Source organism: Microvirga sp. M2 (assembly GCF_047497095.1).
Classification (GTDB): domain Bacteria; phylum Pseudomonadota; class Alphaproteobacteria; order Rhizobiales; family Beijerinckiaceae; genus Microvirga.
In genome coordinates this window covers 1,516,157-1,572,641 of record NZ_CP134064.1, presented here as the reverse complement: position 1 = coordinate 1,572,641, position 56,485 = coordinate 1,516,157, and the positions used below count along the sequence as shown (strand labels likewise).

The window sequence follows — 56,485 nt, the reverse complement described above, 5'->3', positions numbered from 1 at the left end:
CTCGCCGCCGGGCAGGCCCTCACGACAACCGGTGCGGTTTCCGGGACCTATCGTCCAAAGGTCGCCTCCTCGGCTTCGGGGTTGGTCTCCGGCGCCGATGCGGTCCTGATCGCGCTTCCTGCCTATGGCCATCGTACGGTCATGGACGCCATCGCGCCCCATGTGACGGACGATCAGGTCGTGATCATCAGTTCTCACGCATCGTTCGGAGCGCTCTACCTGTCCAAGAAGCTCGCCGAACTGGGGACAAAGGCCCCCATCGTGGCGTGGGGAACGACGGTCACCACGGGACGACAGAAGAGTGGAACCGAGGTTCACGTCTCCACAGTGCGAAGCAAGGTCGATATGGCGACTGTTCCTCTTTCGGCCAGTGAGCGGGGCCTCGCCATGTGCCGCGCGCTGTTCGGCGATCGCTTCAACGAAAAGGACGATCTGCTCGCCATTGCGCTGAGCAACTTGAATCCGCAGAACCATATGGGCATCGCGCTGTGCAACCTGACGCGCATGGAGCGCGGCGAGACCTGGGGACAGCACCAGAACGTAACGACAGCCGTCGGGCGCCTCTTCGAGGCTCTTGACGAGGAGCGTCTGAACATTGCTCACAGCTTCGGTCTGTCGGTGCGGACGGTTCGCGAGCATTATCATTTCTCCTACGGAGTCCCCATGGGGCCGGTTGGTGACATGGCCCAGGTCCTGGCGGAGCGGGGCGGTGGCCCCACGGGCCCCGCTACTCTCGATACCCGCTACGTGACGGAGGATGCGCCCTTCGGCCTTCTGCCGACAGTGCTGCTCGGCAAACTGACCCAGACGCCCGCTACGCTTCACGAAGCCGGTTTGAACGTTTTCTCAGCCCTTTATGGCCGTGACTTCCGCGAAGAGAACGATCTCCTGCCGGAACTTGGTCTCGAGAGCCTGTCGAAATCCGATCTCCAGCGTCTGGCCCGTGAGGGTTGGCGCGGCACTGCATGAGGCGTAGAAGTCTCCTGAACCTTGCACCAAGCCATATCCATGACGCTTATGACGAAGCTATGCTCCCATTCTAGAGGAGCTCATCGTTTGAGCCGAAAACCGGATCCACTGTTCCGCGCGATGCGCTAAAGGGTTGATAACGATGCCTATCGAAGCGAATCCCAATGCTCTGATCGACCTGCGGAGCGATACCGTGACACGCCCGACGCGCGGCATGCTTGAGGCGATGAGCGCCGCATCGGTCGGGGATGATGTCTGGGGCGACGATCCCACCGTCAACAGGCTGGAACAGGTGGTCGCGGAACAGGCAGGCAAGGAGGCGGCAGTCTTCTTTCCCACTGGAACGCAGAGCAATCTCGCGGCTTTGATGGCCCATTGTCAGCGCGGCGACGAATATATCGTCGGGCAGGACGCCCACACCTACCGGTACGAAGGCGGGGGCGCGGCCGTCCTGGGGAGCATCCAGCCTCAGCCTATCGAAAATGCGCCCGATGGCACCCTGCCGCTCGAGAACGTCCGCGCCGCGGTCAAACCCGACGATTCCCACTTCGCCCGGACCCGGCTTCTGGCTCTCGAGAACACGATCGGCGGCAAGGTTCTCCCCGAATCCTATGTGCAGGAGGCCGAGCGGTTAGTGCGGGCTCTTGGCATCGGGTTTCATCTCGACGGGGCACGAGCCTGGAATGCCGGCGTTGCGAGCGGCCGCTCGATTGCGGACATCTGTGCGCCTTACGATTCGGTGTCCCTCTGCTTCTCGAAGGGCCTAGGCGCGCCGATCGGGTCCGTGCTCGTTGGCAGCAGGGATCGCATGGATGCCGCGCGACGGTGGCGGAAGGTACTGGGCGGAGGCATGCGCCAGAGTGGCTATCTCGCTGCGGCCTGTCAGTATGCTCTCGACCACCACGTCCGCCGGCTGAGCGACGATCACGCCAATGCGCAGATCTTGGCAGCAGGGCTCGGTGATATTGACGAGATCCGCGTGAAAGCGGCCGCGACCAACATGGTCTTTGCCGAAGTCCCCGCCGATCACTGCGATCCCTTGCGGAACTATCTGCGCGACAACGGCATCCTTGCCGCGATCGGTCGGTCCACCCGGTTCGTCACGCATCTGGACGTCGGAACGGACCAGATGCACCGCGTGGTTCGCACGATCAAGGACTACTTCCAGATTCAAAGAAGCGGACGATCCGGTGTGGCAGAGGTCATGAGCAAACAGACAGGAGAATCCACCCCTTACAGTTCCAACTAATGTAAGGTCCGCCACACCTCCTGAGACTACCAAAAACGCTTGCAGTCGCAAAGAGTTGCGTGTTGAGCGCGCTGGAACTCGAACCCAGGACCCTCTGACTGAAAGTCAGGTGCTCTACCGGCTGAGCGATGCGCTCCCAAAGATGAGACCGCCTTGGCTCAAAGAAGAACCGTTACCCGATGGTCGAACCAGGGTGTGCACCGATGTCACGATGCGACGCAGACTCGGCAAGGAACCTCCCGCGAGGCTTGGGTTTAATCTCTTTGCGAAGAGGAGAAGTCCTGATGAAAGCGTCTGTTCTACTTTCCGCGATCAGCCTCGCCGTTCTTGCCCTGCCGGCTTCCGGTCATGCGCAGGGAGTTGTCCGCGGAGCCCAGCAGGGGGCAGCTGCCGGACACAGAGCGGCCGGCCCAGTGGGCGGGGTTGTCGGCGGCGCGGTTGGAGGCGTGGCGGGAGGCGTGGTCGGCGGTGTGAAGGGTGTGCTTGGCATCCCACAGAACACCGGCAGCATCCACCGGCATCGCACGTATCACAAGAGGCGCACGGCTCATTACCACGGCTAGATCGGCATCGGCCAAACCCAGAACCCGGTTGGTGCGGCCATGAGGCGGCCGGGCGGGGTCGATGCCGTCCGGCCCTCTTTGCCGGAGTGCCGTCACCCTTCACCCGGCCGTGACAAAAGAGAGGATCGAGCGGATGTCGGTCTCGTCTTCAGGCCCGCTGCATGCGTACTTGACCGGCGACGGACGGGACGGCCGCGGGCGATGTGCGGGTGATGTGCTCCTCCTGCCCGACGAGACACTGGAAGAGCTCCATGACTACATCCAGTGGCTGTTTCCCTTGGCCACCCGCAGCGCCGCCCAACCCAATGCACCCGTTCTGACGAAGGCCGAGATCGACGCCATCAAGGCCGATCCCCGGGCCGTGGCGACCCTCCAGCGAGCAGCGGAACGGATGCTGCAGTTCTACAGTCGGACAGGCTGGTGGCTCACAGGGCAGGACCACAATCACCTGCGGATCACCCGCATCATTCGCAGCCTGAGGCTGCTCGTGGGCCCGGACGCGGCGCAAGCCTTTCACCAGGACATCCTGTCCCTCCACGATAGCGCGGGCGCTCCGGTTAATCCCCGCAGCTTGCAGTTCTGGGCCGAGGCCGCCCACGATTGAGGCGGCAGCTTCGCCCAAGGGAATTGGCAGAGCGTTACGCCACATTTGCACTCGTCGCTTCAGGGTTGCTGTGACATGTCCAGGTTACGGCAACAGAGTCCTCTTCCACAGAGATCCGGATCTGCCGAAGGCTCGTCGGACGGTGGTTCGAGGACTATGACCTGCTTGAGGTGGCGTCCGCATCGGAGGCTTGCCTCGAATTCAAAGCCTATGGGAACGAGATACAACGAGCTGGATCTGATCTTGCAGGCCAGTGGACAATGGGGCGCGGTAACGAAGATACTCCATAACAAAAATATCGTATCCTCGGGAGGCCGTCGCTGTGAACCCCTGGTTGGCTCTCCTCTCCTGCATGATCATTGGGGTGCCGTCCGGAATGATGCGGACTTCGGCAAGGCTTTCAGAGCCGATCTTTAACCGGGCGAGTCCCTTGGCCTTGGGGTGATCGCGCTCGAGGCAATCCTGGGGGAGAGAATTCCTCGGTCGCCAGAACGGCTCGACCATCCACTGTTTCCCTGTTGCAGCCCGGCCGAAGCGGTGCTGTCATGTCGGGATGGCGCCCGGTCGACGAAGGCAACGCTTCGAGCCGCACCGTGGCATGCCGGTATCCGGAGCATCGGTCTCGACCAACGGGCACGGTCGTCCCACGCCGATGACCCACGCACACGGGCAGCCTTACGAGGCGGACCGCTCTGCCCGGGCTGCGCCTGTCGTGAATCCAATCGACAGCGCATCGAATGGTGGGCACACTTGAGACCTCCGCCCTATCGAAGGTATGCGATGCTCGATGTTCCCGGACGCGATCTCTCGGCCAAGGAGCCGCCTCCGTCCCAACAATCCGTGAGCCAAACTCCTGGGCTCACGACAACGACGCAGGTGCTCGCTGCCATTGCCCTGCTCGGTGCGCTCAAGGTCGGCCTGCTCACCTCTCTGCTGGCTGGCTTGCTGGTCCATGAACTGGTGCATGCCTTGGCTCCGCGTCCCAGCACCCTCGTGACCCGCAGGGCCGGCAAGATCCTGATCGTGTCGCTGCTCGCGATGCTCGTTGTCGTCGTCATCGGCGCCGCGATCCTCGGGCTGGTATCCTTGCTGTCCGATGGTCCGGACAGCCTGGCGATCCTGCTGCGGCGCATGGCCGAGGTGATCGAGAGCGCCCGTCCCCTGCTGCCCGATTGGCTCGGCAGCTATGTTCCGGCCGACCCTCAGGAGTTGAAGGGTGCTGCCTCGGCCTGGCTGCGTGAGAATGCAGGCCAGCTCCGGCTGGTCGGACAGGACGTTTGGTGGGCCCTGGTCCACATCGTTGTCGGCATGATCATCGGGGCCATGATCGCGGTCAGCCATGAGGCGGGCGACACCGAGACCGGTCCTCTGGCGGAAGCGTTACGAGAGCGGGCGCGCCTGCTCGGTGAGGCCTTCCGCAGTATCGTGTTCGCGCAAGTGCGGATCTCCGCCCTGAACACCGCTCTGACGGGCCTGTACCTGCTCGGCCTCGTGCCGCTGATCGGAATCCAGCTCCCGCTGACGAAGACCTTGATTGCCATGACCTTCATCGCTGGGCTTCTTCCAGTGGTCGGCAACCTGATCTCCAATACTGCGATCGTGATCGTCAGCCTCAGCGTATCTCCGCTGCTGGCGATGAGCTCGCTTCTGTTCCTGATCGCAATTCACAAGCTGGAGTATTTTGTGAACGCTCACGTGATGGGAACCCACATCAGAGCGCGTGCCTGGGAGCTTCTCGTGGCTATGCTCGTCATGGAGGCTGTGTTCGGGATCGCCGGCTTGGTGGCGGCCCCAATCTATTATGCCTATCTGAAGAACGAACTCGCGGCGCGTGAACTCATCTGAACATTGTCGGGCGTGAATGGAGAGGGGCCGTTCATCCCGCAGCCAATGCTCCCCTCGTTCGGCCTACAGCATCGGGTGTGACATCGAACCCACATCCGATGCCCCAAAGCTTCTCGTGTCGAGCATCTTGTCACGCAGAACAGGTTCCCTCTGCTGCGCTCGATGATCCAGGCTGCTGTGCTTGCCCGGCTGCCTGGATGTTGCGTGGGATCAGCACGGGTCATGCTCGATATTCTGGATCAGAGCCACCGCAATGCCAACGGAGCCAAGCGCCTGCTGCGGAAGCTGAACAAGAAGCAGAGGAAAGCGCCTCGCATGATGATCACCGATAAGCTGGCCAGCGATGGAGCGGCCGAACACGAGATGATGCCAGTGTCGAATATCGTCAGCATCGTGGCGTGAAAAGCCAAGCAGTAAACAGTCACCAACCGACCCGCCCACGGGGGCGCGCGATGAAGGGCTTCGAACAGGCCAGGCAAGCTTTTCCGCCGTTCCGCCAACACCAACGACGCCGAACGCCGCGAGACCTGCTCCCCGGCCTTTACGGCGTGGGCCGAAGTGACAGGCTTTGCCGTCAGCCCGTTAAATCGACAGCGGCTCGGCCGCTCGTCTGGTTCAGGTTGACAGAGGAGTTGGATGGTTCATCCTCTCGATCTCGGACAGTGCGGAGGAGCCATGGGCACGCACGTCTCACCCGAGGTATCACGGCGCAAGGCTCCTGGTCCAAAGGGCCTGCCGCTCCTCGGAAGCTTGCCCGACCTCGGACGCGATGTCCTGGGATTCTTTACACAGTGCGCACGCCGATATGGCGATGTCGTCAGCTTTCACCTGGCTGCTTGGCCAGCCCTTCTCCTCAACCATCCCGACTTGGTGGAATACGTCCTGGTCAAAAATCACCAGAACTTCGTCAAGCACCGCTTCTTCTGGCGCCATGTCGAAGCCATCTTCGGTCAGGGACTGCTCACCGGCGAGGGGAAATTCTGGCACCAGCAGCGGCGTCTGGCAGCGCCCGCTTTTGCGGCGTCACGGATGAACCGCTACGGCGATACCATGGTGCAATATACCGAGCGCATGCTCGGGCAATGGCAATCCGGGCAGGTTCTCGACGTGCACCAGGAGGCGATGGCGCTGACCCTGCAGATCGCCGCTAAGACCCTGTTCGATGCCGAGACGAGCCAGGATGTGGCTGAGGTCAGCCGGGCCATCGATGAGGTCATGGAGCAGATCTCAATCCGGTTCCGGCGTCCGTTCTGGATTCCCGATGCGATTCCACTCCCCGGCAATCTCCGCTACCGGCGCAGCGTGCAGCGTCTGGATCAGTTGGTGGCCCGAATGATCGCGGATCGGCAGAACAAGAGTGAGGATCGCGGCGATCTCCTGTCCCAATTGACGTTCGCATGCGACGAGGCAGGTCAGCCCATGAGTGTGCGCCAGATCCGAGACGAGGTGATCACCATGCTCCTGGCCGGGCATGAGACCACAGCCCTGGCCCTTTCCTGGACCTGGTATCTCCTTGGGTTGCATCCCGCTGCAGATGCGCAGCTTGCAGAGGAGGCGCATACGGTTCTGGGAGAGCGGTCACCGACAGTCGATGATCTGCCCCACCTTCAGTTCACTGAACAGGTGGTGAGCGAGGCCTTGCGACTGTACCCGCCCGCCTACGCCCTTGGTCGCGAGGCGCTGGCCGATTGTGAAATCGGCGGGTACTACGTGCCGGCCGGCACCACGGTTTACGTGAGTCCTTGGGTGATGCACCGGGATCCGCGATGGTTCCCCGACCCACAGTCCTTCCGGCCTGAACGGTGGGCACGCAATCTAAGAAAGAAACTGCCACGCTTTTCCTATCTGCCGTTCGGTGGGGGGCCACGCATCTGCATCGGGAGCCGGTTTGCCATGACGGAGGCGGTGCTGATCCTCGCAACCGTGGCTCAACGGTTTCGGCTGGAATGGCAAACGGGCCGACCGGTTCAGCCGAAGCCTTCCATCACGCTCCGCCCTGGCGGTGGGGTTTGGGTCAGGCTGGTCTCTCGACCGATCGAGGGCGTCGCCAGAGAACACAGGTCAGGGCATCCGGAGCTCCCTCCTAAAGGGGAGCGCCGTGCGGACCCGTAGGGCCACGTTCGTGAAAACCGGGGCCGCACGATGCGCTAGCCGCGCCGCTCGGTCAATCCAGCAGCCGTCAGCTTATCGGGACGGTTTCTGGTTTTGGTTCTCCTGCCGGTCATTCTTGTTTGCCTCGTGGTGCCCAACGATGCATCCGGCCACCGCGCCGAGTTTGCCGTGACCTGCCACATGCCCCGCAGCGCCGCCAACTATGGCTCCTTTGATGCAGCCCTTGGCTTCGGCTGAAGCCACCCCGCTCAGAGTGGCGATGACGAGAAAACCTGGAATGAGAATCTGTTTCATGACATATTTCAGTAGCTAGAGCAGCGTGAGAAGAAGTGGAAACCGGTTCTTCGCGAAGAACGATGCTTCATCAAAGAGATCCGAGCACCAACGCCTGCAGCGAGCAGGTGGTTCAGGAAGATCCATACCGGGACGCCCAGGGCAGCCATGACCTACGGGGATGGAACTGTTCACCCGGCACCGCCAAATTAACGCGGCCGTATCGAGATGCTGGCATACGCGCATGGATGAACCCCATCCGTCATCCTCGCTATGTCTGCCTCGGTTTCACGCCGAGGTCATCAGCCACGTTGCGTGGCTGTATTTCCGGTTCCCTTTGAGTCTGCGCATGGTTGAAGAAACATGAAGTTCAAATAGACGATGGGAGCGCCCCATATGGCGGTGCCATCGGTAGCACTCATGCTGGCCTGAATTGACGAATCCCGGCTCATAGCCTCGTTGGGGCAACTTGATCAGAGTTCATGCCTAGCCCGCCCATGAGCACGTATTTCATTTCGATGAACTCATCGATTCCGTGGAGCGAGCCCTCCCGGCCGAGCCCGGATTCCTTGACACCGCCAAAAGGTGCGACCTCGGTGCCTAGAATCGCGGAGTTCACGCCGACCATGCCATATTCAAGCTCATCAGCGACGCGAAAGGCGCGACCAAGATCCTTCGTATAGAAATAGGCCGCAAGACCGAATGGCGTGTCGTTAGCCAAAGCGACGACTTCAAGTTCATCCTTGAATCGGTAAATCGGCGCGAGCGGTCCAAACGTCTCCTCGCGCGTCACCAGCATCTTCGTTGTCACCCCGGTGATTACGGTTGGCTCAAAGAAGGTGCGCCCAAGCGCGTGGCGCTTGCCTCCCACGGCCACCGTACCGCCCTGCGCGATCGCATCTGCGACATGCCGCTCGACCTTCTCGACCGCCGTGTCGTTAATCAGCGGCCCTTGCATCACGCCTGTCTCAACGCCATTGCCGACCTTCATGCTCGCGACTTCGCCAGCGAACTTCTTGACGAATGCGTCATGGATGCCTTCCTGTACGAGGAGGCGGTTGGTGCAGACGCAAGTCTGGCCCATGTTGCGGAATTTTGCCGCAATCGCTCCAGCGACGGCCGCGTCGAGATCGGCATCGTCGAAGACGATGAATGGTGCATTGCCGCCTAGTTCCAGTCCGACTTTCTTCACTGTCGAGGCCGCCTGCTGCATCAGCAGCTTGCCGACCGGAGTCGATCCGGTGAAGCCGATGAAGCGCACTGCTGGATGCGAAGTCATGACCTTGCCAATTGCAACGGCGTCGCCGGTCACAATATTGATGACGCCCTTAGGGAAGCCTGCTCGCTCGGCAAGTGCCACTAAAGCCAATGCGGTGAGCGGAGTGTCGGGGGCAGGCTTGACCACGAAGGTGCAGCCGGCCGCGAGCCCTGGCGAGCACTTTCGGGTGATCATCGCCGCCGGAAAGTTCCAGGGCGTGATCGCGGCGCAGACGCCGACGGGCTGCTTCCGCACAATGATCTGCGAGTCCGGGAAGGGTGACGGAATGGTTTCGCCATAGATGCGTTTGGCTTCCTCAGCGTAAAACTCGACAAAGGAGGCGGCGTAGGCAACCTCGCCACGCGCCTCAGCCAATGGCTTGCCCTGTTCGGCCGTCATGATCCGGGCCAGATCCTCCTGGTTCGCCATAATGAGTTCGAACCATTTGCGGAGAACCGCCGACCGCTCCTTGGCGCGCCTCTTGGCCCAGGGTTTGAAGGCCCTTTGGGCGGCTTCGACGGCTGCAATTGTCTCGGCCTCTCCGAACCGCGGAACCTGCGCCAGCAACTCGCCGGTCGCCGGATTGTCCACCGCATCGATGCCTTCTCCGCTCCAAGCGCCGTCGATATAGCACTGGGAGCGAAGGAGAGAGGGATCACGGAGGTTCAGGCGCTCGAAAGCTGAGGTCATCGAGAATTCTCCTCCCGATCGAGAGCGACAACGGTAAGGGAGCCCCTCATCGGGTCGCTCTCCGGGATGAATATTATGGGAACGTACAACCCGCGAAAATATCGGCTTGATGTCGCTACTGTTCACCAAGTCCGTTGTCGTGGGAGATCTGGTCGCATCCGAACCGCATTCGCAGTTTCCTACGCGACGTGCATGTATTTCGCGAAACGTCGTTGGGCGATCGATGTTATCGCTGGAATCACCCCGATATCTCCGGGCCTTCCAGGCATTCCTCCAGTTGCCGGAGTAGACTCTGTAGTTCGGCTAGACGTTCGCTTCCATATCGTCCGGCGATCTCCCGGTAAATCGCCTCCGACTCGACCCCTGCGCGCTCGATCAAATCAAGACCCTGAGGTGAGATTGATATGATCCCCCGGCGCAAATCCGACGATGACGTTCGCCGTAGAATAAGTCCCCTTTCATCGAGGTCCTTCAGAATTCGTGATAAGCTGGAGGGCAGCAGGAATGTCGCCTCGGCCAACTCAGTAACCTCAAGGCTCTCCTGGGATGTCAGAGCACGAAGTATACGCCATTGCTGCTCCGTAATGCCAAAGCGCCGTAGACTGGCCCGGAAATGCCGCATGACCGCTTCGCGAGCCCTGAGTAAGGACATGGGAAGCGACTTTGAAAAGTGCCTGATGCGGACGCGAGCCCCGGACTGATCGGCATCCTTGGGCGTAGATCCGGAACTTCGGGAGATGCGTTCGGCCATGAAAATTCCCGGGAATGGGGCGCGACACTGAACAGGTCAATACCGCGCCGATTACTGATTAAGACGCCACTTTCTCAGGAATTCCACGTCGCGTTAAGTAGTCGCGATAGTTGCTCACCTTGAAATTCAGCGTTTCGTCGGCCTCCTCCATCTGAACAGAGATGCCGAGCGGCCTCGAAGCGCTGGTCGTGGCGAGAAAATCCTTCACCGCTTCGAAGACCCGGCTCGCGGCCGCCTTCTTGGCCTCGTCGGAACGGCCCGTCGCAATCCGCAGGAGCACATGCACGAACGCGTTGTCAGGGTGTCCGTCGACGATCAGGTAATTGGCGACAGGGACGCCACGGGTACGAGCACCTGCGAAAGGGAAAACCGTCCCATCGCCTATCAGCGCGTTCTGTGTCGTCTTAAGGAGGCCGGGAATATCGACGCCATCTTCAAGATTCGTCGAGTACTCAACCCAAATATGAGGCATGTGAGAGATCCTTTGCTGATTACCGGAGAGCTGCAACCGCGGCGGCGACGCCACAACCAGGCGTCGAGACCTCGTGACCGAGCGCTGTCAAACTCCGCTCGAGATAGTAGAGATCCGTCAGGATATCGGCCTCGTTGATCTGCCCCATCGTGCCAATGCGGATGACCTTTCCGCTCAGCTTGTTGCGAGCACCCGCGATCGCCGTATTGTAGTTCTCGTACATGTGTTTCACGATCTCTCCGCCGGTGAGCGGGGTCGGCACCGTAGCGACCACGACAGTGCTCGATGCGGAGGTCGGATCGCCGAATGCAGGCAGGCCGAGCCCAATGCAGCCGGCACGCAGGGCATCCGACAAGCGGCGGTGGCGGGCGAACACCTGCGATAGCCCCTCCTCGTGGATCATCTTCAGCGCCTCATGCAGGCCGAAGAGCAAGGAAACCGGGCAGGTAAAAGCTGTCTCCTGCTTGTCAACCGTGGCAAGTGCTTTCCGCATGTCGAGATAGAATCGTGCGCACCTATCGTCGCGCTCGATCACTTTGCGGGCTTTTTCGCTGACGCTGGCGAAGCCAAGGCCGGGCGGGCACATCAGCGCCTTCTGCGAACCCGTGACGATGATGTCCGCGCCCCACTCATCCTGACGCAACTCCATGCCCCCAAGCCCGCTGACCGAGTCAACCAGGAGCAACGTATCGCGATCCCGCAGGAGCGCGCCGATCGCCGATAGATCGGTTACGGCCCCGGTGGAGCTCTCATTGTGAACTGCGATAACGGCTCGGTATGATGCCTTCTCGAGCTTGGCGGCGATCATCTGTGAATCCGGCACGCAACCCCATTCACTTTCGATCACGTCGACCTCTGCGCCGAGAGCGCGAGCGATCTGTGCGTACCGCTCCCCGAACTGGCCATGCACCAGAGCGAGGACCTTCTCGCCCGGTGCGAGAATGTTGGCCAAACTCGCCTCCATGACACCGGTGCCGGAACTACTGAACGTCAGCACGGGGGCCTGCGTTCCGAACAGCGGCTTGATGAGCTGCTGGATTTCGCCGAGGATCGTGCGCATTTCCGGTCCGCGATGATTGAGGATAGGCCGGGCCGTCGCCAGGCGGATTCGCTCGGGGATCGAAATCGGGCCTGGAAGGCGCAGACGGTATGGGTAGACGGACGAGGGCGATTGAGTCACGGCGAAATGCTCCGAAAACCTGGATTGTCGATGGTCGTAAGACAGGGCTAGTGGATCACCTGTTGGATGAATTGGCGCGCCCGCTCGGTGCGCGGGGCGGAGAAGAACGTCTCGGGCGCGCCTACCTCGGCAATCGCTCCGTCAGCCATGAAGACGACCCGATCGGCCACCGCGCGGGCGAACCCCATCTCATGCGTGACACAGATCATCGTCATGCCGGTGCCCGCCAGCTCGATCATCACGTCGAGCACTTCCTTGACCATCTCCGGGTCGAGCGCCGAGGTCGGCTCGTCGAACAGCATCACATCAGGTTCCATCGCGAGCGCGCGCGCGATCGCAACGCGCTGCTGCTGCCCGCCTGAGAGCTGGTTCGGGAATTTCCGCGCCTGATGACCGATGTGGACGCGCTCCAGCAATTCCATCGCACGCGCCTCGGCCGCTGCGCGAGGCACCCGCTTCAGCTTGATCGGACCGAGGGTCAAATTATCGAGGATCGACAGATGCGGAAAAAGGTTGAAGCTTTGAAAGACCATGCCGACGCGCTGGCGTATTTTCTCGATGTTGTCGTCATCCTGAGACACGTATTCACCGCCGACCGTGATCGTGCCCTGCTCGTAGCCCTCGAGGCCGTTGATGCAGCGGATCATGGTCGATTTTCCGGATCCGGACGGACCGCAGACGACGATGCGCTCGCCCTGCCTGACCTCGAGATCGATGTTCTTGAGGACATGGAATTGGGAATACCACTTGTTGACGTTCGCAAGCTGAATGAGAGGGTTTTTCATGACGTATGTCCCAAATGCGTTCAGGAGCGCTCGGCGCGCGCGAAACCTGCCTCAATGGCGCGGCTGTAGCAGGACAACCCGAAGCTCATCAGCCAGAAGACCAGCCCGACGATGAAGTAGCCCTCGGCCTGCGACCCGGCCCAGAGCGGATCCGAAACTCCGGCTGACACGATGTTGAGCAGATCGAATAGGCCCACGACCATCACCAGCGTCGTGTTCTTCAGCAACGAAATCGTTGTGTTCACGACGCCCGGAACAACTTTCCGTACCGCCTGGGGCAGGATGATATGGAGCATGGTCCGCCAGTAGCCGAAACCGAGCGCCATCGCGGCTTCGTACTGTCCCTTCGGCAGCGCTTGCAGTCCACCGCGGACGACTTCGGCCATGTAGGCCGCCTCGTAGAAGATGATACCAATGACCGCAAGCGCGAGCGGATCCGGTTTCATGCCTAACGGCAGGAAGAACGGCAGCATAACGATCGCCATGAACAGCACGGTGACGAAGGGCACACCGCGGCAGAGCTCGATGAAGCCGATGCAGAACCACCTGATGAGTGGCAACCGGCTCCGCCGCCCCAGCGCGAAGAGCACTCCAACAGGCAAAGAGAAGGTAATGCCGGACACCGCCAGAATCAGGGTAAGAAGCAAGCCGCCCCATTGATCGCTCGGCACGAGGGGCAAGCCGGTGAAGCCGCCACGGAGCAGGACGTATGTCGTGAGCGGAAGAACCACAGCCATGAAGAAGCCGGCATAGGTCTTGCCGGGGATGCGCGGCACCATCAGCCAGGCGAGCCCGACGATCAACAATGTGAATGCGATATTCGGCCGCCAGCGCTCCATAGGCGGATAGAATCCGTAGATGAACTGCGGCGCCTTGGTGACGACAAAGGCCCAGCATGCACCTTCCTGGGTACAGTCGGCTCGGCTTGCGCCGCTCCAAGTAGCGTTGACCAGCACCCAGGGTACGGTCGCCCAAACGGCAGCGGCAAGCAGGACAACGACGGTCAGAGATAGAATCGCGTCGCGCCGGGAGGAAAAGATCCGGCGGCGCAGCCAGACCGTGATCCTTGAGGCCGGCAAAGCTGTGCTTGCAGGGGCTGGCGGGGCGTTGCCGGCATTGGGCATGACGGATGCGTCGTTCACCGTTCGGCGATCCTAGTGATGTGGTTGAACAGATTGATCAGCGCTCCGATCAGGAGACTGATGGCAAGATAGACAGCCATCGTCATGGCGACGATCTCGATGGCCCGCCCGCTCTGGTTGATGCTGATGCCGGTGAACACGCTGACCAGGTCCGGATATCCAATGGCAACTGCGAGCGATGAGCCCTTGAGGATGTTGAGATACTGGTTCGACAGCGGCGGCAGCAGGACGCGCACTGCCTGTGGGATGACGATGAAGCGCAGGGTCCGCCACCATCCAAAGCCGATCGCGGCCGCCGCCTCGCGCTGCCCCTTGTTGACAGATTCGATGCTCGCCCGGACGAGCTCGCCGATGAAGGCGGCATTGTAGATCGCCATGGCGAGAACGAGCGCCGCTAGCTCCGGTACCACGACCCAGCCGCCGACGAAATTGAAGCCCTTGAGGTGCGGAAGCGATACGGTAATCTGCGCGCCGGAGAGGGCGACCCACAGCAGCGGCAGGCCAAGCAAGACCGCCAGCGCGGGAAGCCAAATATTGACCTGGCGCCCCGTCCGTTCGGCATAGACGGTCAGGCTACGAAACAGGGCGAGCGCGGCAGCTAAGGCGATCAGAATGACCACCATGAGCAGCCCCGGCCGGTCGGCCGTCAAAGCGGGCAGGAAGATGCCGCGGTTGGACAGATAGGCCACGTCCCCAAGCGAGTGGGCGACCCGCGGCGCGGGAAACATCGTTAAGAAAATATTGTACCAGATCAGGATGTGCAGCAATTGTGGCAGGTTGCGTACGATTTCGACGTAGATGCGTGCAGCACGCGACATCGCCCAGTTCCCCGAAAGCTGCGCAATGCCGACAGCAAAGCCGAGGATGGTCGAGAGGGTGATCGCGAGAACCGTAACCAGCAGCGTGTTGGTGATGCCGATCAAAAAGACGTGCCAGTAATTGTCGCTGGCCGTATAGGGGATGAGATGGAAGGCGATCTCGAAGCCCGCTTCCTGCCAGAGGAAGTCAAAGCCGAGATTGAGACCGCGTGCGGCCAGATTGTCGTGCACATTTCCGATTGCGACATAGGCCAGCAGGGCGAGGGCGAGCACGAGCGCGCCCTGATAGAGCCATCCCATAATCTTCCGGCGCCCTGGCGTCCTCCGCGGCGGATGAATAGCACGTGAGATCGTCATCGTTTGAAGTACCGGCTTCCTATCACGGTTGAGAGGCCGGCGTCGGCGCGCCGGCCTTGGATACCTTCTGTCTCAGCGAAGGAGGGGCGAGGACATCAACCCCTTGTTGTTCCAGAGATTGTTAAGGCCACGCTCCAGCTTGATCGGGCTCTTATCTCCGACATTGCGCGCGAATATCTCTCCGTAGTTTCCGACAGCCTTGATGGCATTGAAGGCCCAGTCGTTATCGAGCCCGAGCTTGGCGCCGAAATCGCCCGTCACACCCAAGAGACGCTGCACCTCGGGCGAGGTCGACGTCTTCTTCATCTCCTCGACATTCGCCTGCGTGATTCCCATCTCTTCCGCGGCGATCAACGCGTTCAGAGTCCAGGCGACGGTGTCACGGAAGCGGCTGTCGTCCTTGCGAACGACGGGACCGATAGGCTCCATGGAAATAAGTTCCGGAAGGACAACCCAGTCATCGGGATTGCCCAGCTTGGCAACCGCGCCGGCCAGCGCGCTCAGGACGTTGGCGTAGACGTCACAACGCCCAGCGGCGAGGTTCTTCTCATTCTGGTCCCGCGTATTAGCGGTCACCGGAGTAAACTTGAGGCCGTTCTTGCGAAAGAAATCCGCCAGATTCAGCTCGTAGTTCGACCCACCCGAGACGCAAATTGAAGCGCCGTCAAGCTCCTTGGCGCTGCTCACGCCGAGCGACTTCTTGGCCAGAAAGCCCTGGCTGTCATAGAGGTACACACCCGCCCACTCGACGTTCAGCTCGATATCGCGGATGAAAGTGTGCGTCGCGGTCCGGGCCAGCACGTCGATGCCGCCCGACTGCAGCGTGGCGAAGGCCGTCTTGATCTCGAGCGGCACAAACTTGATCTTCTCCGGGTCGCCAAGGACGGCAGCTGCGACTGCCCGACAGAAGTCGACCTCGAAGCCAGTCCACTTGGCGGCGCTGTCGAGCGTGCTCATGCCGGTCTGAACGCCGGTCGAGACGCCACAGTTGAGCACGCCGCGCTCCTTGATGGCCTTCTGCGTGGCGCCGGTATCGGCCGAAGCGGCCGTTACGGCAATCATCAGGCAGCCAACGGCCAGCGTCCACTTGTTACTTAGGTTTGCGAGCATTCAGTCCTCCCAGCGTCTGTCATGAAGCGGGCCTTGCAGTTCGGTCCGCCTGCCGAGCTTGAATGACACATAACATGATAAGTATCAAGTTAATTGTCATGTTAATTAAATTGAACCGGCTTCCATGCGCAGCAGCCTTTCAGGCCGCCTGAGCCCGCGGGTTCAATAGACGGCGCCCCGCGCCGGCTGCGCCGACTGCGCGGCACCGAACTGCGAGAGCAGCCGAGACGTTCCTCCAGCCAGGACACCCACGTCGGAACCAATCGCAACGAAGCTGGCGCCAAGTTCGACATAGCTCTTCGCGAGTTCCTGATCCGCCGTCAGAATGCCGGCCGCTTTGCCGCAAGCCAGAGAGCGGCGCAGGCCATCGATAACGGCAGCTTGAACCTCGGGAGCGCCTGGATCGCCCAGGAAACCCATATCCGCGGCAAGGTCCGCCGGGCCAACGAAGATTCCGTCGACACCATCGATAGCCGCGATCTCCTCGATCGCAGCGAGACCCGCCCGGCTTTCCACCTGGAGCAGTAAGCAGATTTGCTCATTCGCCGACTGGAGATAATCCGGAAGCCGGTTATAGTGCGACGCCCGCGCCAACGCGGCTCCGACACCCCGCATGCCCTCAGGCGGATAGCGCGTCGCGCGTACGAGAGCCCGTGCTTGCTCCGCAGACTCCACCATCGGGATCAGGAGCGTTTGAGCGCCGATATCGAGGACTTGTTTGATGATCCAGGCCTCTCCGATCGGAACCCGCACGACAGGATGGCTCGCCGAGGCCGCGACGGCCTGAAGCTGCGCCGCGAGCAAGGGAACGTCGTTCGGCCCGTGTTCTGCGTCGATGAGCAACCAGTCATAACCGGCACCGGCGCAGATTTCCGCCACATAGGGACTGGCTAAGGCAAGCCACAGACCGATTTGGGGGCGTCCGGTACGGAGCGCCGCCTTGAAGGCATTGTGGGGGGCAGGCATGCGCGATCTCACTCGAAGAAACAGCCGACGGTCCCGAGGGGGCCGTAGTCAGCGATGATGGTGTCACCGTGCCGCGCCTCGACCGGACGGATGAAGGAACCCGCCAGGACGATCTGGCCGGCCGCGATATGCTCGCCGTAGATCGCGAGCCGGTTGGCCAGCCAGGCAATCCCGCGCGCCGGGTGGTTCAGCACGCCGGCGCCCAGTCCGGTTTCCTCGACCTGGCCGTTCCGCGAGACGATGGCGCCGACCCAGCGCAGATCCACTTGATCCGGACGCAGGGCGCGACCGCCGACGACAATTCCGGCATTGGCGGCGTTGTCCGAGATCGTATCGACGATCGTACGTGCCTGCTTCGTTTCGGGATCGGCGCGCAGGATTCGCGTGTCCAGGATCTCAAGGGCCGGCGTGACATACTCGGTCGCGTTCAGCACATCGAAAAGCGTGACATCCGGTCCTTTCAGATCGGACTTCATGACGAAGGCGATCTCCGCCTCGATGCGCGGCTGGATGAAGCGATCCTTGGGTACGGTGCCGCCGTCGTCGAAACGCATGTCGTCGAACAGCACCCCTGAATCGGGCGTATCGATGTTGAGCGCATATTGCATGGCCTTCGAGGTGAGGCCGATCTTCCAGCCGATTACCTTACGGCCAGCCGCGCGCTTGCGCTGAACCCAGGCGGCCTGGATCGCATAGGCGTCATCCATCGTCATTTGCGGAAAGCGCAGCGACATCAGGCCAATCTGCCTCCGTGTCCGCTCGGCCTCGTCGAGACTGAGAGCGGCAGCGGCGATATCGTCAGGTGCAAGCATCGATCAAACCTCATCGGATATCGTATTGCGGAGAAGACCGATGCCATCAGCTTCGACCTCGACGACGTCGCCAGGCTTCAGCCAGACCGGCGGGTCGAGACGCGCTCCCGCACCGGTCGGAGTACCGGTGATCAGAATGTCTCCAGGGACGAGCGTGGTGAAGGTGGAGATATAGCTGATGATCTTCCGGAACGAGAAAATCATGCGGCTCGTCCGATCGCTTTGGCGCACCTCGCCATTGACCCGGGTCGTCAAGGTGATATCCGCGATCTGGGCCTCGCCGGCAAACGGCACCAGCCAGGGACCGATCGCGCCGGAGCGGTCGAAGTTCTTGCCCTGGGTAACGTTGAACTTGGCGTGGCGAACCCAGTCTCGGATAGTTCCCTCATTCGCGAGCGTCAATGCCGCGATATGGTCCAGCGCATCGTGCTCAGGGATTCGCCGCCCCGCTTTGCCGATCACAATCGCGATTTCGCCCTCATAATCGAGCTGCTCGCTCTCCTGAGGCCGGATCAGCGGGCGGTCATGGCTCGTGAACGAACGCAGGAAGCGCGGAAACAAGGACGGGTTCGGCGGGGCGTCTTTGCCATCGTTATACTCAGCATTGCGGTCCGGGAAATTCACCCCGACACAGATGATCTTCTCGGGCGCGACGGACGGAAGTTCGTAGCGGACGCTGTCGAGGGAGAGATCGGGAGCGAACGAAGCGCCCTTTTCCTCCAGGAACGCAAAAGCGCGTTCTGCAATGACATGTTGCAGCGTCGGCCATTGTGTCCCGTACCGGACCGACAGGTCGACGACCCCCCCATCGACGACCAGACCGTATCGTACTTGATCGAGGTGAAAAAAACTTACGAACTTCGATGCCAAGACCCGCTTCCTCACAATCAGCGCAACAAAATGAACTGGCAGTACCGCCCCTCGCTCGGCTCGACGTCCGTCCTTCGACTTCGTCAACCGGACGCTGGGAATCACCCTGCAATCACCATTTAATTATCATGTTAAATATATCGCGGACAGGAATGTCAATCGGCGGCGCCGTCTCTGCGGAGCCAGAACGCAAGGTTTGTGCAATAGGGCCCCGGCAACGCGAACTATGCGGGAACATGGAAGGCGACGGACAGGAGGGATCCACCCCCTCCCCGCTTGCGCTGCGGACATCCGCAAAACAGGAAGCGGCGCCCCGCTCTCATCGATCCCACGATCCCGCGCCGGATTCCCGTCGGTCCACGATGTCGAGAGGACGTCCCGGCCGGTGCCTTACGCCCGTCCGCGGCCTTGATGAAAATCTTCGCAAGTCCTATCCGAATTGGATGACGCTTAGAGCATCGAACGCAAAGGTGAGAACCGGTTTTGCGTGAAAAGATGCTCGAACGCAGAGACCGACGGCATCGGATGTGGGATCGATGTCATGTCCGATGCTGTCAATACCTCATCGATACTCAAGACACTCGCCGGCGCCAGCCCAGTCATCCCGTCCCATGTTGGAAAGGCCGCCTGACCGGCGGCCTTTCCAATTGGTCCCGGACATGGCAGCGCCTACCGGGCGAAGTGCGTCCGGCGTTCAGTCCCGGACCGCCAGCGCATCGTGCGAAAAAGTCGCCCCGGTTTTCACGAACGTGGCCCTCCGGGTCCGCTCAAACGATGCGCTCTTTCCAAGAAGGGACCATCGGATGCAATCCTAAAAGTGGATTCCACTTCCCGCGTCCGACGCTTCAGGCTGCGTCCTCCGATGGGCCGGCGTCATCGTTTCCCCGCAGGTCTGCGATCAGGAAACCGGCGTTCTGGCGGATCTTGCCTTCGATCTCGGCTGCGATCTCGGGATTGTCCTTCAGGAAGCTCTTGGCGTTCTCACGGCCTTGGCCGAGGCGCTGGCTATCGTACGAGAACCAGGCACCGGACTTTTCGACGACGTTGGCCTTCACGCCCAGGTCGATCAGCTCGCCCATCTTCGAGATACCCTCGCCGAACATGATGTCGAACTCGACCTGCTTGAACGGCGGCGCAACCTTGTTCTTGACCACCTTCACGCGCACCTGGTTGCCGATCGGCTCATCCCGGTCCTTCAAGGTCGACGTGCGGCGGATGTCGAGGCGCACCGAGGCGTAGAACTTCAGCGCGTTGCCGCCCGTGGTGGTCTCAGGGCTGCCGTACATGACGCCGATCTTCATGCGGATCTGATTGATGAAGATCACCATGGTCTTGGTACGGCTGATCGAACCGGTGAGTTTGCGCAGGGCCTGGCTCATCAGGCGCGCCTGGAGACCCGGACGGCTCTCGCCCATCTCGCCCTCGATCTCGGCCTTCGGCGTGAGAGCGGCGACAGAGTCGATGACGAGAATATCCACCGAGCTTGAGCGGACAAGCGTATCGGCAATCTCGAGTGCCTGTTCGCCGTTGTCCGGCTGGGAGACAAGGAGATCGTCCAGGTTCACGCCGAGCTTGCGGGCATAAACGGGGTCAAGAGCATGTTCGGCGTCGATGAAGCCACAGATGCCGCCCTTCTTCTGAGCCTCGGCAATGGTCTGGAGCGCGAGTGTCGTTTTCCCCGAGGATTCCGGTCCGTAGACCTCGATAATCCGGCCGCGCGGCAGGCCGCCGACGCCCAGTGCGATGTCGAGCCCCAGCGACCCGGTAGAGATCGCCTCAACTTCGACAACCTGATCGCCGCCCAAGCGCATGATGGCGCCTTTGCCGAATGCCCGTTCAATCTGGCTGACGGCGGTCTCGATCGCCTTTGTCTTATCCATGCTCATCCCGAATCCAATGCTTAGCAGAAGGCCTCCACCCTAAGGAATTGCGTGGCGAAATAAAGAACAAAAAGAGAACATATTGTCGCGACCCTGCAGGGACGGATAAGCCGAGCCGCTTTCCGATCGGGACCACCCTGCTTTGCGTGCCCTGTTGCGGCAAGACGGGATCAGCTCCCGCGATCCGGCTGAGATGATGTCGGAGCCCGGTGCCGGCAGCGAACCAGGCGCGACCTTTCGCTGGATTCAGCGCTATGCCCCAGAGCTTGAAAAGCGGGCTCGCTCGTAGCGTGAAGCGCCATCCTTCCTGTTCTTAGCCATTGCCATTTCTTTTGTCTGCTGAGGCCATAAGCGGCCATACCGGAGATAGGCGGTCCTCGACCCGGGCAATGGCAGCGTGGCCGTTCAGTTCCGCGCGCACGATCAGGCATCAATTTACGCAGCTTTCGCCCCGTGATCGACCGTCAGCGGTTGCACTCGTTGGAATTGTCACGGATCCTGTTCTCGTCTTGATCTTCGGAGCTCCCAATGGCCCATTCGTTCGTGCCCGCCAGCACCACTCCTGGCGCTCCCGCCGGTCCCAACCAGCTCGACCTGAACGCCGACGCCGTCTGGCAGGCCAGGACGGATCTTGCTGCCTGCTTCCGCATGGCGGCCCGGTACGGTCTGGAGGAAGGCATCTGCAACCACTTCTCGGCGCTGGTTCCGGGCTATGATGACCTCTTCATCGTCAACCCTTACGGCTACGCCTTTCGGGAGCTGACGGCCTCCAGGCTGCTGATATGCGACTTCCACGGCAACGTGGTGTCCGGTGAAGGCCAGCCGGAGGCCACGGCCTTCTACATCCATGCTCGGATCCATAAGATGATCCCACGCGCCCGCGTGGCGTTTCACACCCACATGCCCTATGCGACCGCGCTTGCCATGACCGAGGGCGATCCCCTCATCTTCGCCGGGCAGACGGCCCTGAAGTTCTACGGCCGAACTGCCGTCGACACGAACTACAACGGGCTTGCTTTGGATGAGCGGGAGGGCGACCGCATCGCCGGCGCGATTGGCGATGCGGACATCGTGTTCATGAAACATCATGGCGTCATGGTGCTGGGGCCGAGCATCGCGGAGGCATGGGATGACCTCTATTATCTTGAACGCGCCTGCCAGGCTCAGTGCCTCGCGCTAGCGACCGGGCGCAAGGTTCTTCCGGTTGATCCGGCGATTGCAGAGGCGGCTTATCGTCAGATGCGGGAGGGTGATCCGGAATCTGCCAGACTGCACTTGGCCTCCATCCGGCGCACTCTGGATGTCGAGGAACCAGGATATCGGGACTGAGATAAGGTACTGGCAACCGACAGGGTGAAGGGCCGCTCCGGGTCGCGGGTGTGTGAAAACGCAGACGAGCCAGCCCTCGGAGCAATTTCGTGTCTCGTAAGCCTCAATGAACTGCGGAATCCTCGGTATGAGGGCGTGAGCGCGTCAACGGGCATACGGTCGACGCACGGGCTACTGGTATCGCCCGTGCCTTTGCAGAACCTCGATCTTGTAGCCGTCGGGATCCTGCACGAAGAAGAACTTCGCCATCAACGCACCGTCTCGGAAGAGCTCCTTGATAGCCGTCGGATTGTACCCGAGGTCCGTATGCCGTTTGTGCTCGGCTTCCAGATCGTCAACGACCATGGCGATGTGGCCGTATCCATCGCCATGGGTATAAGGCTCCTGGCGGTCGTGATTGATCGTCAGCTCCAGTTCCGTCCCACTCTCCTCGTCGAGGAGATAGACCAGGGTGAAGGTTTCGAACGGGAAGCGCGCCGCCTCCTTGAGGCCGAATGCCTCCTCGTAGAAGGCCTTCGAGCGGTTTTCGTCCGCGACCCTGATCATCACATGAACGTACTTGGCCATCGTGGTTCTCCTCATCGCCCGTCGCAGACGCCACTCATGCGGCGGCCGTTCGACCGCCACCCATTATTGACGTTCTACGGAAGCCTGCCCTTATTCATTCGCCCGGAGTCGAACCCTCTGGCCCGGTTGGAGATCAGATCTCCCGCTGGCCCATCTGATCGGCGATGTAGTCGGCCTGACGGATTGCCAAAGTCACGATTGTCAGCGTCGGGTTCTCCGAGGCTCCGGTCGTGAACTGGCTCCCGTCCGAGACGAATAGGTTCTTCACGTCCCAGGTCTGCCCCCACTTGTTGACCACACCGTCGCGGGCATTGGCACTCATCCGGTTGGTGCCGAGATTGTGCGTCGAGGGATAGGGCGGCGTCTCGTAGACTTCGCGAGCGCCTGCCGCCTTGTAGACCTCGATGCCCTGCCGATAGGCATGGCTGCGCATCGCAATGTCGTTGGGGTGATCGTCGAAGTGCACGTTCGGAATAGGCATGCCGAACTTGTCCTTCTCGGTGGCGTGCAGCGTCACCCGATTGGTCTCTCGCGGCATGTCCTCGCCTACGATCCACATGCCCGCCATGTTCGGGTACTGCTCCATCCTATGTGCGAAGTCCTTGCCCCATGAACCGGGATCGAGGAACGCTCCCATGAACGGCAGACCGAGACTCAAGGTCTCCATCTCGTAACCGCCGGCAAAGCCTCGCTCCGGTCGATGCCCGGATTCGTCCCGGATGATGCCCGCCATGGTCGTGCCGCGGAACATGTGCACGGGCTTGTCGAACGCCGCATAGACGGAGCCGGTGACGTGCCGCATGTAGTTTCGTCCGACCTGCCCTGAGCTGTTGGCGAGACCATCCGGGAATTTGGAAGAGGCTGAGTTGAGAAGCAGCCTCGGGCTCTCGATCGAATTGCCAGCGACACAGACGACGCGTGCCTTTTGGACGTGTTGCTGTCCATCGCTCGAGACGTAAAGGACGCCGGTGACTTTCCCGGCCGCGTCGTGCTGGATTTGGAGCACGTGGCTTTCGGGCCTGAGCTCCAGCTTGTCGGTTGCAAGCGCTGCCGGGATCTCGGAATTCAGCGTGCTCCATTTCGCCTGGCTCTTGCAGCCTTGGAAGCAAAAGCCGATCTGCTGACAGCTCGGACGATCATGGCGTGGCTCGCTGTTGATTGCCATGCGGCCGGTATGGACCTCCTTGTAGCCGACCCGCTTGGCCCCCGTATAAAGCACTTTGAAGTTGTTGTTGCCGGGAAGGCCCGGGATACCATTGGTCCGGGTCACCCCCATCTTATCCTCGGCCTTAGCATAGTAAGGCTCCAGTTCAGCGAGCGTGATCGGCCAATCCAGCAGGTTGGCACCTTGGATGTCGCTATAGGTCGAGCGGATCCGGAACTCATGCTCCTGGAAGCGGAGCGAGGCTCCTGCCCAATGCGTGGTGGTGCCTCCGACCGTCTTGCAGATCCAGGCCGGCAGGTTGGGAAAGTCCTTGGCAATCCGCCACGTGCCGGAGGTCGTGCGTTTGTCGAGCCAAGCCAATTGGGCAAAGCTCGCCCACTCGTCATTGACGAATGTGTCGGCGTTCTCTTCCTTCCCGGCTTCGAGGAGCACGACAGGGATGCCCTTCTGGCAAAGCTCGTTGGCAAGGGTCCCGCCGCCTGCACCGGAGCCGATGATGACGACGACGCTGTCGTCTGAAAGGTTGTACTGGGCCATCGTGATCCTCCCGTCTCAACCCGTGTATGCCGGTGGGCTTGCCTCGGTATCCGGCTGCATCGTCCAACCCGCGTCCTGAAAACCGCGGAAGAGATAGCCACCGTCCTGGGCGGAGCTGCCCTGGTAGCCGAAGGTTGGCCAGATATTCTTGTTGTTATAGAGGGCGACGACCGTGTGGCCGCGAAGGGTCTGGAAGAACTTGCTGGCCTCGATGTGCTTCAGGGCATCGACCTGATAGCCTTCGGACAAGGCGAGCCAGGGTATGCCGTAGGCCCTATCAAGCTCGGCAATGCCTTCCGCGACCAGGGTCTTGAGCGTGTCGTCGGCCTGCATCTTGGTATCGAATGCCTCGACCACCTCCGCATAGTAGATGTCGCCGAGCATGTCGTGAGGGTAGAGATGCCGCGTGACGGCGAGCAGGACTTTGGCCTGATCTGGCGGCAGGACCTTCAGGGTCACGGCCCAGGCCTCATTGGACGCCATGATCGTGGTGGCACCGCCCACGACCATCACGCTGGCCGCGGCCGTGACAGCACCTCGAATGAACTCCCGGCGATTGAGGATGCGTTTCGTCATACAGTCCCTCCCGGAGCCGACGGTCGCGTTCGTTGGGATGACTCTTGTTGACGGCGGCAACATCCGCTGATCACTGCCGTATTGCCAGCAGGCGCGCACCATGTCCGCCGTCCCGAGCCTGAGAGGGCGGAACTTCAGGAAGTAGGCCCGATTGGTCGAATGGGGTCAAGCCTTTGGCAGCGCTCAGAAGGGGGCGTGCTGCACGGTCATCGTGGGTCATTCGATGTAGAGCAATCCCGGTTCCTCCAGAGCCTTGTCGCGGCTTCGAGCGAAACTGCGAGGCTGCGCAGCTGAGGCCCAATCCGGACGCCTGTCCCTTCAGCGCTTGTAAACCCCGATCACCTCCGCCTCGGCAATGATGTGAGGCTGCGCTTTATTCCAAATCTCCTCAGCCTTTGCTGAAGCTGGTAGGTCGAGCCTCGGGACATCAAGGGCGGCCAGCCGGAAATGATAATGGTGCGGGCCATGGCCCCTCGGCGGCTGGGGACCGTCATAGCGGGCGTTCCGGAATCCGTTGACGCCCTCCCCCGCCCCGCCGCGTCCTTGCGTGGACGCCCCTTCCGACAAGCCGGCTTCACTGGCCGGAATGTTGTACAGCGCCCAGTGCCGGAACGTGCCCGACGGCGCATCGGGATCCTCGACGATCAGCACGAAGCTCTTGGTTTCGGGCGGCGCATCGCGCCACTCCAGCGGCGGCGAGAGGTTCTCGCCGTCGCGGGTGTACCGGGTCGGGATGGCGTCGCCGTCCCGGAAGGCCGAGCTGGTGATGGTGAGCGGCATCGCTCTCCTCCTTCTTCGCAAGAGCTATCAAGAGCTATAATATAGAGGCCTCACATGTCGGTTCGCGGCTGCCCCCATGGGTTTGGATCCCCTGCTTGAATTCGGGATGACCTGCCACAGCGGCCAATCGCGGCAAGGCCTCAAGGAGCCGGCCTTCGACACTGCGGACCTCCTGGTGCTCGGCGATGTACGGATCGCGAAGACCGTTGACGTTCACGGGGCACCTTCTCTGTTCCAACGTTGAGCCTCGTCCAGAAGCGTGGTTACCTCCCGGTCCGAGGTTTGGCGGAAATCGTCATAGTGCTCGCCCACGGCATAGAACGGCTCAGGGGTCATCAGGCAGACGACCTCGTCCGCCTCTGTTCGGAGCTGTTCGACGGTGTCCGCGGGCGCGACGGGAACGGCCAGGATGAGCCGGGCGGGATGCGCCCTGGACAAGCCCTTCAACGCGGCCCGCACGGTGCCGCCTGTGGCGATGCCGTCATCCACCACGATGGCGACGCGCCCCCCCACGTCGACTGGCCGCCGGCCCGCGAGATAATGCTCTCGCCGGCGCTCGATCTCCTTGAGCTGCCGCTGGATTTCCTCCTCGATATAGCCCGACGGCACGCCGATCCGATCAATTGCCTCCTCGTTGAGCACGACCTGAGGGTGAGCTCCGTCGACCACCGCGCCCAGGCCGAATTCGGCTTGGCCGGGAGCCCCGATCTTGCGCACGAAGATCAGATCGAGCGGCGCCCGCAGGCCTTTGGCGACTTCGAACGCCACCGGCACACCGCCGCGGGGAAGCGCCAGCACGACCGGGTGCTGCGCAGCATAGGGCCTCAAACGAGGGACAAGCTGCCGTCCGGCATCGGCGCGGTCGCGAAAGCTCAGATCCTCGGGATGCATGGCATCAGCCTCCTTGCAGCAAGTGCGGGGCGACCCGGTTCCGCGCCTGGATCATCTTCCGGGAAGGTCGCTCGAGCAGCCTGCAGGGGAACGCAGCAGGTGCCCGTCCCGTTTCCCGGCAAGCGACAGGAGGAACGGATGACCGACACGACTGTGAAGAAGGTCAGCAGCGCCCATTCGCCGACCGGTGATCAAGGCGAGGTCCATCTCGCGTCCGGCAAGCGCGTTTCGATGCGGTTGTGGCGGGATGAGGAGCCCACCAAGGATAAGCCCACGCACAAGCACGAGTACGAGGTGGTCGGCTACGTGATCGCGGGGCGGGCCGAGCTGCAGATCGAGGGGCAAACCGTTCGGTTGGAGCCAGGCGATTCCTGGGTGGTTCCGGCGGGCGCCGAGCACACCTATCGGATCCTTGAGACCTTCACGGCCGTCGAAGCGACCGCTCCGCCGGCGCAGGTGCATGGCCGCGAGCGATCCTGATCATCGCCTCGGGACGGCCTCGAATTGCGGGCTCGTGTGGTATTCTTCTATCGGCACTGCCATGTCTGGATGGTGCCCGTTCGGCACCGTGATGATCGATGACGGTTGGGCTCACCCGGGCGGGTGCCGTCACGTCTGCGCCTGTGAATGCGGTCCTTCATGAGCGCAGGCCATGATGCTTACGCTGAAGCTGGTCCCGTCGCATCATCGCGCTTGACCGACGCAAGACGACGCCACGGGCTTTTCCAGATCCGGCGGTCCGTGTCCGCTTTGGCTTCACATCATCTCATCGTCATCGTGCCAACTGGGTTGCCCTTTGCCGCCGACCCGGCAAATCCCTTGCTCCCTGGCTCATAAACCGTGCACCTGGCCAGCGCCATGGCCACCACCTTGAACGGCTTCCTGGCCAAGAGGATCCCGAGGATTACTCCGCCAGCTCGCGCATGACCTCGATCAGACGGGACTTGCCCTCAAAGCCGATACCATCCAACTCGGGCATGACGATGTGACCATCCTCAACCCGTACTCCGTCCGGAAAGCCGCCATAGGGCTGGAAAAGGTCGGGGTAGCTCTCATTGCCGCCGAGGCCGAGTCCGGCTGCGATGTTGAGCGACATCTGGTGTCCGCCATGCGGGATGCAACGGGACGCCGACCAGCCGAACTGGGCAAGCATGTCGAGGATGCGCAGGTATTCAACCAGGCCGTAGCTCAGGGCACAATCGAATTGCAGCCAGTCACGGTCCGGGCGCATGCCGCCGTACCGCAGGAGGTTGCGCGCGTCCTGGTGCGAGAACAGGTTCTCGCCGGTCGCCATCGGGCCGGGATAGTACTCGGACAGGGCGGCCTGAAGTGCGAAATCGAGGGGATCGCCCGCCTCCTCGTACCAGAACAAACGGTATTGGCGCAGCATTTTGGCATAGGCGACAGCCGTCTCGAGAGAGAACCGTCCATTCGCATCGACCGCGAGTTGCGCCTGTGTGCCGAGCTCGCTGAGCACCGCCTCGATCCGGCGCTGATCCTCCGCGATCGGGGCGCCGCCGATCTTCATCTTCACGACCGTGTAGCCACGGTCGAGATAGCCGCGCATCTCGGACCGGAGCGCCCTATCGTCCTTGCCCGGATAATAGTAGCCCCCTGCTGCATAGACGAAGACTCTTGGGTTCGCCTCACGCCCATGGCGCTCTGCCAGAAGCCGAAACAGCGGCTTGCCGGCAATCTTGGCCGTGGCATCCCAGATCGCCATGTCGAGTGTGCCTACCGCCACCGAACGCTCGCCATGCCCGCCGGGCTTCTCGTTCCTCATCATTGTGGCCCAGATCCTGTGCGGATCCAGGTTGCTGCCGCTCTCGTCGAGCAGGCTGTCGGGTGCAGCCTCAAGGATGCGGTCGCGGAAGCGCTCGCGGATGAGGCCTCCCTGGCCATACCGGCCGTTCGAGTTGAAGCCGTAGCCGACGACGCGACGTCCGTCGCGCACCACGTCGGTCACGACAGCAACAAGGCTCGTGGTCATCTTCGAGAAATCGATATAGGCGTTGCGGATCGGCGAGGCGATCGGCTTGGTGATTTCGCGAACGTCGATGATGCGCATCAATGGCTTCCTCAAGGTCAAGTGCATCCGAGGGTCGAGCGATGTGACGACATCGCTCCGCTTCGCTCTATGCTGCCGCAGCGCCGGTCGTCTCCTTTTTCACCCCGACGAACGCTCTGAATGAGCGCTCGATCACGGCCGGGTCGACCCCTCTCGCGATGATGACGAGCTTTGTCGATATGCCTCCCTCTGGCCAAGCGGACAAATGCATCGGCTTGTGGATCAAATGCTGAACTCCCTGAACAACGACGGGCGTTTCAACATTCTCGATGGAAAGAAGCCCCTTAAGGCGCAGAATGTCCTTGCCGTGCCGGTTCAGCAACATTGAAAGCCAGAGAGCGAACCGCGCCCAATCGAGAGGAACCGTCGCGGTTAGTACGAAGGCGCGAACATCACCGTGCCGGTTCACATCATGATGGTGATCGGGATGGTGTGGATGGTTGATCTCGGACGAAATCCAGCGCGAAACCTCGCCCGCTCGAGATTCGAGACTGTGAACGTCGCTTGAGAAGAGCGAAGGACTGGGAGTGCAGCCTTCATCCAGCAGCACGATGTCAGCAGCCGGATTGATGGTCGACAGCCTGTTCTTCAACGCATCGGTAGCGCCTCGATTGACGAGGTCGATCTTCGATACGATCAGCCTGTCGGCAACTGCGGTCTGTCGCAGCGACTCCGGGTATTTCTCGATATTCTCGGCACCATTGACCGCGTCGACGACCGTGACGATATTCCCGACCCGGACCTGGTGGCGAAGGATCGGATCTGCCACCAGAGTTGCGATGATTGGGGCGGGATCAGCCAATCCGGTGGTCTCGATGATCAGTCTCGAGAACGAAGGTATCTGGTTCCTCTCCCGCCGTTCCAGGAGACTAAGGATCGCGTCTTTCAAGTCGACCCGGATCGTACAGCAGATGCAGCCACTTTTCAGGAGAACCACCTCATCGTCGATTTCCTCGACGAGAAGGTGATCGATCCCAACCTCTCCAAATTCGTTGATGATCACTGCTACGTCGCTGAGGTCTGGCTGCTCGAGCAACCGCTTGAGCAGAGAGGTTTTCCCTGATCCGAGAAACCCTGTCAGAATGTTGATCGTGATGGATCTCCGTTCCGCTTGGGGAAGTGCTGAATCGTTCTCAGGTTCTGTCATCGCGCGCAGCCTCCAGTGCTTCAATCAACGCCAGATCCAATGGATCGCATGCTTGGCCCGTCATCTGCTCGGCCACAGCCCAGAGACCGCCGAGATTGTCAACGACCGCGCTCTTCCCAGTGCGTCCGACGAGTGTGAACCTGTTTGTCCACCCGGTGAGCTTGAGTCCGTAGTAGCCGAGGATCCGGTTGGCCTCAGCCGATCGCCGCCTGCGTTCGGCAAAGGGTGACGAGACACCTGAAGCGAGACCGTCAGTCCAGTGATCGGAAGCTCCGAAAGTCCCACATAATCCGCACATGGTGCCCGTCACCTCTCTTGAGTGCCCTATCGGGCCTCGATCACGATTGCGGTCGAGCGGAGCCCGACTTGGGGAAGCGCTCGGCGAAGTCCGAGGCGATCTCTTCCATCGTTACGAAGCGTACGCCGTCATGGCCCTTCATGTATTCGAAAAGTCGCTGATGCATTTGAAGTACGTGCGGCTTACCCGATACGTCCGGATGAATGGTCAGCGGGAACACCGCATAATCGTAGTTCTCGTACACCCAATCGAATTGATCCCGCCACATCTGCTCGATGTCCCGAGGATTGACGAAACCATGGCTGTTCGGCGAAGCCTTGATGAACATCATTGGCGGCAGGTCGTCCAAATACCAGGATGCGGGAATTTCGATCAGATCGGTTTCCTGCCCTGAAACGTAGGGCTTCATCCAGGAAGACGCCTCCTGCGAGTAGTCGATCTTCGTCCACTTGTCGCCAACTGTAACATAGTATGGATGGTGATCGTTATGCATCAGCGAGTGGTCGTATTTGATGCCCTTCTTCAAGAGAAGCTCGTTAGTCTTTGAGCCGAACTCCCACCAGGGCGCCACGTAACCCCGCGGGGGCTTCCCTGCAAGTTTCGCGATGAGGTCTACGCACTTGTCGAAGACGGCTTCTTCCTGCTGCGGCGTCATGGCAATTGGATTTTCATGGCTATAGCCATGCATCCCGATTTCATGGCCGGCATCGGCGACAGCCTTCATTTCGTCCCAGAAGGTCTCGATCGAGTGACCTGGAATGAACCACGTCGTCTTGATCCCCCATTTTTCGAACATGCGTAAAAGGCGCGGTGCACCTACGCGCCCTGCAAAGACGCCGCGTGAAATGTCGCACGGGCTATCCTCACCACCATAGGAGCCAAGCCACCCTGCTACGGCATCGACGTCGATACCGTAGGAAATCATGATATTCTTTGCCATCTGCTTTCCTTCCTCCTTGTTCGTGATGGATCGCGAGATCGCTGGGTCCCGGGATCATGTCACCTCTTTGAGCGTGATGTTTGCGCGAGCACAGGCTCGGCTCAGGTGCTGTCGCATGTAGTATGCGGCACCGGCCGGATCCCTCATCGCCAGAGCCTCGACAATTCGCTCGTGTTCGATGACCGGCTGCCAGAACCGGTCCGGCACCTCCAAAGGCAGCCGCTGGCTTTCATTCACCACCCGAGCAAAACTGGCGTGGATGTCTGCCAAGAGCCTGTTTTGGGAGAATTTGATGATGAGTTGATGAAATTCGAAGTCCGTCTGCACGAACATAGCGTAGTCCGAACGCTGCCGTGCCCGTCGAAAGGCCTCGAGATTTTTCTGGATCTCATCGAACTCGGCCTGGGTGTGATTCATAGCCGCGAGCTGCGCAGCATAACTTTCGGCAATATACCGGAATTGGAACACCTCTTCGGGCGGATAGCTCTGCTCCAAGGGCCAGCGTTCCCTTGCGGAAAGGGCCTCCTTGTTCGGAAAATCCCGGACGAAGGTTCCCCTGCCCCGCTCGATCGAGATGACACCGCTCGTGGCCAGGATCGCCAATGCCTCCCGCAATGAGGGACGACTGACGTTCAATTCCTGAGCAAGTTCTCTTTGGGAAGGCAATGCTTCGCCAACAGCGAACCGACCGCTCCGAATAATCGCCAGTAGAGTCGATGCGGTCGCCTGTGACACGCTCTGGCCTGGCTCACGCCTCACTTCGCCCTCAATAGGCATCATCGTTTCATCCATAGGCATGATCCACCTGCCGACATTCTAATCTTCACGGCAGCTATTGCGCACCGAAGGCTCCAACGGCAAGTTCCTTCTTCCCTCTTGCAGCGATGCTGCGTGCATTCCTCTTCCGATAAACCCGGCGTCTTGCTCAGACCATGACATCCCCACCATTGGGGTTCATTGTCGCTCCGACATAGTAGGCGCCCTCATCCGATGCGAGGAGAACCGCAGTCGGTGCGATCTCATCGACGGTCCCGGCTCGCCCGATCGGCAACTCGGAAAGCTTCCGCTTTTTCCATGCCTCGGGCAAGGCGCGGAACAGTTCCGTCTCGATAGGACCTGGGCAAATGGCATTGGCCGTGATCCCGAGGCGCGCGACCTCGTATGCAAGAGAGCGCGTGAACCCGATCACACCCGCCTTGGCCGCGGCATAGTGGGCCATTTCGGGTGCTCCCTTGTGGCCAAGCTGGGAGGAGATGTTAATGACGCGCCCATACCGACGCTTCATCATTCCCGGCAGAACTGCTCTGGTGCACAGGAACACGCCGCGCAGGTTGACTGACATCATTTGATCCCACATCGCCGTCGGCATCTCGGCCACGACGGAGGTGGTGTCGATCCCGGCATTGTTCACGATGATGTCAATCCGTCCGAGAGCCTCGACAACGTGAGCGACCGCAGCCTCAACCTGGCCTTCGTCGCTCACATCGGCTGCCACGGCAATTCCCTCGCGCCCCTGCGCCGAGACCTTTGCCGCCGTTGCCTCAGCGGCAGAGAGAGTCAAGTCAAGGACGGCAACGTTCGCCCCTTCACGTGCAAATGCAACTGCGATCGCTTCACCGATGCCACGGCCGCCGCCGGTCACGAGCGCCCTCTTTCCTTCCAGTCTTCCGATCATGGTCGCTCCTCATTCAGCAACTGTATATGGGGTCGAGTCTTGATAGCTGGCCCGCCTAGAATTCGTTCGGCTTCAACCATGAAGGCTGTGAACACCTCGGAATCCGGGATTGCCGACGCCACTTCCTCATGCCTGAAGCAATGAACCTGGTGTCCTGCCCCAACTGTCTCGGCTCGGGGCATCTCGGCGCGGCACCGATCCGTCGCGAAGGGGCACCGCGAGGCAAGAAAGCACCCCTTCGGCAAATTTATCGGACTTGGGATCTCGCCCTTCAGGCTGACTTTCGTCTCCATCTTGAGGTGCGGATGCGGGAGGAGAACAGAGGACAGGAGCCCGCTCGAGTATGGATGCCGAGGTTTGTTGAACACCGTTGCGGCATCCCCCTGTTCCACGATCATGCCCAGATACATGACGGCAACACGATGGCTGATGAACCGCACGGTCGATAGATCGTGCGAGATGAACAGATAAGACGTTCCCCTCTCCGCCTGGATTTGCCGCAGCAGATCCATGATTTCCGCACGCGCCGTAGGGTCCAACGCCGATGTCGGCTCGTCCAGAACGACCAGTTCCGGTTGCGTCACCATGGCCCGGGCGATACCGATCCGCTGCTGTTGACCGGCCGAGAGGTCGGACGGATAGGCCTCCAGGATCTCCGGGTCCAGCCTGACCAGCTTGATCGCCCCGTGCACACGTTTACGTCGTTCAGAGCTTTCGACCCGCAGTGCAACCAGCGGCTCCTCAATGGTTCGTCCAACCCTCATGCGAGGATCGAGCGACTCAGCGGGTTCTTGGAAGACCAGTTGAATTTTCCCGAGGAGATCGCTGGACCGGCGGCGCTGACCGATCAGATCGTGACCCTTGAATTGAATTCTGCCGCTTGTCGGTTGGGTAAGTCCTACTATCGACCGTCCGACCGTTGTCTTGCCGGATCCACTTTCTCCCACGAGCCCTAACGTTTCGCCCTCGGCAATGCTGAAACTCACATCGTTGATGGCCTGGACGACGTTACGGGAGCCGACGATCGGAAAGTGCTTTACGAGATTCTGCACATTCAGTACCGACGTCATGTGTGCCTCACCGGAAAGTAGCATCGCGCGAAATGTCCGGGCGATTGCTCTACGAGCGGTGGTGCTGCGTCCACGCAGCATGGTTGTGCGAGCGGACACCGGGCTGCATAGGCGCAGCCGAATCCGGGCACACCTCGCTTCCGATCGTCCGTGACCGTCCAGGCTGTGCGCAGCTTGGGATTGTGGGAAAACGCTGCGAGCAGCATCAATGTGTAGGGATGGCTCGGGCGCAGGAAGAATTCCTCTCGTGGCGCGATCTCCATGATCTCGCCATTGTAGAGCACTGCAACACGATCACAGAAATGCGCCGTAATGCCGACATCGCGGGTAATGAACAGCATCGAGCTGCCATGCTCGATAGTCAACTTCCGAAGCAAATCGAGAACTTGAGACTGGACCGTTACGTCCAGTCCACTTGTGGCATCATCGGAGATGACAAAGGCGGGATTGCAGATCAGCGCAATTGCGATCACCGCGCGCTGAGCCATGCCGCCGGAGAGTTCATGGGGATATGCGCCCATCCTCCTTTCCGGGTCTGGAATCTGGACGGCTCGCAACATCTCCAGGGCGAGCCGCCTTCCCTCAGACCGGCTCACGCCCAGGTGAGCCTTGGCCACATTCATGATCTGATCACCGACGGTCAGAACCGGGTTAAGCTCGCCGCGTGGGTTCGGAACAACCATGGCGATCTTCCGCCCGCGGAGCTTGTGCAGCTCCCGCTCGGGAAGTGCCAGAATATCCTGACCGTCGAGCAGAATGCGACCGCCGGAGATCCGACTCGGAACAGGCGGAAGCCCCAGGATCGACCGCGCGAGCGTTGTCTTGCCAGCTCCGCTTTCGCCCACCAGGCCGAGGATCTCACCCGCACCGACCTGTAGATCGACACCCTTCAGGACCATGCGCGGCGCACCGGAAGCCGTTGGGAATTCCACGCGCAGATCCTCCACACGGACGAGATACTTGCTCTGGCCCTGGGGGGCATCGGCGCTTGCCACGGCCGTCCTCACGAGCTCAGCCATACGATCCTCAGCTGCTGATGCGCGGATCGACCAGGAAGTAGACAAGATCGACCACCAGATAAACGATCAGGGAAAAGAACGCGGAAAACAGAACGAAGCCCAGAACGGGGTAAATGTCCGAGTTAAGAACCCCCTGTACGGCGTACTGACCGGCGCCCCCCCACGAGAAGACGATCTCGACGAGAACCGCGCCGCCGATCAAATAGCCGTAGAGCACGCTTATGATCGTGACGATCGACGGAAGAGCATTCCGCAGAGCGTGACGCATGACGAGATGCTGGGGAATCCCGCAAAGAATTTCATACCGACTGAAGTCGGACGCCAGCATCTTTTCCATGGTCGATTGCGTCATCTTCATGATGGGGCCGGCGTTGATCAGGCCCAGCGTGAGAACCGGTAGGACCAGATGCTTTGCTGCCGAGACGAACGCCTCCATGTCGCCTGCGATCAGTGCGTCCACAGTGTAGAGGCCGGTAACGGGCGGTGGCGAAATCACCGCCATATCAATCCGGCCGAGTGGAGCAGGAGCCCAGCCCAGGATCGTGTAGAAGATGAAGATCAGGACAAGTCCCAGCCAAAAGTCGGGCAGAGATCCGGCACTGAGGCCATAGAGATCCGAGACCCGTGCGACCCATCCCTTTTCGTTGAGCGCCGAAGCAATGCCGACCGATACACCAATGACGATCGCAAGAAGGAGCGACAACGTTACGAGTTCAAGCGTTGCTGGGAACCGCATGAGCAGATCCTCAAGAACCGGCCGTGTCGTTTGCCAGGAGGTTCCAAGATCACCGCTAAAGAGATTGGCGACATAGATGAAAAACTGAACATAAAGCGGCTTATCCAGCCCTAGTTGTTCGCGCAGACCGGCAATGGCTTCCGGTGTCGCGGTCGGTCCAAGCATGAGTGTGGCCGGATCACCAGGGATGCTCTTCACCAGCATGAAACTGACAAGAACGATTCCGAGGAGCTGCGGGAGGATGAAGACGACCCGATGACCCAAATAGGACAGAACACGCATTAGGCTGTCTCCTCACGCACAAGGGACTTGTCACGCACAAGGGACTTGGTATTTCGGCGACGGTGTGCGTCGATGTCCCTGATCAATGCGCGACGCTTCGTGGGATCCGCGAGAACCTCCACGGATGAGCCTACCAGAGAGAAGCCAAATACCGTTATGGCCAGCATTAGACCTGGAAAAACCGATGGCCACCATTGTCCGGTCACTACGTTCTGAAAACCCATGGCGATCATGCTGCCCCATTCGGGGGTCGGGGCACGAACACCCGCACCGATGAACGAGAGGGCCGCCGTCAGAAGAATACCCCAGCCGACATTCACCGACAGCTGCGCAAGGATCGGCGCAATCGCGTTGGGGACGATGTGGTGGAAAATGGTTTTCATATCCGAAAGACCGGCAACCTGTGCCGCCTCGACATAGCGCATGGAGCGAATGCTGAGCACCTGCGAGCGCATCAGCCTGAGATAGACAGGCACATTCACGAAAGCGATCGCAATGACGACGGTTTGAATACTTTGCCCGAGTGCTGCCACAAGGGCGATCGCAAAGACGAAGACAGGAAAGGCCTGGAGCACGTCAGCCGCACGCATGACGGCGAACGAGAGCCACACCCGGACGCCTTTTCCAACGCTGTAGTATCCTACGAGCGCTCCGATGACCGTTCCAAGGACGGCGGAGATCAAGGTTCCGAGAACCGCGATCGTCAGGTCGATTTGGGGCGCATAGATTGCGCGACTGAAGATATCCATGCCGACTGCGTCGGTCCCGAAAAGGTGCGACCAGCTCGGCGGCTCGAGAAACTGTGTCGGGTCCGCTTCGATGGGAGAATACGGTGCAATGATGGGCGCGAGGAATGCCGCGCAGGCGACAGTAACGACTATGAGGTAGCCTATGGCGAAGCGGGGTCTGATCCGGGCGATTTGGATCAGGAGGCGGAGTTTTTCCATAGCGCTCAACTCCCGGATGCTGAAGAGTCCCCCCGGCTCGTGCCGGGGGGAGCCACCTTAGGCGCGCACGAAATCTTGGAAGCGCAGGTTGTTCGACGTGTAGTAGGTGAAGCCCTTCAAGTCCGCCTTCCGCGCCAGCGTATAGCTGGGATAGGCGATGAAGCCCCAGGGAGCATCATTCATGAGCATCTTCTGCACCTCGGTGTACTTGGCCAGCCGCTCCTTGTCGTCGAGCGTTTCCAGTCCTTCCGTAATCAGACGGTCGACGGTATCGTTCGCGTAGTTGGAGTAGTTCACGTAACTCTTCTGGTGGAAGTACAGGAAGGTCGAGTATCCCGGATCCGGCGTCCACGGCGAATCGAGATAGAAGATCATCGGCTTTTGTCTCTTGGTCACGTTCTCGTAAAATACGCCTGCGGGAAGCTTGTCGAGAACGAGATCAACGCCAATCTGGCGCAGAGACGTCTGGATGAGGAGTGCGATGGGCTCCTGCGTCGGGTCACCGGCATTGTAGGATAGGCTCGTCTTGAATCCAGAACCGTGGCCCGCCTTCGCGAGCAAATCTTTCGCTCTTTCAAGATTGTAGTTATAATCAAAAAAGCTTAAATTCGCCATGGGATAGATATACGGCATAGGAGCCGTTTGCTTGTCGGCGTATCCGTAGTAGATCGTACGGATAATCTCATCCTGAGGAATCGCAAGATTGATGGCTCGCCGCACATCGGCATTGCCGAATGGATCGATCTTTGTATTCAGTTCCAGCCAGATCATATAGGAAGACTTGACTGAATCGACATCGACATTCGGTCGGCCCCCAAGGCTCTGCAACTCACGCGGCTGCAGGAACTGCGCGATATCGACAGCCCCCCCCTGAAGCAGAGATAGGCGGCTCGCGGATGTCGGCACCTCCCGCATGATGACGCGCTTCATGAAAGGCTTATCGCCCCAATAGTCGTCGCGAGCCTCGAAGACCGCCTGCTGCCCGCGGACGAGCTGGGCCAGTCGGTATGGGCCGAATCCTGCACTTTCGTTCTTCAGGAATTGCACCGCCCAGGGGTCATCGCCGCCGCCGACCTCGGCGCACTTTTTCGCATCGTAGATGGGATTGGCGAGATTGCACTGCTGCTTGAGAAGCAGAGGATTGGGCTTATCGAGATTGAACGAGATCGCGTAATCTCCCTCGATCTTGATCTGCTCCGGGGATTTCAGGCCCAGCACTGCCGTCTGGAAGATTCCCTGCCCCTTCAGGTTGAATTTCCGGTCCCAGGTCCATTTCACATCCTTGGCCGAGAACGGGTTCCCCCAATTCGAGCGCACCCCCTCGCGTAGTTTGAACGTCGCTTTGCGGCCGTCATCGGAAACCTCCCACTTTTCCGCGAGCTTACCTTTCAGCGCCAGATTGTAGGGCTGGTCCGCGCGGACGGACGTGTCCTCGCGATACACGCCTGGTCTGTTCGGATCCGGTATCTTCTCGTAGGCCAGCATGTAATCGTAGAGAGCTCCCAGAGAATCGATAGAACCAAGGCTTACGTCGAATTCGATATCGAGGCCCTGCGGCGTGGCGGGAGCAGCGATGACCAGGGTGTCATTCCGACCCTGCGCCAGCGCGCTGCGCGCTCCCAAGCCGCCCAGCAAGGCAGCGGCGCCTGCCGCCGCTGCCGTCGTTTTAAGAAACTGACGGCGGGTACCGTTGATAGCCGATCCTTCATTCTCTTGAGACATTGTCACCGCTCCCTCTAACTTATCCCTCGCGATGCGCCGCACTGGTCAGACCAATGCGACAATACTCCAGTATGGCGCCGATTTTCTCCAATTGGAAAGCAGAAACTTTCTGCCATATATCTTTTTTATGCCCTATGCTTCTATATATTGACCAATTCCAGGACAACTGGCCAGACCAGCATGTAACCAGAACCACATTTCGGATACGATCACTATGGCAAATGTAACTTTGATTACGACCGGCGGTACCATTGCATCGCGACGAGACGCTATGAGCGACCATGTCGTGTCGAGTGTATCGGGCGCTGACCTAAAGCGAACATTGCACGATCCCCTCGATGGAATCGAGATCAACGTAGATGAGTTCTGCAATATCGGCAGCTTCGAGATGGACCTGCTGCTTGCATTCTCTCTTTCAAATCGCATCAACATGCATCTTTCTCGCCCGGATTGCGACGGAGTGGTCGTCACTCATGGTACGGATACTATGGAGGAGAGCGCCTATATGGCTGATCTGCTCGTTGAGAGCGACAAACCGGTCGTCTTCACGGGAGCACAGCGTAGCGCCGACAGCCTGGACAGAGATGGTCCCCGCAATATCGCGGAGGCCGTCCGGCTCGCCGCGTCGCCAAAGGCCCGCGGTCTCGGGACGATGGTGTGTTTCGAACAGTACTTCCATGCCGCACGTGATGTCACGAAGACCCACAGCTCCCGCGTGGATACTTTCCGTTCGGCCGAGCACGGAAAGCTCGGCGAGATCGACGGCGATGTCGTGATCGTTCAGCGGCGCCCGGTCCTGCGAAAGCACTATACTGCATCGGCTATCGAACCGGAGATAGAGCTTATCAAGCTCGTGATGGGATCCAACGACCGTTACATGCGCTGGACGATCACCAATGGAATGAAGGGTATCGTTCTCGAGGGGTTCGGGCGAGGTAACGCGACCCCGCTCGTAGCGTCCGCAGTAAGCGATGCAGTCTCCCGAGGCATCCCGGTCATCGTGACATCCCGCTGTGCGGAGGGACGGGTCAAGCCGGTATACGGCAATGGCGGCGGAAAGGATCTGGCCCGCGCTGGCGCGATTTTTGCCGGCGATCTCTCCGGTCCCAAGGCCCGAATTCTCGCATCTGTTCTATTGGGGCTCGGGCTCGGCATGGAGGAGTTACGGCGGGAGTTCGAGCAGCTTGGCGGTTGATGGATGGCCGAAGCAGGACCGGGTGCGCTCACCGACCGGATCTTGCGAAGCCGCATTGGCATTCTGGCGCCATTCGCGAGCCTTGGAGCCTGACCCGAGACCCTGGACTTGTTACGCCGGATCATCGGCGGACTTGGTGGGAAGTCGCTCAGGTCGATCGCATCAGAGGAGTTGTGGCTCAAATGTCCGAGATCGAGAAAGGTTCGACAGTCGAAGGGCGGGTCCCCTATCAGGCAATTTCCGAACGGAGCCCTTTGAAATTGCCCGGCGGGGCACGGATCGCTGTATGGACAATCGTGAACGTGGAGCATTGGCGACCGACGGCCCCGATGCCGCGGACGGTTCTGCCCCCACCCATGGGGCAACCACTTCTGCCCGACATCCCGAATTGGGCGTGGCATGAATACGGGATGCGGGTTGGTTTCTGGCGTTTCCTGGATGTCCTGGGATCGCGCGGCCTGCGGGCGACCTTCGCTGTCAATGGGTCCGCGTGTCGTGCCTATGAGAGGGCTTGCCGGGCGGCACACGACGCCAAATGGGAGTTCATCGGACACGGCTTCGTGCAGAAGCCGATGCACAGGATCGAGGACCAGAGCGCGGCGATCTTCGATACGATCCGGGCTATCAAAGACTTCACAGGAACTGCGCCGCGCGGGTGGGAGAGCCCTGGTCTCACGGAAACCGACGAGACGGCCGACCTGCTCGCCGAAGCAGGAATCGAATACGTCTGCGATTGGGTGCTGGATGATCAACCGGTCCCCATTCGCACCAAGACACGAAGCCTCACCTCGATTCCCTACACGGTCGAGATCAATGACGTTGTGATGTCGGCTGTCCAACAGCAACCCTCGGACGAGATATTGCGCCGCGGGCGCGATCAGTTCGACCGACTCTATCTCGAAGGGGCTAAGAGGCCCCGCGTTATGGCGATTTCCATTCATCCCTATTTGACTGGGGTACCTCACCGGATCGGATATCTGGAAAAGCTCTATGACCATATTCTTGGGCATGACGGCGTGTTGATGTGGACCGGCGCGGAGATCCTGGACTGGTATCTGGGACAGATCGCCACCGCCTCCATCCAAGCCGAATGAAAGCTTACTGCGCGATGATGCGCCTCCCAGTCCGATCCTTCCGACGTGAACTCGGCATTGGAATCGCGGATCATTCCCATGCCGCATGCGGCTGGCTGCCGTTCGACTATCGCGTCACCCGGTCAGGCTGCTCAAAAAGGCGGCGTTCTTCTGCTCAAGCGGCGTTTGGCTGGAGTTCCCATCGAGAGCCTACCTGCAAATACCATTCAAACAGGACCTTGACCCAAATGGCGACTTGACCCCAGCCTTAGGCGCAAAGATACTTTCCTGGCCAGACCAGGAGACACTTTGGTCTGACCAAAAATGCTGACTTCCTTCAGCCATGCGAGGCGTGATGGTTTCATCCCTCCTAGACGTTCGGGCCGTAAGCAAACGATACGGAGCGACCACAGCGCTGGACGGCGTCTCGTTCACCCTGCAATCCGGGGAGGTTTGCGGTCTTCTTGGAGAGAACGGCGCCGGCAAGTCAACCCTCGTCAAGCTGCTGAGCGGGGTCGTAACTCCGGACTCGGGCGAAATCCTCGTCAATGGCGCAAAGTTCGCTCCGCAAACGATCGTCGAGGCAAACGGACGTGGCGTATCGACCGCGTTCCAGGAATTGAGCTTGGTGCCATCGCTCTCCGTTGCGGTGAATATGTTCCTCCCTCAACTCGATCGCAACCGGTTCGGCTTGGTACCGATCCCTAAACTGGAGACGAGGGCCGGAGAAATTCTGGAGGAGTATGGCGTCACGGACATCGCACCGTCCGCGCTGATCGGCGACCTGCCGCTCGGGATGCGGCAGAGGGTCGAGATCGTCCGGGCACTCCGGCGCGAACCGTCCGTTCTCCTTCTCGACGAGCCGACCGCAGCCCTGACCGATCGCGAATGGCTGTTCCGCCTTGTGGACCGGGTTCAGACGAGCGGCGGTTCCGTCCTCTACATCAGCCACAAGCTCGACGAGATCCGGCGACTTTGCCGGCGCTGCGTGATCCTGCGCAACGGCAGGAAGGTCCTGGACAGCGAGGTATCCGCCATGAGCGACGACGCCATCTTCAGCAGCATGGCCGGCCGCTCCATCGTCGAGACTTTCACGGCCACGCCCTCGGCCGTCCAGGCTGGCGAAAGACCAGCTCTCGAAGCCAAGGGCCTGGCCGGACCCGGCATTGGGGATATCAGCTTCTCCCTCGCCCCGGGAGAGATCCTGGGCGTGGCAGGACTTGAGGGGCATGGCCAGTCCAACCTGTTCAAGGCACTCGTGGGACTCGAGCCTCTGCAAAAGGGATCAATTTCAGTCAACGGCACCGAAGCCGCAATCCGATCTCCGCGTGCTGCGCAGAGACTTGGCGTCGTGTTGGTCCCCGAGGAGCGTAAGTCGGAGGGAGTTTTCAACGATCTCTCGACAATGGCGAATATCTCACTACCCGTGATCGACTCCGCGAGCCGTGCCGGGTTCGTTCACCCGGGTGCAGAGCGGCGGCTTGTCGAGGCTGTCGTCCCGTCCGTAAACTTGGCAGAACACTATCTGCCCCTCAGCATCAGCGCGCTGTCGGGAGGCAATCAGCAGAAGGCGATTCTGGCCAGGTCGCTTATCAGCGGCGCAAAGTGTCTGCTTTTGTTTGACCCGACCCGAGGCGTCGACGTCGGAGCGAAGCAAAATATCTACGCGATGATGCGGGCCTTCGTTCGGGACGGTGGTGCGATCCTGTTCTACTCCACGGAACTCGACGAGCTCGTTCATCTGTGCGACCGCTGCGTTGTGCTCTATCGTAACGCAATCGCCGGGGAGCTCTCCCGAAGCGAGCTCACGCAAGATAGACTGCTGGCCATGGCTTCCGGCGCTTCTGGCCACCCGATCACTGCCTTGCCATCCCGCCCTGACGCCCTGGGGGCAAGAATCCCATGATGAACCGGATTGCGCAGCGCCTCGGAAAGCTCGGTGGCACAGCCACACCGTCCGTTCTGCTATTTCTGTTGATGTTCGGCATCTACGCCGCCCATGAGCCCTCCGCGCTTTCGTCATTCGGCATCAGCAATCTGGTGAACAACACGGTCGTATTGGCCCTGGCGGCAGCGGGCCTGACCATCGTCATCCTGACGGGAAACCTGGACCTCTCGGGGTCGGGCGTAATAGCTCTGGGCAACGTTGTCGTTGCAACGACGAGTACCGAGATCCTGGGCAGCTCCGGCAGCCTGGCGGCCGTGCTCGCGATCGGGATCTTGGTCGGCGCCTTGAACGGCTTTCTGGTTGCTTATCTCAGGCTTCAATCGCTTGCGGTGACGATCGGCTCTCTGATCGTCTGCCAAGGCATTGCTCTTCTCGTGCTTCCTGCGCCTGGCGGCCAAGTCGCAGACGCCATTTCCGACGGAGTGACTGGTGACCTCTTAGGAATACCGACTGCAGCACTCATCCTGGTCGCGGCAGCTCTGCTCTGGACTGTCCTGAAGAACACCCGTCGCGGCATTGCCCTTTATGCGGTCGGGGCCGACGAAGCGGCGGCTCGGTTGTCGGGCATTGATACTCGGTCGACGAAGATGTTCGCCTTTATCGCGGCCGGAATCTGCTATGCGGTGTCCGGCTACGTTTACAGTGCCGAGATTGGATCAGGGGATCCCCGGGTCAGCGACTCGTTCCTGCTCTTCATGTTCGCTTCGGTGGCCATTGGTGGAACATCGCTGATCGGCGGCCTCGGCGGAGTCATCGGAACATTGTTCGGCGCCGGAATCCTGACTGTCATGCAGAAGATGCTCTTCGCGCTCGGCGTCGCCGAGTTTTACACGAACATCTTCAACGGTCTGATCATGATCGCTGCAATCTTCTTTGGCCAACTCACGACTCTCGTCTCCCGATTCACAAGGCGGAAGGTCGCTTAGATGCAGACCCGGAACACAACGCCTGCAGCGGACATTGCAACCGGAGAACCGGTTTCATACCGCCGTCCCCTCCTTTCACCGGATCTTGGTCCTGCGCTCGGAGTGCTCGGGGCCACGGCCGTCCTGGTTGTTGGAATGAAGCTGCTCAATCCCGCCTTCGGATCGGTCGATCAGCTTACGGCCATCCTTGTGACGGCGATATTTCTCGTCGTCGCCTCCTTCGGCCAAGGCCTCGTCATCCTGATCGGCGGTATCGACCTGTCCATCGGCGTCGTTATGGGAATCGGCGGCATGATGATCGCCAACTTGACGCGCGGCAGCAACGACGCACTTATTTACGCCCTGCCGGCGGCATTGCTCTGTTGCACGGCGATCGGCGCGATCAACGGGATCGGAATCGGGATCGCCAAGCTGCCTCCGTTCATTATGACCTTGTCGTCCGGAACGACCTTCTTTGGAATTGCACTTAGTCTGACGTCAGGAGGCTCCCAGCAAACCGTCGCCCCCGCGCTGCAGGATTTCATGAGCGGTCGCTGGCTTGGAATACCGCTCCCAATCCTCTTCATGATCATTTTCGTTGGCGGAGCCATTCTGTTCCAGAATAGGACCTCGATCGGGAGGAAACTCTATGCCACCGGCAGCAGCCCTGGGGCAGCGCGCGTGCTCGGTCTTCCAATTGTGCCATTAACCGTCACGGTATACGCGATCAGCGGGCTGTGTGCTGGAGTGGCGGGCATACTTCTCGCCGGCTATTCGTCCAGCGCAACCCTAGACATGGGCAATGCCCTTCTGATGCCGACGATTGCGGCGGTCGTGATTGGGGGCGCACGCGTTACAGGCGGCGCGGGCCTCTACATCGGCACCTTCGCAGGCGCGTTGTTCCTGAGCACCCTGTCGACGGTCATCACCGCTTTCAGTCTGTCACAAGGATTCAGGAGCATCGTTCAAGGAGCAATCATCATCATTGCTCTGATATTTCAGGGAAAACAACTCATCGGCATCAAACGCTGATCGCAACTACGCACGTTGCGTATTCACATCGGAGGAACAACATGAGGACCAAGTTTTACCGTTGGGCGGGGATCAGTGCACCAGGTCTTCTGACCGTTGCCGCCATTTCTCTGGCCGCGACACCTGGACATGCACAGCAGTCGTATAAGGTGTTTCTCAACATGAGCTATAGCGGCAACACGTGGCAGGCCGCGGCCGCCAGCGGCATCAAGGCGCTTGCCGCGACTCCTCCTTATGACAAGATGGTCGACTTCAAGACCGTGATCTCCGGCACCGACGTGCAGCGTCAGATCTCCGACCTTCAAAGTATGATCGCGAATGGCGCGAATGCTATCCTGATCTATCCGCTTTCGCCAACCGCGCTCAATCGGGTCATCAAGCAAGCCTGCGACAGAGGCATCACCGTATTCACCTACGACTCGACCGTTACCGAGCCATGTGCCTACAACGTCAGCAACATTACCGCCCGCTATGGAGCGAACAGCGCCCAATGGATGGTCAACCAGATGGGTGGCAAGGGCGAAATCGTCTTCAACCATGGCGTCGCGGGGACAACCGTCACGAAGACTTACGACGAACAGGCCTATCACATCTTCAAGAAGTATCCGGGCATCAAGATCGTCGGCGATTTCTACGGCAACTGGAATGACGCAACATCGCAAGAAGAGGTTGCCAAGATCCTGGCTGCCCATCCCAATATTGACGGCATCTGGACCGTGGACGGCACATACGGCTCGTTGCAAGCGGTAATGAACGGACGCCCCGACCGGTTGGTCACGATTGCCGGTCAGTCGAACAATGGCTACCGCCTCATGATCGCCGATCCCGCCCTACAGGCAAAAGGACTGAAAGGCGTGTCGTCAAGTGCGGGGCCAGCCGTCGGTGGGTACGCATTCAAACTCATGATGGAAGTGGTCACTGGCAAGAAGAAGCCTGAGAAGCACAATATCGAGTATCCGCTGCCGTGGGTCGAACCCAAGGACGTAAAGGTCTGCTCCGGCGAATTGTTCGTCGGGGGCTGCAACACCTTCCCGGCCGATAAGGTGCCGCCGTTGTTCCTCGATACCTCACTCAACGGCGACCTCCTGCCGGAACTGAGCCTGGAATCTGTCCAGAACGGAACACCTACTCCGAATGCCACGATTCAGGAACTGCCGAAGATCAGCTATGCGGACAACTTACCAGGCATCAACTGCATCGATTGCAAGCCTCCCGCAGACTGGCTCGAGCCGAACCGCGTGGATCCGATCGCGGTCCCGAAATAATTGTATAGGGGTAGGGCTTCGGCCCTGCCCCATCGCATCGCGGTCAGACATCGTCGGATGGCAAGGCTCTGGCCGGATTTCCACGCTCGGTGGCGCACCGTGTCGATGCAATTTTGCGGGACGCCCAAGCGTCTTCGATGATGCCGCCGTCCGCCCGTCGCGGCATGGCGTTTTCGCCTTTGCTCCCTTCAGTAGCGCCCGACGAGCAGTCCTCCATCCACCACGATGACCTGCCCCGTGATGTAGCGCGCTGCATCCGATGCCAGGAACACGGCGACATCGGCGACGTCCTCCGGTTCGCCCGTACGGCCGAGCGGGATGAACTTGGCCGCGTCCTTCAATCCTGCCTCTCCGAGGGAATTCTCCTCAGACAGGGCCTGCGCCGTGCAGATATAGCCCGGTGCAATTCCGTTGACGCGGATGCCGTCCTTGGCGAGTTCCACCGCCAGGCCACGAACGAGTCCCACGACACCCGACTTGGCGGCGGAGTAATGCACGTGCTCATCCCAGCCGTATGCGACACCCATGATCGACGAAAGCGCGATCACGCTGCCGCTACCGCGCTGTCTCATCCCGGGAGCGGCAGCGCGCGCGATCCGAAACACGCCGCCGAGATCGATATCGAGCGTGTGGTTCCACTTCTCGTCGGTGAGCGCCGGCAAAGGAACCTTGTGCGCGATGCCTGCATTGGCGAGGACCGCGTCGATCCGGCCGTGTCTCTCCTCGACCAGCGCCACAAGGGAATCCGTTCGTTCCGTATCCCTCACGTCGAGATAATGGAATTCGGCGTGACCTCCCTCCTGGATGATCTCCTCGGCGGTCCTCTGGCCCTCGCCCTCAAGGACATCGGTCAGGATGACGCGGTACCCGGAGCGGGCGAACGCGACGGCGGAGGCTCGGCCAATTCCGATTCCGGCTCCGGTGATCAACACCACAGGTATATGCATATCGTTGTCCTTCGTCATCTCTGGGCACCGGCTGCCTACCAGCGTTCGCCCGTCTTGGCGGGAACGGCGTAAGGCGACAGTTCCCGTTTGAGGAAGGCCCCGCCTCCGGGCTCGCCGATGATCTTGCCCTCCTCCGCCACGAGCTTTCCGCGAAGAATCGTGGCCACGGGCCAGCCTGTCACCGTCATGCCTTCATACGGTGTATAGTCGGCGCCGTGGTGCATCAGCTCCTGACGGATGGTTTCCTTGCGCTGCGGATCCCATAGGACGATATCGGCGTCGAAGCCCGGAGCGATCGATCCCTTCCTGGGATAGAGGCCGTAGATCTTCGCATGGTTCGTCGAGGTCAGCGCGACGAAGTCGTTGAGCGTGATGCGGCCCTCGACGACGCCCTTCGAGTACAGGATCTGCATGCGCGTCTCGACGCCCGGGATGCCGTTGGGAACCCAGCGGAACGAGGTGCGAGCCTTGGGATTCAGCTTGCCCATTTCGCCCTCGTAGAAGAACGGGCAATGGTCCGACGAGAAGGTCTGGAAGACGCCCGTCCGAATGCCTTCCCAGACCGCTTCCCAGCTTGCCTCGTCGCGGGGCGGAGGCGAGCACACGTACTTGCCGCCGCTCTCGTCCATGTTGAGACCCTTGAGGTCGTCGGCTGTCAGCGCGATGTATTGCGGGCAGGTTTCGCCATAGACCTTCAGGCCCTTCTGCTGGGCCCAGCGGATCTGCTCCATCGGCTCGCGTCCCGACACGTGGACGATCATGATCGGCACGTCAGTCAGCTCCGCATGGCTGATGGCCCGGTGCGTGGCCTCACGCTCGACGGATTGCGGACGGGACACCGCATGGTAATAGGGCGCCTTCTTTCCCGCGAGCTCCAGCCGCTCCGTCATGAATCGGATGGCGTCGTATCCCTCGCAGTGAACCATGACGAGCGCACCGCAGCCGCGCGCGCAGTCGAATACTTCAAGCAGCTGCCTGTCATTGAGCACGAGGTCGTCATACGTCATGAATACCTTGAACGACGTGTACCCGTCGTTGACGAGCGAGGGCAGCTCCTGGCCGAGAACGCTGGCGGTCGGGTCGCTGATGATCAGGTGGAAGCCGTAATCGCAGTAGCTCTTTCCGTCTGCCTCCTTGTGGTAATCGGCCACGCTCGTCCTGAGTGAGGCACCGCGCGGCTGGAGTGCGAAGGGCAGGACCGTGGTATTGCCGCCCGCGATGGCCGAGCGGGTTCCGCTCTCGAACCCGTCCGCCATGGCGGGGCCGCCGAAGGCCGGTTGGGCGAGATGGACATGGCTGTCGATTCCGCCAGGCATTACCAGCAGGCCGGATGCCTCGATCTCCTTTTCGCCGCGCTCCAGCCGCTCACCCACGGCGATGATGCGGCCGTCGCGAATGCCGACATCGGCACGCACCGTGTCCGCCGCCGTGACGACCGTTCCTCCGCGGATGACAAGATCATAATCACTCATGTCGAGGGCTCTCTCTTCCTGGTGCTGGATGGGTTCGTTACTGCAGGCGTCAGACCATGACGTCGCCGCCGTTGGGCGAGAGCGTCTGCCCCGTGTAGAAGGCGCCGGCCTGCGAGGCGAGCAGCAGGACGGTGGGGGCGATCTCGTCTACATGGCCGAAGCGTCCGACCGGCAGTTGTGCCTTCTTCATGGCCCGCCACTCGTCGCTGAGGCCCATCAGCAGCTCCGTCTCGACGGGCCCGGGCGCGACGGCGTTGACCATAACCCCATGGGGAGCCCCCTCGTAGGACAGCGCGCGCGTGAATCCTATGACGCCCGCCTTGGCGGCACAATAATGGGCAAGACCCGGCGCGCCCTTGTAGGCGAGTTGGGACGCGAAGTTGATGATACGGCCGTAGGAGCGCTCGACCATCTTGCGGAAGAAGGCTTGGGTCACCAGGAACGTGCCGCGCAGGTGAACGCCGAGCATGCGGTCCCAATCGGGCACGGTCAGATCGGTGAACGCCTTGTCGCCTCCAATGCCCGCGCAATTGACGAGGATGTCGACCCGTCCGAGCCGATCCTCGGCCCAGGAGGCCATGGCCGCAACCTCCGACTCGCTGGCGACATCGCAGGATCTGGCGTGAACCCGCAAGCCTGCGGATTCGAGCCGCCGGACGAGTTCGTCGGCGTTCGTCTCGTCATGGTAATGGCAGAATGCGACCTCGGCGCCATTGCGGGCAAAGAGCTCGACGGTCGCAGCTCCGATGCCCCGGCTTCCCCCCGTGACCAATGCCTTCCGTCCGGCCAAGCTGAAGATTTCGCTCATTTCCCCACCTTTCGCTCAAGCGGCAGCGCGGTTTCGCAACCATGCTGCATAGTCACGCACGCCGTGTTCGAGACTGATCTCCGGCTGAAAGCGGAGATCCCGCTGGACCGCAGACACATCGAAGCGATGCTGCATGTCATCCACGGGGTCCGGCCCCTCTCCAAGCTCGATCTCCGCCTGCGGCAGGACCCGGCGTACGATGTCGCCGATCTCACCGAGCGTCAGATACGTCCCACCGGTCACGTTGTAGGATTGGCGCGGCAGATGCGGCGTATTCAGAGCCATGACGAACGCCCTTGCCGCATCGTCCACATGGATGAACTGGCGGTGGAAGTCGCGCCCGAAGAGCTTACGGGTAGGACGGCCGGCAAGCGCATCCTCGATCATGGTCCGCACGATGCAGTCCGTCGTGCGCCGCGGCCCATACACCCACGACAGCCTAAGGCTCACGCCGTCGACGCCATATTGTTTGCTGTAAGCAGAAACGAGCTGCTCGCCGGCGACCTTGCTCGCGCCGTACACACTCGTCGGCACGAGAAGAACATCCTCGGGAACAGGGCCTCCGGGCGTGTTCCCATAAGCGCTGGTCGACGAGCAGAAGACAAAGCGCGCTCCGTGGATGCGCGCGATCTCGAGGACGTTCGCCGTGCCGACGATGTTGACCTGAACCATGGAATAGGGATTGTCGCGCGCCACCATGGGACCCGAGTGAGCCCCGCAATGAACGATTCCCACGATCTGGCTTTCAACGGAGAGCGCGTGCAGACGATGCACGTCCGACAGGTCGCAGACGACGATCGGCCGTCCTTCCTCCGTCATGGAAACCCGGTCGATAGGCACAACCCGCCGCCCGTCCGCCTCCAGCAGAGCCCGCACCGCATTGCCGAGAAGGCCGGCGGCCCCGGTCACCAAAACGGCCGGTTCACTCATGACGACCTCCTCAACCGACATGTCGTGCCAGCGCGCGATTGCGCTGGGATTCGCTCTGTTCGATCGGCAATTCGGCTGCCAGCAGCGTCTTCGTGTAGTCCTGCGCCGGCCGCGCGAAAATCGTTTCCGTCTCGCCGCTCTCGACGATCTTTCCGTAGCGCATGACCGCAACGTAGTGAGCCAAGGATCGCACCGAGTTGAGATCGTGTGTGATGAAGAGAGCGGACAGTCCCATCCCCTGCTGAAGCTCCCGAACGAGGTCGATGATCTGCGCCCGCACCCGGATGTCGAGGGCCGTGGTCGGCTCGTCGAACACCACGAAGTCAGGATGAGTCGCCAACGCCCGTGCGATGCCGATCCGCTTCTGCTCGCCGGCGGTGAGCTGATGCGGATAGGCGACCGCCAGCTTGGCCGGAAGCCGCACCATGTCGAGCAGCTCCCTCACCCGTCTGGCCCGATCCGCACGGCTCATCCTGGAATCGAGTTCGAGCGGCTCGCCGATCAGGTTCTCGACGGGCCAGCGTGGGTTCAAGGCCACGTAGGGTTCCTGGAACACCATCTGGATCCGCTTGCGATAGGGGCGAAAGTCACGCTCCGGCAGGGTGGTGATGTCGGCGCCGTCGAAAAGGATCTTTCCCCCGTCGGGATTGAGCAGCCTGACGAGACATTGTCCTGCGGTCGTCTTGCCGGATCCGCTCTCGCCGACAAGGGCCAGCGTCTCGCCGCGCCCGACCGAGAACGACACGCCATCGACCGCGCGAACCGCCTTGCTGTTTCCTCCGATGGCGAAGAACTTCTCGAGCCCCTGCACCTCGAGCAGGGGCTGCGCCGTCCCGGGAGAGGCTGGTGGGCATTCGACACCTCGATCATGACCACCCATCGGGGTCGGACGCACCCGCGCCGCGTCGAGCAGGACGGAGCTGTAGGCCTCCTCCGGCTTCTCCAGAAAGCGCCCGGTCGGCTTGAGTTCCACGATCCGCCCCTCGCGCATGATGGCGACACGATCGCAGTAATGGGCCACGATGCCGAGATCGTGCGTGATGATCACGGCTCCAAGGCCGAGTTCGCGGCAACGCTGGACGAGAAGATCGAGCACCTGGACCTGAATGGTCGCGTCGAGCCCGAGCGTCGCATCATCGGCCAGGATGACCTTCGGCCCGGCGATCATGGCCATGGCGATCACGACACGCTGCGCCATGCCGCCTGAAAGCTCATGCGGATAGGCATGGGCGCGCCGTCCTGGATCGACGATTCCCACCTTGGCGAACAGATCAACCGCCGCTTTCCACGCCTCACTGCGACTGACCTCCCGATGAGCGCGGAGAACGCGCGCAACCTGAGTTCCCACAGTCTCGACCGGATCGAGGAGCGACTTCGCGTTGGTTCCGATCACCGAGATTTCGCTGCCGCGAAGCTGGCGCTGCTCGCTGGATGTCATCGTCAGGATGGATCGGCCGTTCAGGCGGACGTCGCCCGACGCAATTCGCCCGTCCTCCGGCAGCAGATTGATGAGCGCGCGCGCCAGAATCGACTTTCCCGCTCCCGTCTCGCCGACTATCCCCAGAACCTCGTCCCGGCGCAGGCTGAAGCTCACGTCGTCAAGCACCGCTTTGTCGCCAAACGAGACGGTCAGCTTGTCGACTTCCAGCAATATGTCTGAAGGATCTGCGATCATTGACGTCCCCTCGTTGTGGGATCCGACAGGTCCTTTGCGACATCGCCCAGAAGAGCGAAGCACAGGACCGATATGACGATAGCAAGTCCGGGGAAGAGCGACACCCACCAGACGCCGAGGATCATCTGCTGGGCACCGATGGAAACCATGAGCCCCCATTCCGGCGTGGGCATGCGCACGCCGGCTCCGATGAAGGAAAGGCCCGCCGTGAGCAGGATGGCCATGCCGATGCTGATGGAAATCTGCACGATCGCCGGCGTGAGCGCGTTCGGCAGAATGTGGCGGAACATGATCGAGCGGTCGGTGGCTCCGCTGCAGCGGGCGGCGCTGATGAAGGGGCGCTCCCGGAGAGAGAGGACTTCCGCCCGGATCAGGCGGGCGAACATCGGGATGAACAGCACCGCGAGCACGATCGCAACATTCCAGATCTCCTGCCCCATGACCGAAACCAGCGCCATGCCGAGAACGAAGACCGGAAAGGACTGAATGAAGTCGAAGACGCGCATCACGAGAGAACTGACGGTGCCTCGATAGTACCCGATCAGCAAGCCGGTCGGCACGCCGATGACGAATGCAACGGCCACCGCCGAGATGCTGATGAGAAGGTTTACGCGCGTGGCGAAGACGATGCGCGAGTAGATATCCATTCCCGAAACGTCGGTGCCGAACCAATGCGTCAGCGACGGAGGCTGAAGCGAGTTGATGGGGTCCGCCTCGACGGGAGAATGGGTTGCAAGAAGGGGCGCGAAGACGATGGCGACGATCTGGAGGGCGAGCAGGACGAGCCCTGCGAGCGCCGCCGGACGGCGGATGACGAAGGTGAGAAGATTGCTCGGGCTGTTCATCTGGCTTCCTCAGACCTTGATCCGCGGATCGGCAAGTTCGTAGAGAATGTCGACGACGAGATAGACGATGAGGATGAACGCGGCTGCAACCAGGACGAAGCCCTGGAGAGCCGGGTAATCGCTGTTGATGACGGCCTGTACGGCGTACTGACCGAGCCCGCCCCAGGAAAAGATCGTTTCCACCAGGACGGCCGCGCCGAGGAGGAATCCGAACAGGAACCCCACAAGCGTGATCACTGGAGGTAGGCTGTTGCGCAGGGCTCCCCGGATGATGGTCCGCTCCGACAGCCCGCAGGCACGCTGATGCCGGATGAATTCGCTGCGATAGATGTCGCTGAATGCCGTCCTCGTCATCTTCATGAGAGCGCCTGCATTGACGATGGTCAGGGTCAGGACAGGCAACAGCAGACGTCCGGCCGAGGACCAGAATGCCGCCAGGTCCCCGGCGAGCAGGCTGTCGACCGTATAGAAGCCGGTGACCTGCGGCGGTGGGGACACGAGCGCATCGATCCGCCCGAACGGCGCCGGAACGATGCCCGCAATGTAGAAGAGAAAGAAGATCAGAAGCAGTCCGACCCAGAAATCCGGGATCGCGCCGGCGGCAAGCCCATAGATGCGGGTGCCCTCATCGATGAGGCCACCTCTCCGGACAACGGACAGAACGGCGAGCGTCACGCCCAGGACCACGGTGAGGAGCATCGCGTAGGTGATCAGCTCCAGCGTCGCCGGCGCACGCTCCATCAGGTCCACCGTCACCGGATTGGATGTGAACAGCGAGATGCCGAGATCGCCATGAAGAATGTTACCGACGTAAGCGACGAACTGCTCCCAGATGCTCTTGTCCAGCCCCAGCCGCTCGCGCAGCGCTGCGATGGTTTCCGGCGTGGCTGTGTTGCCCAGCATCAGGAGCGCCGGATCGCCGGGAAGAAGCCGGACCAGCATGAATGTGACCAGCATGACGCCGAACATCTGCGGGACGACGAGAGGCAGGCGGACTGCGATGATCCGGAGGGGGCGCGGCAGCACGCGCCAGAAACTTTGAAGGTTCATGGGTCGCCACATTCGAGAGAAGGCGCGAGGGTCCAGACTGAACCCTCGCGAGGTTGCACTCATTCCTTGGAGATGTCGAACCATGCATTGCCGTTGGGAGTGTACCAGGAGTACCCCTTCACGTTAGGCTTGGTCGCCAGCTGGTATCCGGGGTTTGCCAGGAAGACCCAGGGTGCCGCCTCGACCATGATCTGCTGCACGCGCTTCATGTCTTCGAGGCGCTTGGACTCGTCGGTGCTCGTCAGGGCGCCATTGATCAGATTGTCGACCTCCTCGCTCTTGAAGCGCGAATAGTTGATGAGAGAAGCGCTGTTCAGCCAGAGGTTCGCCACATAGGCCGCATCGGGGACGATCGCCATGTCGCGGAAGAAGTACATGGGGATTGAGCCCTTGGTGTAGCGTTCGACCAGGGTGGATGCCGGCAGCTTGGAGAGCGTGATATCCACACCCGCCTTCGCGAAGGCGGACTTCAGGATGACGGCCATCTCTTCCTCGAGTTGATCGCCGGTGCGATAACCGAGTTCGGTCTTGAAGCCGTTCGGTAAGCCTGCTTCCGTCAGCAGAGCCTTGGCCTTCTCAACATCGGTATCGTATGTGAAGTACTGGTCCGTGAAGCCCGGGTAAATTTCGGAGATCGGACTCTTGGTCGGCCGCGCCGTGTTGAAGTAGACGGCCTTCAGGATATCGTCGCGGGGGACGAGATAATTCAGAGCCTTGCGAACACGCACATCCGTGAATGGCGCTGTCGTATTGTTCATCTCGACACGGTGGATGTAGTTCCCGAAGACCTTGTGGACCTTTACGGCCGGAGATTTTTCCAAAAGTGCCAGTTCGCGGGGCAGGAGATATTCGGCTACATCGACCGAGCCCGCCTGCAGGGCGGCGACCCGGTTGGCGGACGTCGGCATCTCACGGAAGATGACACGCTTGAGCTTGGGTGCGCCGCGGTAGTAGCTTGCGTTGGCTTCGTAGACGACCTCCTGGCCCGGTGAATATTTGACGACGTAATAGGGTCCAAAGGAGGCGCTGTTCGTTGCGAGCCAACGTTGCGCCCAAGGATCGTCGGCGGTGACGTGTTTCTTGACTTCGGCAGAATCCAGGATTCCAAGATCACTGTTCACCCAGAGACGCTCTAACAGGGGCGACGGATTGGGAATGCTGACCTTCACGGTGTAATCGTCGACTTTGGAGAATGCGCTCTCGAAGGATGGGATCTTCAGGATCTGCGTCATGTACCAGTGGAAATTCGACTTGAGGTTCCACCCACGTTCGAACGACCACATGATCGTATCGGCATTGAGCTCGTTTCCTGCCGCACTTTTCACGCCCTTGCGCAGGTAGAAGGTGATCGACTTCTTGTCGGGGGAAACCTCCCATTTCTCGGACAGAGCGCCGACGATCCTGCCGAAATCCTCATACGTCACGCCGTCGTCGGCGACCTTCGGCGCATAGCTGATCAGGCGCTCGTAGACATTGCGGCGCATCTCGTGAACCGCTTCGGTCGGCGGGTATTCCTGGTCGAGGGATTCCGGTGTCCGGGGGCCCGCCACAACCAGCGTCGACTTTGCATCTTGCGCCCGCGCCGGAGCGGCGGAGAGAACTATGGCGGACGTCAACAGCAGGCTCGATAGAACGCTGGCGGGCAAGCAACGGCCGCGTAATAGCAAGTGCTCGTCTGTCGTGGGCTTAAGCACGCTCATCGTTTCTCTCCCTCTGTTCGTTCGTGTCGCGTCACTCGCGGCACAGCTAACGAATTCTTAATCGTCCGAAGGCGAACTTTCTTGCGACACCGCCACGGTGAACGGTCCAACTCGGCGAAAGCGGCAATCGTCCGCCGATCCGTCCTCGTGTACCAACAAGGCGAACGTGCCTGGATGCGAGAGCGCGATCATGCCGATGTGCCAAGTTCCAGGATGGTAATTGATGCCCTGCGGGTGACTGACCTGAAATGCCACCAATGTGCCGGGGTCGGGGTTCCCGGCCCCGTCATCCTTCGCGACCACGACGAGATAGTCGTTCACATCAAGCGGAAAGAAGATCTGCGAGGAGAAGGGGTGACACTCCATCTCATCGATTCGGAGTCTTCCCTCGGCCGCATCGCATCGGACCAGAGCAATATTGGCGCAAGCATGGGGACGGTGATTTTCGAAGTTTGCGACGAAGTTGGAGCGCCCCGGTTGGGCCGGTGCCTCGAGCAGGTCACCGTAGGGGGCAAAGGCTTGCGCCGAGATGCGCAACGTCTGGATAGCAGGCGGGGATTCAGGGGCCTGCCGCTTGTCGGAAAGGTACACCATATCACGCATATTCCATCTGCTGCATGAAGAGGCGGGGTGTTTGCACCCCATGCTGGATAGGCCCGACCGGTAAGACCAGATCATTTCGGCATAAGCGCCCAGACTCCGCAACTGAAATCTTTGGAATGCTATATTTTTCTTGTTTTTGTCGAGAATATTGTTCTGTTTCAATGCGCGAGTTGACCTGACCGGTCTGACCAGAGTATTTTCACAACGTTGCAGATGGTTCGAAGGGCGCTATGTGCTGGATGTGATGCCGAAAGACCTCCAAGGAGACCGGGGATGACCCCGAGAATGACAGCTCCCCAACTCGAAGGCGGGCGCGCGCCGATCCCCCGAACCGTGATGCTGCGCATTCAAGAGATGATCGCGTCCGGCGAGATCAGGCCCGGGGAAAAACTGCCGTCTCAGCGTGAACTTGCTACTCGTTTCAGCATCAGCCGCCCATCTGTAAGGGAGGCTCTAAGCGTACTGGAAACGCTAGGCTTTATTCGGATCGAGCCAGGTCGCGGTGCCGTCGTCTGCGCGGAAGGGGCGGCTGGCGGCTGGCGCTTTGGGGACCGCATTCCAAAGGAGGACGTGTTTCAGGTT

54 protein-coding genes and 1 tRNA gene (2 of these 55 cut by a window edge) are annotated in these 56,485 nt (G+C 60.7%); 15 read left to right on the top strand and 40 right to left on the bottom strand.

The annotated features are described in order from the left end of the window. Together RE429_RS26940 and ltaE are read left to right on the top strand one after the other, a co-directional pair. A protein-coding gene (locus RE429_RS26940; protein WP_414474782.1) for an NAD/NADP octopine/nopaline dehydrogenase family protein crosses the window boundary here: on the top strand, positions 1-969 show its 3' portion. Its footprint begins 114 nt before the window's first position; the window shows 969 of its 1,083 coding nt (coding positions 115-1,083); its start codon lies beyond the left edge, outside the window; its stop codon occupies positions 967-969. 169 nt (positions 970-1,138) lie between these two features. Then, positions 1,139-2,218, top strand: coding sequence for a low-specificity L-threonine aldolase (ltaE, locus tag RE429_RS26935; protein WP_414475952.1), 1,080 nt, complete (start codon positions 1,139-1,141; stop codon positions 2,216-2,218). A gap of 63 nt (positions 2,219-2,281) precedes the next feature. Here the strand turns inward: ltaE and RE429_RS26930 are convergent. Both RE429_RS26930 and RE429_RS26925 read right to left on the bottom strand, forming a co-directional pair. Next, positions 2,282-2,354: transfer RNA gene (locus RE429_RS26930), tRNA-Glu, on the bottom strand. A 163-nt stretch (positions 2,355-2,517) separates the two neighbouring features. Continuing rightward, the gene (locus RE429_RS26925) at positions 2,518-2,739 is read right to left on the bottom strand and encodes a hypothetical protein (protein ID WP_414474781.1); all 222 of its coding nucleotides are present in this window, start codon (positions 2,737-2,739) and stop codon (positions 2,518-2,520) included. 175 nt (positions 2,740-2,914) lie between these two features. Between RE429_RS26925 and RE429_RS26920 the strand changes: the two genes are divergently transcribed. Beyond that, on the top strand, positions 2,915-3,385 hold the full coding sequence (locus RE429_RS26920) for an opioid growth factor receptor-related protein (protein ID WP_414474780.1): 471 nt from the start codon (positions 2,915-2,917) through the stop codon (positions 3,383-3,385). 201 nt (positions 3,386-3,586) lie between these two features. On the opposite strand, the gene RE429_RS26915 is transcribed toward RE429_RS26920, so the two are convergent. After that, the gene (locus tag RE429_RS26915; protein WP_414474779.1) at positions 3,587-3,889 is read right to left on the bottom strand and encodes a hypothetical protein; all 303 of its coding nucleotides are present in this window, start codon (positions 3,887-3,889) and stop codon (positions 3,587-3,589) included. 276 nt (positions 3,890-4,165) lie between these two features. On the opposite strand from RE429_RS26915, the gene RE429_RS26910 reads away from it, so the two are divergent. The 3 genes from RE429_RS26910 to RE429_RS26900 all read left to right on the top strand — a co-directional run bounded on the left by RE429_RS26910 (position 4,166) and on the right by RE429_RS26900 (position 7,342). Beyond that, a complete protein-coding gene (locus RE429_RS26910) occupies positions 4,166-5,230 on the top strand; it encodes an AI-2E family transporter (RefSeq protein ID WP_414474778.1) in 1,065 nt (354 codons plus the stop codon). A 162-nt stretch (positions 5,231-5,392) separates the two neighbouring features. Then, on the top strand, positions 5,393-5,632 hold the full coding sequence (locus tag RE429_RS26905; RefSeq protein ID WP_414474777.1) for a hypothetical protein: 240 nt from the start codon (positions 5,393-5,395) through the stop codon (positions 5,630-5,632). A 234-nt stretch (positions 5,633-5,866) separates the two neighbouring features. Then, a complete protein-coding gene (locus RE429_RS26900; RefSeq protein WP_414474776.1) occupies positions 5,867-7,342 on the top strand; it encodes a cytochrome P450 in 1,476 nt (491 codons plus the stop codon). 72 nt (positions 7,343-7,414) lie between these two features. On the opposite strand, the gene RE429_RS26895 is transcribed toward RE429_RS26900, so the two are convergent. From RE429_RS26895 to recA, 13 genes are all read right to left on the bottom strand, one after another. Further along, positions 7,415-7,636: a hypothetical protein gene (locus tag RE429_RS26895; protein ID WP_414474775.1), complete on the bottom strand. Its 222-nt coding sequence runs from the start codon at positions 7,634-7,636 to the stop codon at positions 7,415-7,417. Positions 7,637-8,063: 427 nt separating this feature from the next. Next, a complete protein-coding gene (locus RE429_RS26890) occupies positions 8,064-9,563 on the bottom strand; it encodes an NAD-dependent succinate-semialdehyde dehydrogenase (RefSeq protein WP_414474774.1) in 1,500 nt (499 codons plus the stop codon). A gap of 238 nt (positions 9,564-9,801) precedes the next feature. Continuing rightward, on the bottom strand, positions 9,802-10,185 hold the full coding sequence (locus tag RE429_RS26885) for a MarR family transcriptional regulator (RefSeq protein WP_414475951.1): 384 nt from the start codon (positions 10,183-10,185) through the stop codon (positions 9,802-9,804). 187 nt (positions 10,186-10,372) lie between these two features. Continuing rightward, on the bottom strand, positions 10,373-10,786 hold the full coding sequence (locus RE429_RS26880) for a hypothetical protein (protein WP_414474773.1): 414 nt from the start codon (positions 10,784-10,786) through the stop codon (positions 10,373-10,375). Positions 10,787-10,805: 19 nt separating this feature from the next. Beyond that, positions 10,806-11,846 carry a pyridoxal-phosphate-dependent aminotransferase family protein gene (locus tag RE429_RS26875; protein WP_414474772.1) on the bottom strand — a complete coding sequence of 347 codons (1,041 nt, stop codon included), beginning with the start codon at positions 11,844-11,846 and terminating at the stop codon, positions 10,806-10,808. A 167-nt stretch (positions 11,847-12,013) separates the two neighbouring features. After that, on the bottom strand, positions 12,014-12,751 hold the full coding sequence (locus RE429_RS26870) for an amino acid ABC transporter ATP-binding protein (RefSeq protein WP_414474771.1): 738 nt from the start codon (positions 12,749-12,751) through the stop codon (positions 12,014-12,016). A 20-nt stretch (positions 12,752-12,771) separates the two neighbouring features. Continuing rightward, complete coding sequence (locus RE429_RS26865) at positions 12,772-13,875, bottom strand: amino acid ABC transporter permease (RefSeq protein WP_414475950.1); 1,104 nt, start codon at positions 13,873-13,875, stop codon at positions 12,772-12,774. A gap of 14 nt (positions 13,876-13,889) precedes the next feature. Beyond that, positions 13,890-14,984, bottom strand: a complete 1,095-nt coding sequence (locus RE429_RS26860; protein ID WP_414474770.1) for an amino acid ABC transporter permease — start codon at positions 14,982-14,984, stop codon at positions 13,890-13,892. A 156-nt stretch (positions 14,985-15,140) separates the two neighbouring features. After that, complete coding sequence (locus tag RE429_RS26855; RefSeq protein WP_414474769.1) at positions 15,141-16,178, bottom strand: amino acid ABC transporter substrate-binding protein; 1,038 nt, start codon at positions 16,176-16,178, stop codon at positions 15,141-15,143. A 162-nt stretch (positions 16,179-16,340) separates the two neighbouring features. Further along, a complete protein-coding gene (gene hpaI / locus RE429_RS26850; protein WP_414474768.1) occupies positions 16,341-17,144 on the bottom strand; it encodes a 4-hydroxy-2-oxoheptanedioate aldolase in 804 nt (267 codons plus the stop codon). A gap of 8 nt (positions 17,145-17,152) precedes the next feature. Beyond that, positions 17,153-17,956 (bottom strand): 2-oxo-hept-4-ene-1,7-dioate hydratase, encoded by an 804-nt coding sequence (gene hpaH, locus RE429_RS26845; protein WP_414474767.1) that lies wholly within the window; start codon positions 17,954-17,956, stop codon positions 17,153-17,155. A gap of 3 nt (positions 17,957-17,959) precedes the next feature. Further along, the gene (locus RE429_RS26840; protein WP_414474766.1) at positions 17,960-18,826 is read right to left on the bottom strand and encodes a fumarylacetoacetate hydrolase family protein; all 867 of its coding nucleotides are present in this window, start codon (positions 18,824-18,826) and stop codon (positions 17,960-17,962) included. Positions 18,827-19,671: 845 nt separating this feature from the next. Then, positions 19,672-20,712, bottom strand: coding sequence for a recombinase RecA (recA, locus tag RE429_RS26835; protein ID WP_414474765.1), 1,041 nt, complete (start codon positions 20,710-20,712; stop codon positions 19,672-19,674). A gap of 522 nt (positions 20,713-21,234) precedes the next feature. Here recA and RE429_RS26830 point away from each other — a divergent pair. Continuing rightward, positions 21,235-22,035 (top strand): aldolase, encoded by an 801-nt coding sequence (locus RE429_RS26830; RefSeq protein ID WP_414474764.1) that lies wholly within the window; start codon positions 21,235-21,237, stop codon positions 22,033-22,035. Positions 22,036-22,206: 171 nt separating this feature from the next. Here RE429_RS26830 and RE429_RS26825 read toward each other — a convergent pair whose 3' ends face one another. From RE429_RS26825 to RE429_RS26805, 5 genes are all read right to left on the bottom strand, one after another. Next, entirely contained in the window at positions 22,207-22,602 is a 396-nt protein-coding gene (locus RE429_RS26825; RefSeq protein WP_414474763.1) for a VOC family protein, read from the bottom strand. 133 nt (positions 22,603-22,735) lie between these two features. Beyond that, on the bottom strand, positions 22,736-24,304 hold the full coding sequence (locus tag RE429_RS26820; RefSeq protein ID WP_414474762.1) for a GMC family oxidoreductase: 1,569 nt from the start codon (positions 24,302-24,304) through the stop codon (positions 22,736-22,738). 15 nt (positions 24,305-24,319) lie between these two features. After that, on the bottom strand, positions 24,320-24,880 hold the full coding sequence (locus tag RE429_RS26815) for a twin-arginine translocation signal domain-containing protein (RefSeq protein WP_414474761.1): 561 nt from the start codon (positions 24,878-24,880) through the stop codon (positions 24,320-24,322). A 318-nt stretch (positions 24,881-25,198) separates the two neighbouring features. Then, positions 25,199-25,660, bottom strand: a complete 462-nt coding sequence (locus RE429_RS26810; RefSeq protein WP_414474760.1) for a YbhB/YbcL family Raf kinase inhibitor-like protein — start codon at positions 25,658-25,660, stop codon at positions 25,199-25,201. Positions 25,661-25,873: 213 nt separating this feature from the next. Continuing rightward, entirely contained in the window at positions 25,874-26,551 is a 678-nt protein-coding gene (locus RE429_RS26805; RefSeq protein ID WP_414474759.1) for a phosphoribosyltransferase, read from the bottom strand. A 138-nt stretch (positions 26,552-26,689) separates the two neighbouring features. Between RE429_RS26805 and RE429_RS26800 the strand changes: the two genes are divergently transcribed. Beyond that, complete coding sequence (locus RE429_RS26800) at positions 26,690-27,031, top strand: cupin domain-containing protein (RefSeq protein ID WP_414474758.1); 342 nt, start codon at positions 26,690-26,692, stop codon at positions 27,029-27,031. Positions 27,032-27,455: 424 nt separating this feature from the next. On the opposite strand, the gene RE429_RS26795 is transcribed toward RE429_RS26800, so the two are convergent. From RE429_RS26795 to RE429_RS26750, 10 genes are all read right to left on the bottom strand, one after another. After that, complete coding sequence (locus RE429_RS26795; protein ID WP_414474757.1) at positions 27,456-28,619, bottom strand: mandelate racemase/muconate lactonizing enzyme family protein; 1,164 nt, start codon at positions 28,617-28,619, stop codon at positions 27,456-27,458. 67 nt (positions 28,620-28,686) lie between these two features. Then, the gene (locus tag RE429_RS26790) at positions 28,687-29,766 is read right to left on the bottom strand and encodes a CobW family GTP-binding protein (RefSeq protein ID WP_414474756.1); all 1,080 of its coding nucleotides are present in this window, start codon (positions 29,764-29,766) and stop codon (positions 28,687-28,689) included. A gap of 338 nt (positions 29,767-30,104) precedes the next feature. Next, a complete protein-coding gene (locus RE429_RS26785; protein ID WP_414474755.1) occupies positions 30,105-31,004 on the bottom strand; it encodes a polysaccharide deacetylase family protein in 900 nt (299 codons plus the stop codon). Positions 31,005-31,058: 54 nt separating this feature from the next. Then, positions 31,059-31,796 carry a FadR/GntR family transcriptional regulator gene (locus RE429_RS26780; protein ID WP_414474754.1) on the bottom strand — a complete coding sequence of 246 codons (738 nt, stop codon included), beginning with the start codon at positions 31,794-31,796 and terminating at the stop codon, positions 31,059-31,061. 133 nt (positions 31,797-31,929) lie between these two features. Continuing rightward, positions 31,930-32,679 (bottom strand): SDR family NAD(P)-dependent oxidoreductase, encoded by a 750-nt coding sequence (locus RE429_RS26775; RefSeq protein WP_414474753.1) that lies wholly within the window; start codon positions 32,677-32,679, stop codon positions 31,930-31,932. Then, positions 32,676-33,749: an oligopeptide/dipeptide ABC transporter ATP-binding protein gene (locus RE429_RS26770; protein WP_414474752.1), complete on the bottom strand. Its 1,074-nt coding sequence runs from the start codon at positions 33,747-33,749 to the stop codon at positions 32,676-32,678. The genes RE429_RS26775 and RE429_RS26770 overlap by 4 nt, the downstream gene beginning before the upstream one ends. Further along, on the bottom strand, positions 33,746-34,648 hold the full coding sequence (locus RE429_RS26765) for an ABC transporter ATP-binding protein (RefSeq protein WP_414474751.1): 903 nt from the start codon (positions 34,646-34,648) through the stop codon (positions 33,746-33,748). The genes RE429_RS26770 and RE429_RS26765 overlap by 4 nt, the downstream gene beginning before the upstream one ends. A 127-nt stretch (positions 34,649-34,775) precedes the next feature. Next, positions 34,776-35,786, bottom strand: a complete 1,011-nt coding sequence (locus RE429_RS26760; RefSeq protein WP_414474750.1) for an ABC transporter permease — start codon at positions 35,784-35,786, stop codon at positions 34,776-34,778. Further along, positions 35,786-36,733: an ABC transporter permease gene (locus tag RE429_RS26755; RefSeq protein WP_414474749.1), complete on the bottom strand. Its 948-nt coding sequence runs from the start codon at positions 36,731-36,733 to the stop codon at positions 35,786-35,788. The genes RE429_RS26760 and RE429_RS26755 overlap by 1 nt, the downstream gene beginning before the upstream one ends. 57 nt (positions 36,734-36,790) lie before the next feature. Continuing rightward, entirely contained in the window at positions 36,791-38,455 is a 1,665-nt protein-coding gene (locus RE429_RS26750; RefSeq protein WP_414474748.1) for an ABC transporter substrate-binding protein, read from the bottom strand. 271 nt (positions 38,456-38,726) lie between these two features. On the opposite strand from RE429_RS26750, the gene RE429_RS26745 reads away from it, so the two are divergent. The 6 genes from RE429_RS26745 to RE429_RS26720 all read left to right on the top strand — a co-directional run bounded on the left by RE429_RS26745 (position 38,727) and on the right by RE429_RS26720 (position 45,873). Then, the gene (locus RE429_RS26745) at positions 38,727-39,650 is read left to right on the top strand and encodes an asparaginase (RefSeq protein ID WP_414474747.1); all 924 of its coding nucleotides are present in this window, start codon (positions 38,727-38,729) and stop codon (positions 39,648-39,650) included. A gap of 182 nt (positions 39,651-39,832) precedes the next feature. Further along, positions 39,833-40,744 (top strand): polysaccharide deacetylase family protein, encoded by a 912-nt coding sequence (locus RE429_RS26740; RefSeq protein ID WP_414474746.1) that lies wholly within the window; start codon positions 39,833-39,835, stop codon positions 40,742-40,744. Positions 40,745-41,078: 334 nt separating this feature from the next. After that, positions 41,079-42,629 carry a sugar ABC transporter ATP-binding protein gene (locus RE429_RS26735; RefSeq protein WP_414474745.1) on the top strand — a complete coding sequence of 517 codons (1,551 nt, stop codon included), beginning with the start codon at positions 41,079-41,081 and terminating at the stop codon, positions 42,627-42,629. After that, the gene (locus RE429_RS26730; protein ID WP_414474744.1) at positions 42,626-43,597 is read left to right on the top strand and encodes an ABC transporter permease; all 972 of its coding nucleotides are present in this window, start codon (positions 42,626-42,628) and stop codon (positions 43,595-43,597) included. Before RE429_RS26735 ends, RE429_RS26730 begins: the two co-directional genes overlap by 4 nt. A 135-nt stretch (positions 43,598-43,732) precedes the next feature. After that, positions 43,733-44,608, top strand: coding sequence for an ABC transporter permease (locus RE429_RS26725; RefSeq protein ID WP_414474743.1), 876 nt, complete (start codon positions 43,733-43,735; stop codon positions 44,606-44,608). 41 nt (positions 44,609-44,649) lie between these two features. Then, entirely contained in the window at positions 44,650-45,873 is a 1,224-nt protein-coding gene (locus tag RE429_RS26720; RefSeq protein ID WP_414474742.1) for a sugar ABC transporter substrate-binding protein, read from the top strand. 188 nt (positions 45,874-46,061) lie between these two features. On the opposite strand, the gene RE429_RS26715 is transcribed toward RE429_RS26720, so the two are convergent. The 9 genes from RE429_RS26715 to RE429_RS26675 all read right to left on the bottom strand — a co-directional run bounded on the left by RE429_RS26715 (position 46,062) and on the right by RE429_RS26675 (position 55,903). Further along, on the bottom strand, positions 46,062-46,820 hold the full coding sequence (locus tag RE429_RS26715) for an SDR family NAD(P)-dependent oxidoreductase (protein ID WP_414474741.1): 759 nt from the start codon (positions 46,818-46,820) through the stop codon (positions 46,062-46,064). A 35-nt stretch (positions 46,821-46,855) separates the two neighbouring features. Further along, the gene (gene hydA, locus RE429_RS26710; protein WP_414474740.1) at positions 46,856-48,292 is read right to left on the bottom strand and encodes a dihydropyrimidinase; all 1,437 of its coding nucleotides are present in this window, start codon (positions 48,290-48,292) and stop codon (positions 46,856-46,858) included. A gap of 49 nt (positions 48,293-48,341) precedes the next feature. After that, positions 48,342-49,100 carry an SDR family NAD(P)-dependent oxidoreductase gene (locus tag RE429_RS26705; protein WP_414474739.1) on the bottom strand — a complete coding sequence of 253 codons (759 nt, stop codon included), beginning with the start codon at positions 49,098-49,100 and terminating at the stop codon, positions 48,342-48,344. Between the two features lie 15 nt (positions 49,101-49,115). After that, complete coding sequence (locus RE429_RS26700; RefSeq protein WP_414474738.1) at positions 49,116-50,030, bottom strand: NAD-dependent epimerase/dehydratase family protein; 915 nt, start codon at positions 50,028-50,030, stop codon at positions 49,116-49,118. Positions 50,031-50,040: 10 nt separating this feature from the next. Beyond that, positions 50,041-51,705 (bottom strand): dipeptide ABC transporter ATP-binding protein, encoded by a 1,665-nt coding sequence (locus RE429_RS26695; protein ID WP_414474737.1) that lies wholly within the window; start codon positions 51,703-51,705, stop codon positions 50,041-50,043. Continuing rightward, positions 51,702-52,550, bottom strand: coding sequence for an ABC transporter permease (locus RE429_RS26690; protein ID WP_414474736.1), 849 nt, complete (start codon positions 52,548-52,550; stop codon positions 51,702-51,704). The genes RE429_RS26695 and RE429_RS26690 overlap by 4 nt, the downstream gene beginning before the upstream one ends. A gap of 9 nt (positions 52,551-52,559) precedes the next feature. Continuing rightward, the gene (locus RE429_RS26685) at positions 52,560-53,600 is read right to left on the bottom strand and encodes an ABC transporter permease (RefSeq protein WP_414474735.1); all 1,041 of its coding nucleotides are present in this window, start codon (positions 53,598-53,600) and stop codon (positions 52,560-52,562) included. A gap of 59 nt (positions 53,601-53,659) precedes the next feature. Continuing rightward, positions 53,660-55,216 (bottom strand): ABC transporter substrate-binding protein, encoded by a 1,557-nt coding sequence (locus RE429_RS26680; RefSeq protein WP_414474734.1) that lies wholly within the window; start codon positions 55,214-55,216, stop codon positions 53,660-53,662. Between the two features lie 141 nt (positions 55,217-55,357). Continuing rightward, positions 55,358-55,903, bottom strand: a complete 546-nt coding sequence (locus RE429_RS26675) for an ureidoglycolate lyase (protein WP_414474733.1) — start codon at positions 55,901-55,903, stop codon at positions 55,358-55,360. 273 nt (positions 55,904-56,176) lie between these two features. Here RE429_RS26675 and RE429_RS26670 point away from each other — a divergent pair, with 273 nt between their 5' ends. Further along, a protein-coding gene (locus RE429_RS26670) for a FadR/GntR family transcriptional regulator (RefSeq protein ID WP_414474732.1) crosses the window boundary here: on the top strand, positions 56,177-56,485 show its 5' portion. 408 nt of this gene lie beyond the right edge of the window; the window shows 309 of its 717 coding nt (coding positions 1-309); it begins with the start codon at positions 56,177-56,179; the stop codon falls past the right edge of the window.

Excerpts from the sequence above, each read along its gene's own strand:
- RE429_RS26925 (WP_414474781.1), bottom strand. The coding sequence starts at position 2,739 with ATGCCGGTGGATGCTGCCGGTGTTCTGTGGGATGCCAAGCACACCCTT.
- RE429_RS26920 (WP_414474780.1), top strand. The coding sequence starts at position 2,915 with ATGTCGGTCTCGTCTTCAGGCCCGCTGCATGCGTACTTGACCGGCGAC.
- RE429_RS26915 (WP_414474779.1), bottom strand. The coding sequence starts at position 3,889 with ATGGTCGAGCCGTTCTGGCGACCGAGGAATTCTCTCCCCCAGGATTGC.
- RE429_RS26910 (WP_414474778.1), top strand. The coding sequence starts at position 4,166 with ATGCTCGATGTTCCCGGACGCGATCTCTCGGCCAAGGAGCCGCCTCCG.
- RE429_RS26905 (WP_414474777.1), top strand. The coding sequence starts at position 5,393 with ATGATCCAGGCTGCTGTGCTTGCCCGGCTGCCTGGATGTTGCGTGGGA.
- RE429_RS26900 (WP_414474776.1), top strand. The coding sequence starts at position 5,867 with ATGGTTCATCCTCTCGATCTCGGACAGTGCGGAGGAGCCATGGGCACG.
- RE429_RS26895 (WP_414474775.1), bottom strand. The coding sequence starts at position 7,636 with ATGAAACAGATTCTCATTCCAGGTTTTCTCGTCATCGCCACTCTGAGC.
- RE429_RS26890 (WP_414474774.1), bottom strand. The coding sequence starts at position 9,563 with ATGACCTCAGCTTTCGAGCGCCTGAACCTCCGTGATCCCTCTCTCCTT.
- RE429_RS26885 (WP_414475951.1), bottom strand. The coding sequence starts at position 10,185 with ATGCGGCATTTCCGGGCCAGTCTACGGCGCTTTGGCATTACGGAGCAG.
- RE429_RS26880 (WP_414474773.1), bottom strand. The coding sequence starts at position 10,786 with ATGCCTCATATTTGGGTTGAGTACTCGACGAATCTTGAAGATGGCGTC.
- RE429_RS26875 (WP_414474772.1), bottom strand. The coding sequence starts at position 11,846 with ATGCGCACGATCCTCGGCGAAATCCAGCAGCTCATCAAGCCGCTGTTC.
- RE429_RS26870 (WP_414474771.1), bottom strand. The coding sequence starts at position 12,751 with ATGAAAAACCCTCTCATTCAGCTTGCGAACGTCAACAAGTGGTATTCC.
- RE429_RS26865 (WP_414475950.1), bottom strand. The coding sequence starts at position 13,875 with ATGCCCAATGCCGGCAACGCCCCGCCAGCCCCTGCAAGCACAGCTTTG.
- RE429_RS26855 (WP_414474769.1), bottom strand. The coding sequence starts at position 16,178 with ATGCTCGCAAACCTAAGTAACAAGTGGACGCTGGCCGTTGGCTGCCTG.
- hpaI (WP_414474768.1), bottom strand. The coding sequence starts at position 17,144 with ATGCCTGCCCCCCACAATGCCTTCAAGGCGGCGCTCCGTACCGGACGC.
- hpaH (WP_414474767.1), bottom strand. The coding sequence starts at position 17,956 with ATGCTTGCACCTGACGATATCGCCGCTGCCGCTCTCAGTCTCGACGAG.
- recA (WP_414474765.1), bottom strand. The coding sequence starts at position 20,712 with ATGAGCATGGATAAGACAAAGGCGATCGAGACCGCCGTCAGCCAGATT.
- RE429_RS26830 (WP_414474764.1), top strand. The coding sequence starts at position 21,235 with ATGGCCCATTCGTTCGTGCCCGCCAGCACCACTCCTGGCGCTCCCGCC.
- RE429_RS26825 (WP_414474763.1), bottom strand. The coding sequence starts at position 22,602 with ATGGCCAAGTACGTTCATGTGATGATCAGGGTCGCGGACGAAAACCGC.
- RE429_RS26820 (WP_414474762.1), bottom strand. The coding sequence starts at position 24,304 with ATGGCCCAGTACAACCTTTCAGACGACAGCGTCGTCGTCATCATCGGC.
- RE429_RS26815 (WP_414474761.1), bottom strand. The coding sequence starts at position 24,880 with ATGACGAAACGCATCCTCAATCGCCGGGAGTTCATTCGAGGTGCTGTC.
- RE429_RS26810 (WP_414474760.1), bottom strand. The coding sequence starts at position 25,660 with ATGCCGCTCACCATCACCAGCTCGGCCTTCCGGGACGGCGACGCCATC.
- RE429_RS26805 (WP_414474759.1), bottom strand. The coding sequence starts at position 26,551 with ATGCATCCCGAGGATCTGAGCTTTCGCGACCGCGCCGATGCCGGACGG.
- RE429_RS26800 (WP_414474758.1), top strand. The coding sequence starts at position 26,690 with ATGACCGACACGACTGTGAAGAAGGTCAGCAGCGCCCATTCGCCGACC.
- RE429_RS26795 (WP_414474757.1), bottom strand. The coding sequence starts at position 28,619 with ATGCGCATCATCGACGTTCGCGAAATCACCAAGCCGATCGCCTCGCCG.
- RE429_RS26790 (WP_414474756.1), bottom strand. The coding sequence starts at position 29,766 with ATGACAGAACCTGAGAACGATTCAGCACTTCCCCAAGCGGAACGGAGA.
- RE429_RS26785 (WP_414474755.1), bottom strand. The coding sequence starts at position 31,004 with ATGGCAAAGAATATCATGATTTCCTACGGTATCGACGTCGATGCCGTA.
- RE429_RS26780 (WP_414474754.1), bottom strand. The coding sequence starts at position 31,796 with ATGGATGAAACGATGATGCCTATTGAGGGCGAAGTGAGGCGTGAGCCA.
- RE429_RS26775 (WP_414474753.1), bottom strand. The coding sequence starts at position 32,679 with ATGATCGGAAGACTGGAAGGAAAGAGGGCGCTCGTGACCGGCGGCGGC.
- RE429_RS26770 (WP_414474752.1), bottom strand. The coding sequence starts at position 33,749 with ATGACGTCGGTACTGAATGTGCAGAATCTCGTAAAGCACTTTCCGATC.
- RE429_RS26765 (WP_414474751.1), bottom strand. The coding sequence starts at position 34,648 with ATGGTCCTGAAGGGTGTCGATCTACAGGTCGGTGCGGGTGAGATCCTC.
- RE429_RS26760 (WP_414474750.1), bottom strand. The coding sequence starts at position 35,786 with ATGCGTGTTCTGTCCTATTTGGGTCATCGGGTCGTCTTCATCCTCCCG.
- RE429_RS26755 (WP_414474749.1), bottom strand. The coding sequence starts at position 36,733 with ATGGAAAAACTCCGCCTCCTGATCCAAATCGCCCGGATCAGACCCCGC.
- RE429_RS26750 (WP_414474748.1), bottom strand. The coding sequence starts at position 38,455 with ATGTCTCAAGAGAATGAAGGATCGGCTATCAACGGTACCCGCCGTCAG.
- RE429_RS26745 (WP_414474747.1), top strand. The coding sequence starts at position 38,727 with ATGAGCGACCATGTCGTGTCGAGTGTATCGGGCGCTGACCTAAAGCGA.
- RE429_RS26740 (WP_414474746.1), top strand. The coding sequence starts at position 39,833 with ATGTCCGAGATCGAGAAAGGTTCGACAGTCGAAGGGCGGGTCCCCTAT.
- RE429_RS26735 (WP_414474745.1), top strand. The coding sequence starts at position 41,079 with ATGGTTTCATCCCTCCTAGACGTTCGGGCCGTAAGCAAACGATACGGA.
- RE429_RS26730 (WP_414474744.1), top strand. The coding sequence starts at position 42,626 with ATGATGAACCGGATTGCGCAGCGCCTCGGAAAGCTCGGTGGCACAGCC.
- RE429_RS26725 (WP_414474743.1), top strand. The coding sequence starts at position 43,733 with ATGAAGCTGCTCAATCCCGCCTTCGGATCGGTCGATCAGCTTACGGCC.
- RE429_RS26720 (WP_414474742.1), top strand. The coding sequence starts at position 44,650 with ATGAGGACCAAGTTTTACCGTTGGGCGGGGATCAGTGCACCAGGTCTT.
- RE429_RS26715 (WP_414474741.1), bottom strand. The coding sequence starts at position 46,820 with ATGCATATACCTGTGGTGTTGATCACCGGAGCCGGAATCGGAATTGGC.
- hydA (WP_414474740.1), bottom strand. The coding sequence starts at position 48,292 with ATGAGTGATTATGATCTTGTCATCCGCGGAGGAACGGTCGTCACGGCG.
- RE429_RS26705 (WP_414474739.1), bottom strand. The coding sequence starts at position 49,100 with ATGAGCGAAATCTTCAGCTTGGCCGGACGGAAGGCATTGGTCACGGGG.
- RE429_RS26700 (WP_414474738.1), bottom strand. The coding sequence starts at position 50,030 with ATGAGTGAACCGGCCGTTTTGGTGACCGGGGCCGCCGGCCTTCTCGGC.
- RE429_RS26695 (WP_414474737.1), bottom strand. The coding sequence starts at position 51,705 with ATGATCGCAGATCCTTCAGACATATTGCTGGAAGTCGACAAGCTGACC.
- RE429_RS26690 (WP_414474736.1), bottom strand. The coding sequence starts at position 52,550 with ATGAACAGCCCGAGCAATCTTCTCACCTTCGTCATCCGCCGTCCGGCG.
- RE429_RS26685 (WP_414474735.1), bottom strand. The coding sequence starts at position 53,600 with ATGAACCTTCAAAGTTTCTGGCGCGTGCTGCCGCGCCCCCTCCGGATC.
- RE429_RS26675 (WP_414474733.1), bottom strand. The coding sequence starts at position 55,903 with ATGCGTGATATGGTGTACCTTTCCGACAAGCGGCAGGCCCCTGAATCC.